The sequence below is a fragment of the uncultured Phascolarctobacterium sp. genome (assembly GCF_937920985.1).
Classification (GTDB): Bacteria; Bacillota; Negativicutes; order Acidaminococcales; family Acidaminococcaceae; genus Phascolarctobacterium_A.
Genome location: NZ_CALDXR010000006.1, coordinates 1 through 57,671 on the forward strand (window position 1 = coordinate 1; position 57,671 = coordinate 57,671).

Consider the following 57,671-nt stretch of genomic DNA (forward strand, 5'->3'; position numbering starts at 1 on the left):
TGCCTGCGCCGCTAGATGTAATGCTGCCGGTTGTTACGTTCACATCTTTACCTGCGTTGATATTGCTTGCGCCGCCTGCAGTAACAGTACCTGCGCTCAGGTTAACGTCTCCACCTGCGGTGATGTTGCCTGCGCCGCTAGATGTAATGCTGCCGGTTGTTACGTTCACATCTTTACCTGCAGTGATATTGCTTGCGCCGCCTGCAGTAACAGTACCTGTGTTCAGGTTAACATTGTTACCGTTAACAGTTACATCTCCGCCTGCGCTAATGCTGCCGTTACCTGTGTCGTTACCGAAGTTTACATCACCATCCAGGTTGAGCTTAGCATTTCCTTTAGCAGTAATGCTGTCAACTACCAGGTCTGCATCCTTCGTGCCTGCGCCCTGCAGGTAAACAGAACCATTTTCTGCCTTAGCGTTAATCACAGCGCCGTTTTCCAGAATGCGGATACCGTCATCAGCTTTGCCGATATCGCCGTTGGCTGCCTGCAGGTTAATGCTGTTGGCGTTCAGATAACCGATATTCTTGCCTGCTTCCGTAGTCATCTGCATACCGTTATCTGCCTTGAGCACCAGTGTACCTGTTGCTGCATCCTGAATTGTCAGCACATGCGCCGGCTTGCCGCCTACAGCCGTCTGATGCAGATATACGCCGTAGCCGGTATCGGTATTTGCTTCCAAATTACCGCTGATATTAGTCTTGATGAAGGCATCCTTGCTGCCTACATTGCCCTTGCCGCCCTGGATAATAAGGTTTTTGGCAACAATGCTGCCGTTGTTCATGCTAACGCCATTATCACTGAGCAGCTTAACATCCTGCGTCGTGTTAATCGTACCGGAAATATCCAGCATGGTATCCTTAACGCCTGCCAGATAAACATTACCGGTATTGGCAGTATTACTGGTGTTGGCCTGCAGATTCAGCTTGCCGCCATCTGCCAGCTTTACAGTAATCTGACGCTGCTGACGAACTTCAATTCTGTTGTCAGTATCATTCCAGGTAAGGTCACCGGCTTTAGCCTGTGCTAAAAGCTTAAGGTTATCCAGCTTGCCCATCTCGTTGTAGGCAATGTTGGTTGCTTCGCCATCGATACCGATGTTCTTGCCTGCGCTCAGGCTGATGTTCTTGCCCTGAACGTTGGCCTTATCTACTGTAAGTACCTGGCCGGGGGCTGCATTCAGCACGCTGTCCTGAATAGCATACAACAGCTCATTTTTGCTCCAGCCATAGGCAGTGCTGTTATCAACCTCTGCGTACATCTTAGCCCAGTCCTTAACGTCCTGGCTATAGTTTTTACCTTCGAAGGCTGCTTCGCCATTAGTTTTGTAAGCTTCTGCCAATGCCTTGTATTCTGCCAAAGCTGCATTCTGCGCGTCTTCAGTATATTTCTTATCTGCCATAGCCAGCTGCTTTGCCCTGTTTTCCAGTGCCTGCACACGCTCGCTCTTGGCTGCCGCTGCAGATGCTGCGCTTTCTTCTGCCTTGTCATTACTGTTAATCAGTCCCAGCTCCTGCCACTTTTGCAGCTTACTTTCGCTGTCGGACAGGGTGCTGTCGCCTACTGCGTCGATAAAGCTGCCGCTGGTTGTAAGGCTTACATCACCATTCTGGCTGGCAATATGACCGATGCGCATATCACCGTTGCTGTTGGTCAGCGTAATATCGCCATACGCGTTGGCATTTACGCTTGCAGACATGGTATCACTGCTGGTCAGCGTCTGACCGGGAGCAATCGCTGCGTTAATCGCACCAAGAGTGGTGAAATCAATGCGGTTGCCGTTCAAAACAGTATCACTAGCCGTAGTAATGTCGCCTGCTGCGTTAATTACCAGGTTACCGCTCAACGCGCCCTTATTGCCGCCGACAAATTGCAGCTTGCCGCGGTCAGAATTAATGCTTACGTCACCAGTCGTTGCTTCAATATTCAGCTTCGCCATATTGCCCAACGCACTGTGATTGATGCTGATGCCTTTGGCTGCTTTAGCAGTCAGGTCATCCGCGTCAACGCGTGCACTGCCAACAGAGCTGATAGCACCGCCGATGCTGTTTAAGGTAACATTACCGATTGCACTGCCGTCAGCCTTAGTTGCATTGCTGATGTTGCCTGCAAGATACATATCCTTGGCGCTGGTAACGCTGATATCACCGCTGCCGCCGGTCATGAAGCCAACGTTAATCGGCTTATCGCCCTTAATCGTATAGGTACTGCTGGTGGAATGCATCTGGGTTTCAGTCCAGGTGTAGGTGCAATTGCCATAGCCGAAGATTTTGCCAGATACACCGGAATATTTTTTATTCTCGACAACAGGAGTGTAAGTCGATTCATCATGATTATTATAGTCCTTAGTCGTTACACCATATTCCTTGGCGCTATTGTTTACCTTAATAACAGTACCCTGTCCCAGCGGATCGGCACCTGTAATACTGGAGGAAGATACCTCTGTCTTACCGTTCTTAACTTCCTCGTTCTCGACAAAGTCTTTAGTAGTGCCGTATTTGATCAGGCCCCAGAAAACGAAGTCCTTCTCATACTGCCACTTGATAATCTTCTTATCACCGGAGGTGCCGCCAGTCCAGTTAATCGTCATGCCTTTAGCCGGTGCATAAGTGGTAGTAGAACCATTAACCTGCGTTGTGCTGGTAGAGGTTGCGTTCCCTTTCTTATTAAGCGTGGTTGTTTTAACGGACATCTTCTGGCCATCAGTGGTGTACTCAGTCAAGGTGTTCTTCTGCGTATCCTTAATGCTGATGAGGCCGGTGATATCCTTATTAGTGATTTTGTTCACCCGCAAATTGCGGTCTGCCTTTTGGGTATCAATCGCAATGTTGGCAGTACCGTCCATCGCCAGCAGCTTGCCACTGCCAGTGCTCGACAGAGCGCCGGTAATATAAATCTTGCCGCCGTTAGGCTCAATTGCTTCCGTCAGCAGCTCCTTAGTAGCAGGGTTGTAATAAACCTTCACAGTATAGTCGTAAGCGCCGGTTGTTGAGTTATAAACTGCGCCAGCATTGGTGCTTACGCAATACTTATCGTTGGACATAACATATTGGTCGGTAAGTGCAGTCTGGTTACGAGCATAGTCCCTATCCAGATTGCTGATTTTCTTGTTGGCTGCATTATCAAGTGTAACCTTGAAATTCTTGTAGCCGCTCTGTACCAGGCCGTCCAGGTTAACATTCAGGCCGCTGATATAAACGTTGTTGCCTGCAACGATACCGCTGGATTTGTTGACGCTGTAATTCCTGATCTCATTAACCTCTGCATCAGTAAGGCCAAGATCGTCCTTATGCGCTATCAAAGCATTTTTATAATCCTCATAGCTGTCGATATTGCTCAGCCAATCAATAGTAGTCTTGCCATTAACAGTAGTCTTGCCATTAACAGCCTGATTGGAAACATAGCTTTGAATCTTTTTAGCAATAGCATCGCTGAACTGGTACTTGGTTACCGGGTCGCCGCCGATAAGCAGCAGGCCCTTGCTGTTCTGCGTTACCGAACCCTTGTCAGCCTTCAGCTCAATGTTGCGCGCGCTGATATTGGCATTGCCGTCTACGTTGATATTGTAATTGCTGTTTTGGATTAAAACGTCACCGGTGCTGTTCTGCACAGTACCAAAGATACCGATATCAGCCTTAGTCAAACCGTTGGTAGATGTGCCAGTACTCTTGACAGTAATCTTCGGATCAGCGTTAGTACCTGCAGCAGTATTCATTGTACCCGTGAAGCCGTCAACCTTGCTCACCTCAGCATCGTTGTAGCGGATTACGCCGCCCTTATCCTTGATAGCCAGGTCATTAATCTTCAGGTACAGGTCACTGCTGTTATTAATCGTCAGGTTCTTAGCACCCTGCGCCGTCAGGCTGCCGCTGCCCTGCAGCTTGTCAGCCTCGATGTTGATGTTGCCGCCGGAAACAACGATATCCTTGACATCAACTGCCGGCAAAGAAATTTTATCGAAAATGCTCTTGTAGGTTTTGCCACCCTCTACGCTGGTCTTGACAAAGCCATTTTCTTCCATCTGGGTGATGATGCGGTTTCTTTCATTGTTCAAAATGCTGTATTCGTCAGAAGTGGAAGCATATTGGCCCAGAAGATCATTAATTTCCTGCAGACGGGCATAAAGACCATTTTGCAGCTCAACCACACCTGCAGCAACATTCTGCTCTTTATTGAACCAATCCTGACCTGCACCGGTGGTAACCTTGATGCCGCTGAAGTCTATGCTGCCTTCTTTACCGGAAATAACATTGCCGCTCGCGTCAAACTCAGGATTAGTAACCTTAGTGCTGCCGCTGATGGTAAGCTCCAGATTATTATGGATGCCTGCGCGTACATTTTTACCGCTGGCAATATCCACATAGTTGACAACTGTTTCGCCCGGAGTTACCTCGCCCAAGGCGGTGGAGGTGACGGAACCGCTGCCGCTGGTACCCTTATAGATGTTATATTCGCGGGCGGAGGTCGATACGGTGGTCATACCCTTGCCGGCCTTGAAGTTGACGTGACGTACACTGTCGATATCGCCGTTGATGCTTACCTGATTTTCCTGCGTCATCGTGTTCTTAGCTTTTGGAACAGTAGCCAGAGGAATTACCGTCTTATTATAAGCGTCCGCCAGCACGTTGTAGGTCAGCGAGGAGGTAATGCCGTCAAGATTAGCACCTGCGTAAATATTTACGTCATTAGTGCTGAGTATCTTACCGTTAGTAACGGTAATCTTGTTGCTGCGCTTCAGAGTGTTGTCTGTTGCAGCGGAAGCTGCGCCCACAGCACCGCCCTGGGTATCAGCAGTAGTATCAAAGGTTGCAGTGGTTTCATCGGTTGCCGCCAAGGTGATATCCTGGTCTGCTTTAGCCGTCGACAGATTACTGTCAGTAACCTTAATGCTATTATCATAGGTAATAACATTTTTGCTGGATGCGAAAGTAGAAGGAACAACACCGGCAGATTTGAGTGTATTAGTATAGTCCATCTTGCCGTCGGTATAAGCAAGCGCTTTAATCGAGCCAGCGCTGCCTGTACCGCTCAAGGTTGCGTTGTTGATATTTACGCCAGCAGTGTATTGCAGCTTGTTGTCCATATCATTGACGTTGATACTGCCACCGCCATAACCGCTGCCCTTCAGCTTAACATCATGATTCAGCGTGTTATTTGCAATGTAGGACTGCTTGCCGCTGGTTGTAATATCGCCTGTTACGTTGATGTTGGCATTATGCGCAACATTGTTTTTAATCTCTGTGCCGCTGGCACCGACAACAGCTGCAGTCAGGGAATCCGCCAGGATATCCAGCTTATCCGCATTATTGGCAGCAACGCTCAGGGAGCCTACATTCTGCCATTTGCCGCTCACGTCAGCAGTAGTATTGGTAGTAATCTGATTCTGCGACCTTGCGGCAACAGGGTTGAAGCCTACGATACCGCCGCCATAGCCATTGGCATCATTATTTACTGCACTGTAGCCGGAGCTGCTGATGTTTACAGCGCCCAGTCTGTTGTATACATTCTCTTTAACGCCTGCAGCCTTCACGCTGGTCGTCAGGTTCGTCTTGGTATCAGACCAGTTGCTGCCGCTGGCAATATAACCGCCCACTGTTACGCCCAGGGTATCTGCCGCAATAACCGAAGCATTATCAGCCTTAAGCTTCAGAGCATTGACATTATACTGCTCCTTGCCCACATCAACGCTGACAGTCATAGTATTTTCTGCATAAGCAGTGTTGAAGCCTGCAGCGTATTGTCCGGAGGCAGTAGCGCCGATTGTTTTGGCGCTTACATTATCTACAGCATATTCGTTATTGTTCTTGTCCTTGGCAGTCTGGGTAGTTACGTTTGCCGTAATCTCTACATTGTCTGCCGCAAAGCTGCTGCCATCCGCAACCTTTGCTTCTACCGTACCGCTGGCCTTAGCCTTGGATACTGCCACGCCTGCTACCGCCAGCAGGCCGCCGGAATAAGCCTGTGCCTCTGCGCGTACTGCAGGCTTATTGGTTGCATTCAGGCTCACGCTGTTGCCCAAGAAGCCGGAAGCACCGGTCACATTAACCTTGCTGCTGCCTGCATCCGAAGCGAGTGCAACAATGCCCTGCGCCGCAGCAATGCCAACCATGCCACCGTAGGTTTCGGCGGTGATGCTGTTGGCTTTGACAGAAGCAATGTCAACCTTGCCAATATTGTTGTAGCCAATCACCTTATCGTAATTCGTCTTGTAATAACCTGGTTTATCGTTTGTGGAAGGCACGTAGATTTTTTCATATACATCTTTACCGGCAATAAGCTTACTGCCGCCGATAGTTACAGTATTATCGCTATTATTCGTAGCATTAGTTATCAGCACACCGCCAGCCACAGCGCCCGCAGTTGCGCCGATAGTTCGTACTGCTGCACTGCTGGTATCCTCTGCCTTAACGGTCAGCGTACCTTTGGAGCTGGCATCGCCTGTAGCCTGAACCGTACTGCTATCGATAGTAATAGCATTAGCGCCATGCAGACTGTTCTGCGCGTAGGCAGCACTGCCTGCGAAAGCAGCGCCTGCTGCTACCTGATAAGCATCAATCTTGGATGTGCCGTCCTGCGCACTGCCAAGCGTTACATTCTTGCCGCTAAGCTTGCTGTTATTGTTGATGGTTACGCCGGTCTTGCGTTCTACATCAAGAACCGCAACAGAAGCGGCAATGCCGTTGCCTGCGATACCTGCTGCCACCTGCGCCGATGTCAGCTTAGCATCAACAGTACGCTTAGCGTTGACCTTCGTATCGCCGGTTGCCTGCAGCGTAGAATTGCTAACCTTCGCCTGCACGCCTGCAGCCTTGTCGCTGCCCTTGCTGGCAGTAGTACCGGGTGCAGCATTCAGTTTTTGTCCATCACTGCCGGCATATTTATCAAAGGTCATACCTGCAGCGTTAGTGCCGGTCTTACCTTCTTCATCAGTAAAGGTACCAACAGTTCCCTGTCCTGCGATTGCAGCATTCGCTTTATCAAGGATATCATTAGTATTAAAGGTTGCCTTTTTATCACTATCCGTAGTTTCGCTGTCGCCATACTGGTCTGCAGCTGCTGCGCCAATCGTGGTTACGCTGACGTTCGCACTGTAGCCATGTCCGCCGAGCGCAGCGTTTTGTACCACCTGATTAACGTCCAGCCTTTCGGTTGCTGCTACGTCGATAGCACCGGCAGTAATCTTGCTGCCGCTAATTTCGGTGATCACGCCTGTATCAATGGTGTTCACACCTACGCCGACGGCAACGCCTGCAGCGCCCACTGCATCAGCACCATTGACAAAGCTTGTTTTCACAATGTTATCTGCCTTCGCTGCGAAGGTGCCTTGTTGTGCTTGCAGGTTGCTGTTATCCTTCACCAGCGTGGAAACAGTATTGTCCAGATTATTTACAGCAACGTTCAGGCCACCTGCAACCATGCTGGCAGCTACGCCAAAGACTGCCGTTGTCACGTCAGTCTTGTTGGCAGCGTTAACAGTGATATCACCGGTTTCAGCCGTTACTTTGCTGCCGCTCAGCTCAGCAACAGTCTTGCTGTCATCATCCACTACGCCGATGCCTGCGCCACCGGCAGCACTCACGAGCGCGCCGGAAGCTGCAGCAGCAGCGCTGCGCAACGTAATATCGTTAACGTGGTCAGCAGTAATTGCCAAACCATTATTCGTGCCTTGGATATTCTTTACTGCAGCAGTAGTTTCTGCGTCCAGCTTAGCAACCGAAACGGTGCCTGCGCCGGCTCCGGCGCCATAAGCGCCGCCGGCTGCGGCAATACCGTAGGAGTTGGTGGACATTTTCGCCTTATTCAAGGCAGCGACGTCAATGCTATTGCCGTTGACAAGCTTCTTCTTGCTGCCACCGTCAATCATTGCCGTTACATTTCTGCTGACAACGCCGGTATCAGATGCCAGACCGAAGCCTGCACCACCATCAGCGCCACCGCCTACACCCAGCGAACCTACATGGCTTTCGCTCTTGGTAGCATCGTTTGCTGCTACATAAACGTCTGCCTTGCTGCGGTCGGTCAATTCAGCATTAATGCTGCTACCTGTTGCCTTGGCGTTGGTTGCACCCAAAATGCGGTTAACAGTAACCGTACCTGCTACGCCCACGCCAACGTCAGCACTTACTGCCACACCAGCGCTGACTGCTACATTCGTCAGGTTGTGCTCCGCATCAGCCGCGATGATAACGCCGGTGCGAGTATTATCGCTGACTACATTATCATTATCCTTATTGCGTTCGTTGACAGCCACACCTGCATCATTGCCTGCTGCCGTCAGCTCTGCATTATTAACTATGCTTTCAGTAGTACCGCTGATTTCATTGTAGGCTACGCCCATGCCAACGCCGGCCTGACCGCCTGCAGCCACACCAAAGGCACCTGCAAAATTCTGCAGGGTATCCTTGCTCTTGGCAATTACGGCCAGTGTGCCGTCTGCATTAATCTTGGCACCGTCAATCGCAGCCTTGGTATCGTTCGCCAGCAGGTTAACGCCGATGTTACCGGCAATACCTGCAGTTTTGGCAACACCGCCCGCTACGCCGACAGAAAGAATGCTGCTGTCAGATTTAGCTTCGGCTGTGAAGCCCTTAACCTTATATTCACCATTGGCAACAGTAGTATTGGTATCAGCATCAAGCTGGTTAACCGCAATACCTGCACCAATCGCAGCGTCTTTAGCACCTGCAGCAACAACGGCAACGGTAGTAATCTTGCCCTTGCTGTCAGCAGTAGCCTGCACAGTCGCTGCATTATTCTTATCCTTATTGATATTGGTATTAACAAGCTCTGTATCGGTATCCTTCTTGATCATAGCAGCAGAGCCTGCGCCACTGAAGGCCACATTACCGGTAGTAATGGAGGTACCTACGGAAATAGTCGTCAGCGTTGCCCTGTCAATAGCGTTAACGCTAATCTGTCCATCGTCAGTAGTGGTAATATCAGCATTATTGATAGCAGCCTTGTTGGTTTGCTTTTTCTCGCCGGCGCTGCCGGTGATATTACCGATTTCGTTGTAAGCTACGCTGCCGCCGGCCGCAAATTTGGCATTGCTGCCTGCGCTGACACTTACCGCACCCACTACCGCCAGCTGGTTGCTGTCATCCGAGGACTTCACTGCCACCTTACTCATATTATTGAGCTTCGTGCGTCCGCCGTCAGTTTTCGCATTTTCGCCGTCATATTTGTCAATAGCAGCTTCTACGTCATTCTTACCCTTGTTAACAACAACCACGCCATTCAAAGCATTGGCCGTACCTGCAGTAACTGCTGCACCTACGCTGTAAACATTGCCCTTGTTGGCTGCATCTACATTGAGAATACTGCTAACATCATCATTTGCGCCGCTGATTTCGCTGCCCTTGACATACGCACCTGTGGTATTGTTCAGGGAATTGTAGGCAACTGCCAAGCCTGCGCCCACCTTAGAGTTGGAACCGGCAGTAACGCCAATCTGTCCTGCAACATTCACTGCCAAAGCACCGCTTTCGGCCTTTATATCAGTTTTGGGCGTAACAAGCTTGCTGTTTTCAACAGTTGCCGTAATATCGTTATTCAACGACTGCCAGTTAGCACTGCCGCCTACGCCGAAGCTGCCTGCAGTTCCGGCAACACCGGCCGCAAAGCCTGCCAGTACAGTATGGCTTGCCGCATTAACGTTCGTGCCGACTAAAGCGTCACCGTTGCCTTTGCCGGTAGTGGTAATATTGCTGTCCTTAATCTTAGCATTATAATCATTATCAATATCGCTGACAGTTACGGATGCAGCTGCGCTGCCACCGTCGTTACCGGTGGTAACGCCTACGCTTACCGCGCCTGTAACAATCACATTGCCGCCGCGGGTAGTATCAACATTGGTAGGCTTATCGCTGTCGCCGCTTTCATCTGCTGCCTGCTTCACCTGCTCCAGATATGCAGAGCCGTCAGCATCGAGGCCGCGAGCCTTGAGATACTCAGCCTGCGTGTTAGCAGATTCATTGGTATCATAGGCTGCAACATTCAGGCTTTCGCCGGTCAGTGTTACGCCCTCAACCGTTGCGTTGGCATAGTTATCCAATTTATTGTAGGCGGAATTGCCGGAGAAGGCATAGGAGGTCTTGGCACCGGCTGCAACGCTCACGTTGGCAGCCACGCCAACCTGCGTCATGTTGGTAGTAGCTTTAACATCAGCAGTGGTAATCTTATCGTAGGTGCCACCTAAAATGGCCGCCTGCACGTCATTCTTCAGCGAACCGTAAGCCACAGTCGCACCGCCGACAAAGGCGTTATCGCCACCAATAGAAAGGCTGGTGTTCACGCCGCCGGTTATCTGAATATCGTTATCAAAAACTGTATTGGTAATGGAGGTTGCACGCTCATCTTTACCGCTGACAGTATCGGTGTTCACCTTATTATTCTGCAGCAATGCATAAGCAGTATTATCCGCAATATTTACCGACGCATTGACGGTAGCAGCAATATTCGTACCGCCGTTGCCACCGGCAGAATTCTTCGCCAGCGCCAGGCCAAGGCCTGCAGCTGCCAGCGAGCCGGATTTTTGCGCATTGTTGATAATCGCAGCAGCGTTTTCAATTTCACTGTTGCTGATTACCGCCAAGGTCTGCGAATCGATATCGTTTACAGCAACTGTACCGCCAAAGGCCGCATTATTGCTGTTCGCGTTATTGTCCTTAGTCAAATTCTTCCAGGAGATGCCTGCAGCACCACCGGCAGCCACCATCATAGCGCTGTCTTTGGCAGTTACAGTGATATTCTTATTCTCAGTAGTATCCTTGGCAATGTTGATTTTAACATTGTCCACAAGCGCACCGGTATCGCCATCCAGCAGATTAATTGCTGCGCTGCCTGCACCGGCAATAGTTACGGAGGACTGCTGCCCGGACGGAGTAGCTTTAGGTGTCTGGTCAGTAGGCAGTACCCTCTGCGCTTCAGTCTGACGGTCCATCAGGCCGTTGATCTTGCCTGCTACCTTATGGTCAAGAGCATGGAGCTTATTTGTAAGAGCATTAGTCTTGTTGCTTACGAAATTACCCAGCTTGTCAAAAATACCAACTTCACCACTGTCATCAGCGGTAGATACGCCGCCGGCAACAGCAACATTGATAATTTTGCCGCCGGTTTCAGCATTAACCTTAAACGAGCCTGCATTGATAGAGCCTTTAGTATCAGCGGCCGTCTTGGAGCCGAAGAAATCTGCCTGCTCGGTATAATTCTTGCCATCATCTGTGCCTTGACGCAGACCGGAAGCATTCTGCACCAGCTGCTGCAAAGTTGCACGTTTTTCGGCAGCAGTATTCGCCAGCTTTTCGGCTTCCTTGCTGCGGTCCGCATTCGCGTCCTCGCCGAGTTTATTACTGGTATCGCCGCTATCGCTGCCGCTATCTTCCTGCTCAGCCGTGGCCTGAGGAGGAGCAGTATAGCCATTATCACCAATCGCTGCATAGGTATAGCGGTCAAAATTAGTAATCGTTGCTGCCACACCAATGCCGGCAGTTTCACCCATAGCCACAGCACCGGCTGCGCTATAAACATTGGTATCATTCTTAGCATTGAGGTTGACTGCGCCAGTGCCTGCGTTGATAACTGCTTCATCATCTACGGAAACAAGGCTGTTGCTTGCACCCTCAAGGTATCCCACCATGCCGCTGACGCCGCTGGTTGCACCTTTGCCTGCGCCAAGCGACAGTTGGATATGGTCAATCTTATTTTCTGCGCCTATATCTATAGAGCCTGCAGTCAGCTTCGCTCCCTGTGCTACTGCAACAAGGCTGTTGGCATCAGCCAGACCAACGGCAAAGGTTCCGCCAGCTGCGTTTTTACCACCGCCGTTTAAGCCAAGCTTACCTGCCAGCGATACATCAAACTGCTTCGATGCAGCCTTCATTGCCAGCTCGTTACCAGCTTTAATGTTAGCGTTCTTACCGATTAATACGCGCGCATTGTTGCCGAGGTCCGTTGCTACTGCACTGCCTGCCAGCGCAATTGTAGCAGGCTTTTCGCCTTCGCCAGGTCCGCTCTTGCCACCGTTAGCACTACCTGCCGAGAAATTAAGATAGCTGTTTGGATTAGCAAAGGCTGCAGCCGCGCTCACTACGTTAATCGGACCTACAGCGATATCTGTTGCTTCATCACCCAAAGCACTGGTCAAAGCGCTGCAAGCGTCAGTAAAGTCCTTGAATTTTTGTCCGCCGAACAGGTCCATGAAGTCTACCTGCTCTTCGCCAGTGGAAGAGAAGCAGTTATCCTTGGCATATGTAAAGAAAGCATCTGCTGCCTTGCTCAAGGCATCAGCCTTAGCTTCAATATCAGCATGATTTTCGCCTTTATAGGCAGCCTTAACTTTGGCGCAGGCATCCTTAACCTCCTGCACCATGCGGTTGATACGATTATATTCAAAGCTGCTGTTGGCAGCAATATTTACCTTACCACCGGTAAGCGTAACGTTGGTAGCAGTAGAGCCCTTTGCTTCCTCGCCACCTGCAACGGTTACGGTTGCAGTATTATCCAGCTTGCTGTAAAGCACAGACGCATTAACAAGCGCTTTGTTGCTGGTATCCTTATCATAGTTATTGCTCTTGCCGGTAATTTGCATCTTGGTATCTTCAATAACACTTTTTGCAGTGATATCAAGATCTTTTTTAGCAGTGAGCGCAACACCCTGACCGATTTTCACATCAGCAGTATTGCTTTCCACCGCAACACCCACGCTGACGCCGGTGCTCATGAAATCTGCCAGCTTATCCCACGGTTTAGGCTGCGTCGGCGTAGAAGGAGTAGACGGCGCGTTAAGCTTATCCTTCAGCTTTTGTGGCGTGTATTTGGCGTTGGCCAGCCAGTTTGTGATACCGCCCAAAACTTTATCCTTGGCACCACCTTCACCAATAAGCGAATCTAAGGACTGCGAGCCTTTGATATTGGTAACAAGGCCCTTCATAAAGTACGAAGAACCCATAGCGTTATTGGCACTGACAGTATTATCCGTCAAAACATTTTCAGCATTAATCGCCAGGCTTCCATCCTTACTGGTTACGTTGCCGTTGATATTGACATTTGCCTTGCTATCGTAATCGGTTACGTTGATAGCGGTAGCAATAACAGCCTTTTCACCTGTGCTTACCTCTGCCTTGGTAATCACACTGTTCACAGATTTCGCTTCAATGTTGACGTCCTTTTGCAAATCAGTCATCTTCGCAGTCTTGCCAATGGTAACACTGCTCTTATTGTCACCTGTAGTGATATTCAATGCAACGTTGAGCGGATTGGGATTATCAGCAAAAACCATGGTGGTGTCTTTAGCTTCGCTGTTCACCTTGCTGTCGGCCAAGGCAGTAACGGACGTGCCACCTTTGGATTTCAATTCGCCGTCAATATTTACTGCTGCCTCATTATGTGTTTCACTGTAGGTTACAGCAGCTGCCGGGATGATGTTGGTGCCTGCTACGTTCATAACCTTCAGCAAAGCAGTGCTGGCGCCTGCGCCAGCTTCCACGCTGCTGTTCGCTTTGATATTCAGCGCTGGCTTAACAACCTTGCCCTCGCTGACGGTATCAGTGCCAGTGGCGTTGATAACAGCATTCTGGCCTACGTTGACCTCGGCCTTGCTGTTTAACACTGCATAGGAAGCATCAAGATTAGCTGTAAGTGCGCCCACAATATTAGAAGTAATGTTGTGGGCGTTCAGCACGCTGCTTTCCGCACTCACATAACGGTTCACTGCATCGGCAGTAACATCAACCTGCTTTGCTTCTACCTTGCCATCAACATTGACGGTGGCATTAGTAGTAACAATCTGCCCATAAAGATGGGAATTAGTAGTAGTGGAGGGAGTATAATCTTCTTTGTATTGGTCGGATTCTTCAACTACAACATTATTCAATGCCTTCGCGCTCAGCTTGGCATTGCCTGCAGCATTTACTTCTGCGCCATTAGCAACACTAAGCTCGGCTTCCACCTTAGCGCCGGTAATCTTGCTGAAGTCATCAAGCATGCTGTAGTTATCATTATAGTTGTTAGAAGCTGCGAGAACGATATCGCCGCTGCCTGTTTTTTTCGCAGTAAGTGCAGTACCAGACAGACCGGATTTAACTTTATCAATGTTGACAATATCCTTAAAATTAACAACACCTGTACTAATAGACGCACCCGTTGCCGTTGCGCCTGCAGCTACATCACCGATATTGCTATTACTTATATTTTTGCCCACGCCAATCTTGGCAGCACGCAGATTAACAGCGTTAACGGCATTAACCTTGCCTAATACGCTGATAGTGCCGCTGGCGTTGATGGGAATCTGGGCAAAGCCTTCATCCTTGATTATGGTATCAAACTTATCTGTAGTATCGAATTGCTTATATTCATCAAATTTAGTCTTGGTCGGCGTAGCAACATAAAGCGCACCAGCGTTAATCACACCGGTTTTGCCCACAGCCATACCGTCGGAGCTGAAGAAGAAAAGGTTACCGCCAATCTTTTTGTTTTGGATAGCATTGACAGTACCATTAATATCAATGCGCGAATCAACAAAGTTAACAAGATTAGCAGCACTATCGCTTTCTTTGCTCATGCCAAAGTACATGTTCGCAATATTATTAGCGTCCAGCTGGAATTCAGCAAACTTGTTAATTGCTACATTGCCAACAACATTTTCTGCAAAAATATTGGTAACAGGGCTAGTAGCCAGATTAGTATTAGGAGCATCCGCTCTTGTAATCGTGCTCGCCAGTGCAGCTACAGGCTGCATTACGAAGCCGATGGCCGTAACAGCGCTGACGATTTTCTGTGCAGCGGAATCTTTCGCAATAGCGCTCAAGCTGAGCCGTTCCGCGCTACGCAGGAACTTACGGTTGACCTTCATCTTAATTCCCTCCTTATTAGTGCCTGTCCAATATGCATAAAAAGCAATAATCTTCTTAAATTAATCTTAGAGCATCCTCTGCAAAACAGCAATTAACTATAGGTTATGACCACCTGCTCGCAGCAAGACATATTCTATTAATTATTGGAAGAAAACATATAGATAAGCGTAAGATTATATTCAATCTTCTATATTTAATTATAGAGCCATCTTGCTTCAACGTCAACAAATTAATGTGTTTTTTTCTTATATGAGTGATTGAACCTATAACAGCTTGATTAAATTGTCTAAAACTCATTAATAAATTGATTTTAAGATAATTTATTGTCTCATCATTCATCCTGTGTTATAATTAGAACAAAAAAATCAGCCAATGCTAAAAATGGAGGAACAACATGACAGATTGGAACAAGTGGCTTGAAAAGAGAGAGCTTTGTGCGGATAACATTCTCTATGTCTATCGACGTGACCGCAAAACCATCATCCATCGGGAGGATGGCGAAGAATTTGCGCTGTTTGCTCCCGTATATGCACTTTTAGCGCTCTTCCCGGAGGATGCCTTTCTGAGCATCAACAAGGGAATCGCCGTGAACAAAGCCAGAATCGTAAATATCAGCAGTGAAGGCGTCTATACCATATCTGACGGGCAAACCTTTCAGGGACGCAAACGCAACCTGAGCGCCCACCGCCAGCTGCGCAAGCAAATGGGTATCAACGCTCTGCCGGATGCACAACCTGCGGCAGCATCCATAAGCTTTCTGGAAAAATGCACCCTGCTTGATGAAATGCCTCTGGCATATTGCATCATTGAGCTTGTTTTTGATGCCAATGGCCATGGTGTAGACTTTGTCTTCCGTTACTGCAATAAGGAAATGGCTCACATCGAGGGAGTTTCTATTGAAGAAATGCTAAACCGTTCTTTCTATGAGGTTTTTCGCAATGGTGACAAAAAATGGCTGGTAACCTACGCTGATGTGGCCCTTAATGGAAGCAAGCATCTTATACACGATTATAGTCCGGAGATAGGCAAACAGCTCGACATTTACTGCTATCAGCCGGAGCAGGGATTTTGCGCCTGTGTTCTGCAGGTCGCTGATAATATTAATAATGAAGGAAGTACCCAACAATGAACAGTCAAGAATATTTACAGCAACTGGAGCAACGTCTTGCTCACTATTATGATAAGAAGCCATTACCGAAAGCGCCGGCGTTTGTCCTTGCAGCAGAGCTTAACGCCGCGGATGAAGGCTATTTCATCGTGCCTTCTTTAAAGACCTACAGCGTGCAGCACAACGAATATCTTTATGCAGCACGCTTCGACAAGCAGCTCACTGCCGAAATGGCTGCGCCCTATCTGCAGTTCACCAAGGATGCTATGGCAGCACTCAAAACTACTACCGAGCACATGAGCAGTATCTATGCCCTCGTGCTTATCTGTGAAGAAGGCATTAAGGAAAAGGTCTTGGCAGACCTGCAGAAGCTCAAGCAGCACAAGGACTACTGCTTTACGCTGAAAGGCTGGTCAGACCTCGCTTTATACCTCGTAGACATCCCTGCGCAGAGGCTTTATTGCAACAAAGCAGGCGTTAAAGAAAAGGCTATTTTCGAGTTCCCAAAAGGTTGACATCTGTCAATTTATACGAAACAATTTATTCCTCCGAGGAAACACTTAAAATCTTTCGGCTGTTAAGCATTTGCACATTTTGTACAAATCTTAACAGCTTTTTCGCTTTTTTAAGTTAATAAATAATTCTGTGACAATTCGTTGACAATAAGCCTAATTGTGGTATACTATTTCTATGTTGCACATAAGATATAGAGTGCACTAGTAGCTATCATTTTCTAAATTATTTATTTTGCAATGATGCAAAAGGGAAAGAAAGGATGTTATTTATGAGTGGTTTATTGTTGCTTGTAGGCTCAATGGTTATCTTCTTTGTTGCCTACGTAACCTATGGTTCCTGGCTGTGTAAAAAGTGGGGTGTTGACCCTACCCGTAAAACTCCGGCTGAGAGATTGTGCGATAACGTCGACTATATGCCGACCAAGCCCGCTGTATTGATGGGACATCACTTCTCCTCCATCGCCGGCGCCGGTCCTATCGTTGGTCCTATCACCGCTGCTGTATTCGGTTGGGTTCCTGTAATGCTGTGGATTTTAATCGGCAGTATCTTCTTCGGCGGCGTGCATGACTTCGGTGCTCTGTACTCCTCCATCCGTTTTGACGGCAAAACTATCGGTCAGATTATCGATGCAACTCTGGGCAAGAGCGGTAAGTTCCTCTTCTCCATTTTCGCATATGTAACTCTGCTGGTTGTTATCGCTGCTTTCGCTAACATCGTAGCCGCTACCTTCGTAGCAAGCCCGCAGGCTGCAACCGCTTCCCTGCTGTTCATCGTGCTGGCTGTTATCTTCGGCTTCTCCGTATATCGCTGTGGCCTGAGCCTCGGCGTAGGCACCGTTATCGGTGTTATCATGCTGGTTGTTGCCATCGCTATCGGCAACATGTATCCGCTGCACCTGTCCAAAAACGTTTGGGTTTGCATCCTGATGGTTTATATCTTCGTTGCTTCCATCGCTCCTGTTTGGATTCTGCTGCAACCTCGTGACTATCTGAACTCCTTCCTGCTGTATGCCTGCATCGCATTCGCTCTGGTTGGTATTGCAATTTATCAGCCTTCCATGCAGCTGCCGGCATTCACCACCTTTGATCCTTCCGGCAAAGGCACTAACCCGATGTTCCCGATGCTGTTCGTAACCGTTGCCTGCGGTGCCATCAGTGGCTTCCACTCCCTGGTATCCTCCGGTACTACCTCCAAACAGCTCGATAGCGAAGGCAATGCTAAGCTCATCGGCTACGGCTCCATGTTGCTTGAAGGCGTTCTGGCTGTAGTTGCAGTTGTTGCTGTAGGCTATGTTGGCGGCGACAAGCTGACCGAGCTGCTGAAAAACGGTGGTCCTGTAAACGTATTCGCTGACGGCGTTGGTACCTTCATGACCAAGCTCGGCTTCTCCTTCGGCGTAGCTAAAGGCTTCGTTGCTCTAACCATCTCCGCTTTCGCTATGACTACTCTGGATACTGCAACCCGTCTGGGCCGCTTCATTTTCCAGGAGCTGTTCACTAAGGTTGATCCGAAAACCGGCGAAGCTCAAGGCAATGTTCTCACCAACCCGTTTGTTGCTACTCTGATTACCGTTGTACTGTCCGGTTATATGTCTCTTGGCTCCTACCTCACCATCTGGCCGATCTTCGGTGCTGCTAACCAGCTGTTGGCTGCCCTCTCCCTGTTGGCTGTTGGTGTATGGCTGAAGAGCGTTGGCCGTGACAATCTGATGGTTCTCATCCCGATGGCATTTATGTTCTGTGTAACTTTGGTTGCACTGGCACAAATCATCTTCGCTAACATGGCAGCTCATATCATTACCGCTGCATTGGGTTCTGTACTCTTCATCCTGGCAATTGCACTGTTCCTGGAAGCAAGAAAGTATCTCTTCGGTGGTGCAAAATAACCAAATATGCTCTAAGCATTAAACACTGAACGTGTTCAATGGCTGTTACGAATTTCGTAATGAAGTACGTAACAGCCATTTTTTTGTTGATATTTTATACTATATATAGTATCATAAAGAAAGAAGGTATATTATGACATCCCTCGAGAAAAAACTCCGCGCTCTGGCCAACGGCAAGGATTTGCCTTGGGACCAGACCAAAGCTCTTTTAGAAAAGTTGGGAGCTGAAGTTAAACCGCCTACTGGTGGTGGCAGTCATTTTAAAATTCGTTATTCAGACCGGCAATCTTTGAGCATCCCAGTCCATAATGGGAAAATTAAAAAAGTCTATGCTCGTATTATTGCAAATTTAATTGATGATATTCAGAAAGGAGAGTGATTTAACATGAAAAAAGATTTAAATTACTACTTATCTTTAAATTATGCTTCTGAAATCAGCGTTATTCCCGAAGATGAAGGCGGCGGCTATCTCGCCTGCATCCCCCTGCTCCCCGGTTGTATGACTGATGGTGAAACAGTCGAAGAAGCTTATACAAATCTGCAGGATGCTAAACGTGAATGGATTATTGATATGCTCGACCGCGGTTTGCCCATCAATGAGCCAAATATGAAGCACCATTTTAGCGGCAGGTTCGTAGTGCGTGTACCCAAAACACTGCACCGCCTGCTGGCAGAAGAATCCGAGCGTGAGGGCATCAGCCTGAACCAGTTCGTCAACAACTCGCTGGCCTTTGTTGTTGCCCAAAAGCTTGCACACTAAAAAACGGCTCCCCGATACGATTTAACGTATCGGGGAGCTTTGTTGTTATATTACGCACTCAGTTTTGAGGCCAGTTCACGCACCTCTGCTTCTGAAAGTTTAGAAAGACGGACTGTTCTTTCAATACTTTCACCTTCGCTCAAAAACTCTTTAGCCAATTCAACGTTACGTGCCTGTGCTTTTTCAGTTGCCTCTTTTGCCACTGCTTCAGCCTTTTTTGCAGCATATTCTTCAATTACGTCAGTCATTTTTGCTTCGCCCTCCTTGCTGTATTTCAAAAACTCCATGCGCTCGGCAAATTCATGGTAATGCAGATTCTTTGGCTCTGTGCAATATAAATCCTGCATCAGTTTACCAAGCGCTGTATTCTGACATTCTTCACTTTAATTTTATCATCTCCCAGGATAATGCGCAAGAAAGCCTGCCAGCTGCAACAACAGTTACAACAGACAGGCTTTGTTATTTATATGTAAGCTTTACAAAAGTCTTAGGATCTCTTCTTCAGTTCTTCAAACAGCATAGGATTCAGCACGCGGATGTAGGTACCCTTCATGCCCAGGGATTTGGTCTCAATCAGGCCGGCACTTTCAAATTTACGCAGTGCATTAACGATAACGGAACGGGTAATGCCAACGCGGTCAGCAATCTTGGAAGCAACCAGCAGGCCCTCGTTACCATGCAATTCTCCCATAATGTTGACAATAGCTTCCAGCTCGGAATAGGACAAGGTGGAGAAAGCAACCTGTACGGTAGCCTTCTTGCGGATTTCTTCGGAAACAACTGCTTCGCGGTCATGCAGGATTTCTACGCCCAAAACAGTAGCAGCATATTCTGCCAGCAGCAGGTCGTCATCATTAAACTCTGCATCATATTTAGCAACAATTAAGGTACCAAGACGTTCACCATTGCCATAAATAGGTACAACGGTAGTCATCTTGCCATTGAAAATACATTTTGTATCAGCAACAAAGGAACAGTTTTGGTTCTGATGAGGAATATTAGCTAATGTTTCCTTAACGCTCATGATGAAGCTCAGATAGTCTTCCGGAAAGCGCATATCATCAAGCACCTGCTCACGCATGATGTCGCATTCAAACTCGTGAATCAGCGCGTAACCCTTTACGCCGCCCTTACGGCCTACGATGTAGGTGTTTGCTTCGATAACGTCACGCAGCAGTTGTGCAATAGCGTTAAACTCAACCTTATCTCCCTTTTGTAAAAGCTTGTTAATCTTTCTTGTCTTTTCCAACAATTTCATACTTTTCCCTCCTAAAAAAAATTATGCCCTCGGATGATTCTTCTTGTAAACATTAGTCACATGTTCATTTGAAACGTGCGTATAAATTTGTGTTGTTGATAAATTCGCATGGCCTAAAAGCTCCTGTACTGCTCGCAAGTCAGCACCATGCTCCAAAAGATGCGTCGCGAAGGAATGGCGTATCGTATGCGGACTGACATTTTTATGCAGCGCCAGCATATTAATATATTTCTCTAAAATACGTCTTACACTACGGTCCGTAAGCCTGCCGCCGCGGTTGTTGACAAAAATGAACTCATGCTCCTCATGATACTTGAGCATCAGCTGCTGTCGTACGGGATAATAGCTGCTTAGTGCTGCGCAGCAGGTATGTCCCACCGGCACAACTCTTTCCTTATTACCCTTGCCCAGCAAAAGCACAAAGCGATTGCTGAGGTCTACCCTTTCCAGGGTAAGGCCTACAAGCTCAGATACACGGCAGCCGGTTGCATAAAGCATCTCCAGCACCGCCTGATCACGAACGCCTAATACTTTGCTTTTATCAGGCATTATCAGCAGCTCGTTGACTTCAATTTCGTCTAAAAAAACTGGCAGCTTCTTTTCCAGCTTAGGCGTGCGCACCTTGGTCAGCGGACTATATTCAATAACCGCTTCACGCACAAGATATTTGAAGAAGGATCGTAAAGCAGATATTCTGCGTGCAATTGTCCTGCGCGCATACTGCTTTTCGTTAAGCTCTGCGAGATACCCACGCACATCTAAAGGACCTACCTGTTGCCAGAAAAAATCCTGCTTAGCCTTGCGGCGCAACATAAACTCGGCAAAAGCAGCTAAATCCTTCTGATAGCTTTCAATAGTATGCCAGGAACAATTTTTTTCAACCTCCAGATAGGTTAAGAACCTTTCAGGAAAGTTAATATTAGTTCTACTCATCTTCTTAAAATACCTTTACTTATTTTATCACACAAAACCGCAAGAATCAAGACAATATTGTTATTCTTTCTAATTTTCTAACAGCTTTACAACCCTTGAAAAAAACAGTGCCAAAGAAAGCACTGTTTCATCCTTGAACCAGCAGTCATATGTTACGAAAACTATCGTATACCATAAAAACTGATTTGTCAAGTTATTATAAATTATTTTGCTATTTTGTCAAAATTAACGCCATAATTGTAGCTTAATATACAATTATGGCGTATGAATTATAATTCTTAATAAGAATTTATTTGCGAGTCAGCTTATAGATGAGCGCATTGCAGATAGCTGCAGCAACGTTGCTGCCACCCTTGCGACCGCGGGCAACGATATAAGGAATGCCGGTCTTCATGATGATTTCCTTGGATTCCACAACATTTACAAAGCCAACGGGTACGCCGATAACCAGCTCCGGTTTAATCTTGCCTTCTTTTACCAGCTCGTCCAGACGAACCAGTGCAGTCGGTGCATTGCCTACGGCAATAATTACCGGACCTTCGATGGTGCAGGCCTTTTCCATGCAGGCAGCGGCTCTGGTGGAGCCTGCTTCCTTAGCGCGTGCTGCCACGTCAGGATCTGCCATGAAGCAGACAGCCTTAGCGCCCAGCTTGCCCAGGCCCATTTTGTTGATGCCGGTGCAGGCCATATTGGTATCGGTAACGATGGTAGCACCCTTTTGCAGTGCAGCCAGCGCCTTCTCTACTACGCCGTCGGAGAACAGCATATTGCGGGCATAATCAAAATCTGCGGAGGTATGAATAACTCGCTTAACGATATCAATCTTTTCGGGGTCGATACGAATCTGGCCCAGCTCCTCTCCGATAATTTCCATACTACGTTTTTCAATGTCAGCGGGTAAAACATTTTGTAAATGCATTATTTTACACTACCTTTCTTAACATATGCTGCAAGGCCGAAGCCTTATTTTTCAATGCCTACACGTGCCGGAATACCTCTTTTGAAGGGGTGCTTGCGCATGCAGACCTCAGATACATAATCAGCCAGCTCCACCAGCTCAGGCGCCGGATTACGGCCTGTCATAACAACCTCCAGCTCCTGCGGCTTGTTCTTCAGAAACTCTACTAAAGCACCTTGGTCAAAAACTCCGGTATTGCAGGCACCGATGATTTCGTCGAAAATCAGCAGATCGATATGCTCGTTGGCGCATTTTTGCTTAACCTTATCGAAAAGCACCATATGCTCGCGCTTAACCTCTGCCTTTTCCTCATCGTTCATCTGGAAGGTAAATTTCTTAGTTTCCTTGCCGCGCATTACCTCAATATTGGGCAGCAGTGCCAGGCTTGCAAGCTCGCCTGTCGGTCTGCTTTTGAGGAACTGAACAATCAGCACATGGTTGCCATGGCCTGCGCAGCGGATTGAAAGACCCATAGCAGCAGTGGTTTTTCCCTTGCCATCGCCACAGTAAATATGAATCAGCCCACCATCTTTCATTCAGACACCTGCTTCCAAAATCTCATAAATTTTCTTCATATCCAGGTTTTCACGGATGCTGTCGGCAAGAATATCGTATTGCTGACGTTTGTATTCCGCAAAGTTGATGGTTTGAATATCCTCCATCTTTTTACCCTTCTTGGCCAGCAGCGCTTCCACAATCTTCACGGCAATGCCATCGCCGTCAAAGACGCCGTGTACATAGGTACCGTAAACATTGAGCTTGCCCTCGGTGTTCTGAGAGCCCTCGGCCATAATTTCACCGTTTTCGTGAATTGGGCTGATAGAGGTCAGTGCCTTCTCCTCAGGGAATTCGGTTACGCCGGAGTGAATTTCATAGCCATAAAGCGGCAGACCGCTCAATGCGGAGAAGATGCCCTGTACCTTGCCGAATTTGCCGGCCATCTGGATGGTACGTTTCTTTTCAATAAAGGTTGTTTCGATATCCAGCAGGCCCATGCCGGGAGTAACGTTAGCCTTGCCTGTGCCGTCCTCTTCGCCGTACGGGTCGGAAATCTGCTTGCCCAGCATCTGATAACCGCCGCAGACACCGAACACTACGGTACCGCTGTTAGCATGCTTCAAAATAGCAGCCTCCATCCCGCTCTGGCGCAGCCATTTCAGGTCGCCGGTGGTATTTTTGGTGCCGGGGATAATAATCATATCCGGCTGGCCCAACTCGCGTACACTGGTTACATAGCGTAGGGATACGCCGGGAATCAGCTCGAATACGTTGAAGTCTGTATAGTTGGACATACGCGGAATGCGTACAACCGCAATATCAATCAGCTTAACCTCGCTGCGGCCGCTTATACGCTCGGAGAGGCTGTCCTCGTCCTCGATATCAACCTTCAGCATCGGCAGCACGCCTACGATAGGTACGCCTGTTTTTTCTTCGATCATCTTCAGGCCGGGGCGCAGGATTTCTACGTCACCGCGGAACTTGTTGATGATAACACCCTTAACCATGGCTCTTTCGTCGTCCTCCAGCAGCATCAGCGTGCCGTAGATGGAAGCGAAAACGCCGCCACGGTCAATATCTGCTACCAGCAGCACAGGAGCCTTGGCCATTTTAGCCATGCCCATGTTGACAAAATCGTCCTTTTTGATGTTAATTTCCGCCGGGCTGCCTGCACCCTCGATGCAGACGATATCGAATTTGGAAGCCAGCGTATCAAACGCCTTCTGCACCTCCGGACGCAGAGTATGCTTCATTGCATAATATTCGCCGGCCTTCATGGTACCGATTGCCTCACCGTTGACAATAACCTGGGAACCGCTGTCGCTGGTAGGCTTCAGCAGAATAGGATTCATCAGTACGCTGGGTTCAATGTTGGCTGCTTCAGCCTGCACAACCTGCGCACGTCCCATTTCCGCACCCTCGGCGGTGATAAAGGAATTCAGCGCCATGTTCTGGGATTTGAACGGCGCTACCTTGTAGCCGTCCTGATTGAATACACGGCATAAACCTGCTGTTACCAGGCTCTTGCCTGCATTTGACATGGTACCTACTATCATAAGTGCTTTTGCCACTTTAATCACTCTCTTTCATCAAAAAGTCCAGTATGTCACGGTAGCTTTGCAGCCGGATACTGTGACCTGTGGTATTAAGATAGCCTGCAATCACAGGCGTGCAGCCGTCACCGTGCTTACCTGTTACCGAACTGGTAACGTGGTCGCCGCAGATGACGAGCTTCAGTGGTTCATGATACTTTGCTGCTATGGTCTGTAAAAACTGGGTATCTATTCTGCTGATAAAATCAGCCTTGCCTTGATAATCATAACGATGCGAAGCCTCGTCACTGCCGTTAAAATGTGCAATAACGAAATCATCCTGCTGCAGCATAGCAAGCGTTGCTTCAGCCTTCGCCATAATGTCAGTATCAACATCGCCGGTTGCATTCGGCGGTGTTATTACATCCATGCCCAAGGCTCTGGCGATGCCGATGACAATCTCTGCCTTGCACACCGCCCCACCGCGCAGTCCGTGCAGACTGTCGAAGGAAGGGAGCACCTGGCGGGCTGAAGGTCCCCAGGGATACAGAATATATTGCAGGCCATCACGGGCAAAGGGCTGCAGCCGTTTTGCCGACTCCTGCAAAAAATAGTTAATGGACAAGGACTTACTGCGCAGCTCCTGCAGCAAAGCGCTTACATCCCCGCCTACACTTTCGTGCGGCGGCTCTACAGCGCAGTTCAGCACGCCGGCCTCCTTGTTCATCACTAAAAGATTACGATATTCGGATAGATGGATAAACTCTATATCTTTAAGGATACCGTCACACTGCTTGGCAGCCTGCTGCATCTCCAGCGGCGTCAGTCCCTGCCCGTTGAAGGCAGCAAGACGGCCGTCAGCATCAACAGCAGCCAGATTACAGCGCAGCACCATTTCATATTCAGAAATATCACGGTTGTGCGCCAACAGCTCCAGATAAGCACGGTTGTGCGGTATATCCTTTTTATCTACACCCAGAAGCCGCAGAATACAGCTGCAGCTTTCGGGAATGATGTCATTTTCACATATGCTGAGGCTCCCAAGTGTCCCGGAAGCAGCCAGCGCATCCATCGCAGGATGCACCGCATGCTCAAAGGGAGTCTGTCCCTGCCATGCAGGGATCGGGGAATCACCTAAGCCATCAATTAATACTAGTAAAGAGCGCATGTTTTCATTGCTTCCTTAAGTGCTTTGATTAGACCGCGGTTCTGCACTCTCGTTTTGACCGCGATACGGTAATAGCCTGCCTGCAGATTGTGATAGTTGGCGCATGAACGTATCAGATAGCCGCGCTCATGCAGCAGCTCCGGAAGATTTTCCGGCTGCGGCAGATAAAAGAAAATATAGTTGGCCTCCGAGCCGTATACCTTGGCCCCCAAAGCCGTAAGCTGGCTACGCAGATAGCTGCGTTCCTGCTCAATCAGCTTAAAGGATTTAGCCAGATATTCGTGCTCCTTTAAAGCAGCCTTGCCTGCCTCCTGCGCCAGAATGGAAACGTTCCAGTCCTGACCGCTCTGATGCAGTGCTGTGTTCATCTCACTGCTGCCGCTGAGGCAGTAGCCTAAGCGAATGCCGGGCATCGCAAAGGTTTTCGTGAAGGCCTTAAGGATAACCAGCTCAGGATAGGTCGCCAACAGATCACGCATGCTGAAGGCCTTTTCCTCACTGACAAAATCCATAAAGCATTCATCTATCAAAAGATGGGCTCCTACCAGACGGCATTTGTCGAGAATCTGCACCAGCAGCTCACGGCTCGTCAGCTGGCCGGTAGGATTATTGGGATTACAGATAACAACTAAATCTGTTTCAGGCGTAATCGCATCGACAATATCATTGTCAGCAGCAAAATCACGCGCCTCCTGCAGATTATAATAGCTTATTTTGCAGTCTACCGTACGCAGAGCCTTTTCGTAATCAGCAAAGGTCGGTGCCAGGAGCAGTGCACGTCCGGGCTTCAAGGCCAGCGCCAGACGGAACAGCACATCGGCCGCACCGTTACCGAAGAAAATATACTCCTGCGGCAGCTGCAGATAGCTTGCGGTCACCTCTGCCAGCTCGCGGCAGAAGGGATCAGGATAGTTGATACAAAGCTTTAAAGCCTGTTGAACGGCCTGCTTTATACCAAGCGGCAGGCCAAGAGGATTGATATTGGCGGAATAATCTACGAAGGGGCGACCATCCTTGGTCAGCTTTTCCGTATAGATATCTCCACCGTGTTCGTATTTATACATCATCTTCTACCTGCTTCATTTCAAAATAAGACTGTTCACCAAAAAGATCAAGGAAAACAGCAACAGGCTGAGAACAGCCGTCATATACAGTAAATCGTTGGTGGTAACTATATCCTCGGGGCACACCGGGCGGATGTCATCGCCGATGGTTTCCTTGTGGACAAGCTTACCGAAATAAAAATGATCGCCGCCGAGCTGGATGTTCAAGGCACCGGCCGTAACTGATTCCGTCATTGCGGAATTAGGACTGAGATGATGATAGCGGTCGCGCCAGAATGTCTTCCACGCTCTCTTGGCATCAAGATTAAGGAAATAAGATGCCACAATCATTACCAGACCGGTAATACGCGCGGGAATCAGATTGGCCAAATCATCCAGCCTGGCAGCACAGCGTCCAAAATAAAGATACGTGTCATTTTTATAACCGACCATGGAATCCATAGTATTGATGCCTTTATACAAAAAGGCCAGAGGAGCGCCGCCGATAAACATATAGAACATCGGAGCGATGATGCCGTCGGCAGTATTTTCCGCAACGGTTTCTACTGCACCCTTAGTCACCTCTGCAGCATCAAGTTCTTTTGTATCACGCCCAACGATCCATGAGAGCTTCAGTCTTGCATCCACAAGATCGTTATCCTTCAGGGCAGTGTATACCTTCATGCTTTCGTCACGCAGACATTTTGTAGCAAAAATCTGGTAGCACATAACGGTTTCCAGAGCAAAACGCAGCCAGGGGTTAACCTGTTCCGCCAACGTCAGCACAGCAAACGGCACGGCAAAGGTAAGAACCAGAACGATTATTACCATCAAGGCACCGCCGAGCAGTAATGCTGTCTCGCCGGGAGCAAGCATACGCCGCAGTTTTTTATCCAGAAATCCTATTAAATTGCCAATTAAGCAGATTGGATGCGGCAACCAATGCGGGTCACCGAAAATCAAATCTAAAATAAAACCTGCTACAATTGCGCCTAAGGTCATCATCTAAGCAAACTCCCCTTTTCAGCAGTCTGTCGACTGCTATTTAGCAGCATGCGCTGCACATTGTTTGATAAAGCTGCGGGCAAATTCAGGATTGCCCCACAGGTGGATGTGCGGATAACCGGCATAAAGCGTCGGTGTTGTATTCGCGCATTCCCAGCTGCCGCGGCCGGAAGCCTTGGCAGCTATAAAGCTTGCACCGTTGTTGGTGCTGTCAGAGTAATGGAACTCATGTCCGTTGATTGTACCGCCGGCAGGACACAGCAGATTATCCTGCTGCGCCGTCAGGTGCACATATCCGAAGCGCGTCAGCTTTTTGGTCATGGACGATTCGCCCTTCAATGCACCAACCCATCTGTACAGCTTATCGCCGTCACGATAATGCTCCAGCAGATACATGAAGCCGCCGCATTCTGCAAAACAAGGCATACCGCCGTCGATGGCAGTTTTCAGCTCCTGCAGCAGCGTTTTGTTGTCTGCTAATTGCTGTGCGTAAAGCTCAGGATAGCCTCCACCCAATACAAGGCCGCTGATGTTCTCCGGGAGATGTGCATCAGCTATTGGGCTGAAGGGTACGAGCTCTGCACCAAGCTCAGCTAAGAGGTCAAGTGCGTCCTGATAGTAGAAACAGAAGGCTTTGTCCATAGCAACTGCCACACGCATACGTCCGACGGGTTCAAGGCTTACCTCGTCATATGTAAGCGGTGCGGCCTGGGCCGCTACCTGCAGCAGGCCGTCTAAATCAACTGATTTGACTGCCTGAGCTGCCAGCTTGGCAACTATCTGCTGCAAATCTCCTATTTCCTCGGCTGTAACCAGTCCTAAATGACGGCTTTCAAAGTTACAGTCCTGCATCACCGGGAAGTAGCCTAAAAGCTTCACACCGGTTTCGCGTTCAATTACATCCTTATAGAAAAGATAGCTCATCGGATTAACATTGTTTAAGATAGCGCCGACGATGTGGCTGTCACTGCGGAATTCCTTAAAGCCCTTGATGGTCGCAGCAATGGATAAGGCGGCTCCCTTGCCGTTGACAACCAATACTACCGGAACATCGCAGGTGCAGGCCAGGTCATAAGCACTGGCTTCCGTGGTTTTACCCATGCCGTCGTAAAAGCCCATCGCTCCTTCAAAGACAGCTACATCCGCATGGCGTGCATTTTTTGCTACCAGATAACGCGTTGTAGCCTGCCCCAGCATGAACAGATCCAGATTGCGGGATTTTGCTCCGATAACACGGGAATGAAACATCGGGTCAATATAATCAGGTCCTGATTTGAAGGCTGCCACAGACAGCCCTTTTTCCATCAGCGCCTTCAGCAGGCCGCAGACGATAGTTGTCTTGCCGCTGCCGCTACCGGGAGCACTGATCATAAAACGTGGAACTTTTACTTCAGCCATGTTAATCTTCCTTCTTCAATGCAGTCATTACATATACAGGGTTTTGTGCCATCATCAGGTTGTAGCTGCCCAGATGCTTGCTGCGCGCTACAAACACATTGACGATTTCCAGACTGTAAGCGAGATGCTCCTTGTAATAAGCAGCAACCTCTGCCAGAGTTTCTACCGTAATGGCATTGATTACAACACGGCAGTCACTGTTCTTGGCATAAATTACGTCCAGCATTTCACACAAATCGCCGCCGCTGCCGCCTACGAAAACACAATTGGGAGCAGGCATAGCTTTGATGTTCTCCAAAGCCTCACCGGCAATAACCTCCAGATTGTCAACGCCAAATAAGGCCTTGTTCTTTCCGAGGAGCTCAACGGCAACAGGGTTGCGCTCAAAGGCCCAAACCTTGCCTTGGCTGGCAAGCAATGCCAGCTCAATAGAGCAGGAGCCTGTACCGGCACCGATGTCATAAATCAAATCCGTAGCCTTCGGCTGCAGCTTGGACATAGATACGCTGCGTACCTCCTGTTTGGTCATAGGCACCTTGCTGCGCTGGAACAGGTCATCGGCAAGGCCGTGTACGGTAGAGGTAAAGCTTTGCGCAGCCTCGTTCAAAATCATCATTACGGACAAGGACGGGAAATCCAAGGCACTAATTTCTTCCGCTGTACCGCTGGTGATTTTTTCTTCGGGATACGAAAGGTTTTCACCGACATAGACCTGAACCTGACCAAGACCATGCTCGCACAGCTGCGCGCACAGCTTTTGCGGAGAATTTTCTCCGCCGGTCAAGGAAAATACTTTTTTGTTACGGGCAACTGCCGCTACCAGGTTTTGTGTGCGTCCGTGCATGCTGACGATTTTGGCGTCATCCCAGGACAACTGCAGCTTAGAGGAAAAATACACCAGGCTGCTGATGCCACAGTAGCGGACACATTCACAATCCGGCAGCTTACCGCTGATGGTTTTGGCGAGGCTGAAAAAGCCTACATCACCTGAAACCAGCACCGCCAGCACATCCTTATCAGGCTGTGCCTGCGCTGCAATCTCAGCAATAGCAGCAGTTTTGATTGTATCATATACAGTTTTGCTGCTGTCTGCAAAAGCAGCCAGCATGCGTTTGTCGCCAATCAGGATATTACTTGAGGCAATAGCCTGACGTGCTTCGCCGGTCAGCAAATCGGGGTTACCAGGGCCGATACCGACGATGTTTACGCGCAATTTTTGCGACATAGGAAGCAAGCCTCCTTTTTATTTATATCAATTACCGACAGCAAAATGCTGCTTAAGGTAATCAACAATCTCACTATAGCCGGCACCGGTTTCTTCCTGTGCACGACCAATGACTATCAGCTTGGCGCCGGCAGCTGCCGCTGCCTCCACCTTTTCATCAAAGCCACCGGCAGCACCGGAATCCTTGGTCACCATGAACTTGCTGCCATACTTTTTCAGCATAGCAACATTCAGCTCCTTGCTGAACGGTCCCTGCATACAGATAATATGCGCAGGCTTGTAACCAAGCTTCAAGGCAATCTGCAGGCTGCTTTCCAAGGGCAGGATACGCAGAACTATACGCTCGGCGTAATCATGCACAGCGGTAAAGTCCGGCAGATTCTTGCTTCCGGTAGTCAGGAAGATGCCGCCGTCCAGATGATTCAGAAGCTCAACTGCTTCCGCAAAATCGTGAACGGTAATGTAATCGCCGCCCTCGCCCGACGGACGCACCAGGCGCAGATATTCAACCTGCTCGGTGCTGCAGGCCTCCTGCACCGTTGCGGTAACAACGGTAGCATATGGATGCGTAGCGTCGATAACGCAGGCAGGGCGATGCTCCTGAATAAAGGCACGCATAGCTGCAAGGTCCATACGCTCTGCCATGACGGTCATTCCAGGCTGCGGCTCAATCAAGGACGCACCGTAATCCGTAGCAACAGAAACATACAGCTCCACCGGCAGCTTAGCCAGCTCCTTAATCAGGCGGCGTCCCTCACTGGTACCGCCAATAAGCCAGATTACCGGTTTCATGCCAGCTTGTAACCACGCGGGGTTACCATACGGCCATTGATTACTTCGGTCTGGGTGTTGCCGATAATAACAGTAGAGAACATATCTACCTGTTTATCGCGCAGCTCTGCCAGAGTAGTCAGTTCAAAGTCCTGACCATCGCGGCCGATGTTGCGTACAATGCCTGCAGGAATGGTACCAGGCTGATTTTTCAGCATAATATCGCAAGCCTTTTGCAGGTAATCATGACGCTTGTGGCTGGAGGGGTTGTACAGGCAGATGCAGAAATCGCCTTTGGAAGCGCAGTCAAGACGCTTCTCGATTTTTTCCCACGGAGTCAGCAGGTCGCTGAGGGAAATCAGGCAGAAGTCGCTGATTAAAGGTGCGCCCAATACAGCAGCGCCGGAGCATGCTGCGGTAATGCCGGGAACAACCTCGATTTCAATTTCAGGGTGGTCCTTGGCAACCTGGCACATAATGCCGGCCATGCCGTAAACGCCTGCGTCGCCGCTGGAAATCATAGCAACGGTTTTGCCCTTCAGAGCTTCATCCAAAGCCAGCTTGCAGCGGTCAACCTCTTTACGCATGCCGTTGGAGAGGAATTCCTTCTCCTTGAAATCTTCCTTAATCAGGTTAACGTATACATTGTAGCCTGCAATAACATCGCAGGACTTCAGTGCGTCGTAGGCTCTTTTGGTCATTTGCTCTACGCCGCCTGGGCCAAGGCCCACAACAAATAATTTACCCATTATCTTGTCTCCTTAATCAGTCTTTAAGCCTGTTCTGGCAAAATCCAGGACCAGGTTTTCGGCTGCAACAGCCAGAGTTACACCATTCAGACTTGTCTTGCGCAGCAGCAGCCTGCCACCCTTGCTGTCTTTTACAGCACTGCGCTCGCATACGTTGCTTACACCAACTACGCTCTGCACAAAGGACGAAGGCGTGAAATCGCCTGCTACGCTATTTAATTCATCAGCTGAATAGAAATTAGCAGCAAAGTTATATTTTTTGGCAAAGGCCAGTAAACCCTGCTCGTCTTTTTTCAAATCTACGCTTGCGATTGCCACAACGGAACGCTTGTCCAGCTGCAGCTTTTCCAGCTCCGGCAGTACCAGAGCTTCAATATTTTCCAGAGGCGTATTGCGGCGGCAGCCGATTCCCAGATGCACAATCTCGGGAAGCAGGCGCACCGTAGTAGCAAACGGCTGCAAATGCTTTTGCAGTGTAACAGCCATGCCGACAGGCAAGCTACAGTCCTCTGTCACAAGCTTGGGCAGCGGACCTGTAAGCCGAAATTCCTTGTCATAATACAGGCCTACCTTTTCATCCCCCACCAGTGCTGCAGCAAAATCCTTGGCTGCTGCCAAAGAGCACAAAACCATGCGGTTGCGGGCCGCCCATTCATCAACAGCAAAAAGGCCGTTGACATCTGTCGCTGTGGTCACGCAGGCAGTTGCGCCCAGCGCTGCCGCCAGGCAGCGCGAAAGCTCATTGGCTCCGCCGATGTGACCTGCCAGCAGCGGGATAACAAAGCTGCCGCGTTCATCTACCGAAATAACAGCAGGGTCCGTCAGCTTGCTTTTGATAAAGGGCGCGATAGTACGCACCGCAATACCGACAGCGCCGACGTACACCAACGCCTGACATTTGTTGAAAACATCTGCGCAGGCACCGTTATGGTCCGGCAGCATCGGGGCAATACCCGTCTGCTCCGCATACTTTGCTACAGTCTGCAGCTCCGTTTCATAACCAATGCTGTGCAGATATTCGGCAACCCTTTTGCTCAGCTCCGCGCCACGCGCTGAAAAGGAAAATATAGCCGCGCGCATAGCTTATTTAACCTCGGGCTTAACGTCCAGTTTAGTCGGGTCTGCTTCACGGAAGCCGTGAGCGAAGGTCGGGTTGTACAGCTCGCTGCGGTCATAAGCGTTGCCCAAGAAGCCGCCAACGGTAATCAGCGCAGTTTTGTTGATGCCGTATTTAGCAGCGTTTTCTGCCAGGGTACCAACGGTGCAGCGGATAACCTTTTCATCCGGCCAGGTTGCTTTGTAAACAATAGCAGCCGGAGTATCGTTTCTGTAACCGCCTCTTACGAGCTCGGTCTGCAGTTTTTCCAGCATACCGCTGCTCAGGAAGATAACCATGGTTGCCTTGTGAGCAGCATAGTCAGCAATCTTCTGATGGCTCGGAACCGGAGTACGGCCTTCCATACGGGTGATAATAACAGATTGGCTTACGTTCGGCAGAGTGTATTCAGCCTTCAGGCAAGCAGCAGCAGCGCAGAAGGAGCTTACGCCGGGAACAATCTCGTAGTCAAGGTTGTAGCTGCGCAGCAGGTCAATCTGCTCGCGATGTGCACCGTAAACGCTGGGGTCGCCGGTGTGCAGGCGTACAACCAATTGGCCAGCCTGAGCGGCGGGAACCATAGCAGCGATAACCTCTTCCAAGGTCATGGTTGCACTGTTCATAATAGTACATTCCGGTTTGCAGTATTTCAGCAGTTCCGGGTTAACAAGGGAGCCTGCGTAAATAACCAGGTCAGCCTTTTCCAAAAGCTCTTTACCTTTTACAGTAATTAAGTCAGCTGCACCAGGACCAGCACCAATAAAATAGATCATTATTCATCAAACTCCTTTTCTTTAACCAATATTACAGAGAAATAGCTGCTCTTAGGATCTACTTCTTCAAGGTTACGATAGATTTTTTCGCCCGGCAGGCCGCATCTTTCAACCATACCGGAATTTTTAATGAGCTTACGCTCGCGCAGCTCGTCAACTACACGGCCGATTTCGCTTGCAGATTTCATCAGCACCTTGTTGCCGGGGCCATCAAGGAACGCTGCGGACTGCTTGTAGCTGCCTGGCAGAACAATCAGCGGTTCCGCTCTTTCGCACAGGGAAGTGTTCAGCTTAGCAGCAACAGCGCAGATAGAGGTTACGCCTGCAACCAGCTCTGCATCATAGCCATCCTTCAATACCAGCTTATGAACGTAAATGCAGGTTGCATATACGGTAGGACAGCCAAGAGTGATGAATACAACGTTTTTGCCTTCATCAAGCAGCTTTTCAATAGCATCGGCACCCTCGCGGTGTGCCTTGTCCATTGCTGCCATGTCCTTAGTCATAGGCATATAAACAATAAGCTGGGGTTTTGCATCAAGATCTACTACGTGATTAACGATTTCCTTAGCCGTCATTACGTCGGTATCTCCCTTAGGCAATGCAACAACGTCACATTCCTTCAACAGGCGTACAGCCTTCAGGGTCATTAATTCCGGGTCTCCAGGACCGATACCAACACTATAAAGTTTGCCTCTCATTCTCTCATACTCCTTTTTGCTTATGTAGCTGAATTAATTCGTCTGCGTACTTGGTCTTGCCCAGAATGCCATAGACATTGGAAAACATCAAAGCAGCCGTTTTTATTTTGCCATGCACTCTATGCTGCATGTAAAAATCAATTTTTTCCGTAACCTTATCCATGACAGGCTCAAAGATTTGCTCCCGCTTCAGGACCTTGGTCACCTCATCGGTAGTCAGGCAGCCGTAAATCTCACGTCCGACATCAACCGAAGCACCATGGAACATTGCCTCCAGAGCAAACAGCTCCGTGCGGCAGTCCGCATATTTGGAATGTGTATTCATTACGCCCTGCGCCACCTTCACCAGCTTACCGGAATGACCGATAAGCAGCAGTGTTTCAAAGCCGCAGTAAACAGCGTAATCCAAAAGCTCACCCACAAAGTTACTGCAGGTAACATGACCGTCAAGGTCAAGCTTCATTTCATCGCGGGTAAAGTCCTCGCCGTAGTTGCCGAAGAAGACCAGCAGATTTTTATTACCGCGTGCCTTCTGTGCTCTGATTTCCACATACATCGTTTCAATCAGCGCCTTTTCACTCATCGGCTCTACAATGCCGCTTGTTCCTAAAACGGACAGGCCGCCGATAATACCGAGACGGGGGTTGAAGGTTTTCTTGGCAATTTCGACACCTGCAGGAATAGAAATCGTCAGCTTCATGCCACCATTATAGCCTGCAGCCTCCATCGCCTTGCCAACCTCTTGCGTAATCATTCTGCGCGGTGTAGGGTTAATCGCCGGTCCGCCGACAGCACACGCAAGGCCGGGCTTAGTCACCCTGCCGACGCCCACGCCGCCTTCCAGCTCAATACCGCTGCCGTCAGTCCTTTCGGCCCTGGCATAAACCAGTACACCGTTAGTATCATCAGGATCATCGCCGGAATCCTTGCGGATAGCACAGCTGACGTAATCAGGAGTCATCTCAACGTCTAAGGGCTCCAGGTCAAGCACAATTCCCTTGGGAGTGTCAATGCGCACAGTCTCAACACGCTCGCCCGTCAGCAGCATCGTAGCTGCTGCCTTGGACGCAGCCGTTGCACAGCTGCCGGTAGTATAACCACAACGCAAAACCTTTCCTTGCGAAAACTGATATTCTTCCAAAGCGCAGCTCCTTCACAATCAAATTTCCCATATAATAGGGATTATCAATAATAAAAAAAGACTTCTGCCGAATCCGACAAAAGTCATAAAGACAGAATTAACTAACGCTAATTATTCCTTGCAATTAGTAAACCCAACTGCCTCCATCACCCGTGGATTCAGAATAAAGCATGGGCTGACTGCTGACTTAGACACAAGGCCTTCACAGCGGCGGGACCGTCAGGAGTTAACCATCTTGTCAATTAAGAATGAATCACCCACACCAATAACCTGTTTCATTATATCATAAATAAATAAAATTTCCAATACTTTACCTAATAAAAAAGCAGATAAGCCGAAGCCTATCTGCTTGAACTTCTTAAAGAACGCGGCAAGCGCCGTAATAACGTGCGCCCCAATAGCCAGTGAATGCGGAAGAAACCGTTACGCCGGTGCTGGTGCCTGCATGAATGAAGTTGCCGTCGCCAACATAAATACCAACATGAGAAGCACCCGGTTCATATGTGGTAAAGAAAATCAAATCGCCGGGACGAAGCTGGCTCATGGAAATCTGACGGCCGGAGTAGAACTGGCTGTCAGCCATACGCGGCAGATATACACCTGCTCTTGCGAATGCATACTGCGTAAAGCCGGAGCAGTCGAAGCCATAAGGAGTTGTACCGCCAAATACATATGGAGTACCGATGACGCTGTAGGCAGAACGCAGTACATTACGTACAACGGAATTACTACGGTTAGGAGGCATCTCCCTGTTCATCAGCGCTCTATAGGTAGCTGAACCAACAATACCATCAACCTCTAATCCTTTATCAGCCTGGAAGTTTTTAACAGCTCTTTCAGTTTCAGGACCGAAATCACCATCTATATTATTAATAGAATAACTTAATTCTACCAATCTCTTTTGAATTGCCACTACTTCCTGTCCATCGTCTCCGCGTTGGAAGGAAGCCAAAGCTGTTACGGCACAGCTAAGACTAAATAAAACTGTCATACAGAAAACTAATACTTTGCGTTTGACCACTGGCACCTACATCCTTTCTTCTTTCTTAAGACATACCTATTATACCACAAAATATCGTTTCTGTAAAATCTTAATTTGTTATAATATTAATGCGCTTATTTAGCTTTATTTTCGTTTATTTTGTTACAGTTCTGCAGATGGCGAGCCACTAAATATAGTGGTCTATGCTTGATTTCTTCAAAGATACGCCCTATATATTCACCCAGGATACCTATCCCTACAAGCTGAATTCCTCCAAGAAACAATACACTGACAGTAGTAGTTGCCCACCCCGGAACGGCATCGTTGGTCACAAATTTCACATAAAAAACATGGCCTAAAAGCAGAATACTGCACATGCCAAAAACAATACCTACGTAAAAAGCCCAACGCAGCGGCAGGTTGGAAAAGGCCGTAATACCGTCCAGCGCAAAGTGCAGCATTTTGTTCAGATTAAACTTGGAATGACCGGCAAAGCGCGGCGGTGCCACAAATTCCAGCACAGCAACATGAAAGCCCAGCGTATTTACCAGTCCACGGATAAAGCGTGCACGCTCACGGTAAAGCTTGAAGGCATCAACCGCAATCCTGTCCATCAGGCGGAAGTCACTGCCACCAGGAGTAATTTCTACATTAGATAATGTGTTTATGAGCTTATAGTAGGCTGCAGATGTCAAATTTTTAAAGAAGCCTGCATCCTCTGTAGCCATACGCTTGGTCTGCACAATCTCGTTGCCTGCTTCCCAAAGGCGCAAAAGCTCGGGAATAAGCTCAGGCGGATGCTGCAAATCACCGTCCATGGTAATCGCGGCATCACCGTCGGCGTGGTCAAGGCCGCAGGTAATTGCCATCTGGTGGCCGTAGTTGCGGCTCAAAAGGTAAGCCTCTACGTGCTCGTCCTGCGCAGCCAGCTCTGCCAGAATCAGTGCGCTGCTGTCACGCGAGCCATCATCAACAAAGATAATATTATAATCGTAGTCCTCCTGTTTCATTACAGCAGAAGCACGCTTGTGAAATTCGTGCAGGTTATCCTCTTCATTGAACACCGGCACTACTAAAGAAATTTTTTTCTTCATTATATTACACCACTTATTCTTCTGTCTAAAAAGATCTGTCAAAATAAAATCAGACAAAAAAGGCTGCCTAAAGGCAGCCGTTTTGCAAGGTATGAGTACTCAATAAGCCGAGTTCTGTTCCGCGAAGCGGTGATGATCATTTATCTAGTCTTACAGTTACCTGCAAGCTCAAGCGACACAACCCGGAAGGCTCAGCGGGCAGCTTCATCCCTCCCCTATTTGGTCTTGCTCCGGATGGGGTTTACCTAGCCAGCCTGTTACCAGACCGCTGGTGCGCTCTTACCGCACCGTTCCACCCTTACCTGCAAATGCAGGCGGTACACATTTCTGTGGCACTATCCCTGAGGTCACCCTCGCCGGACGTTATCCGGCATCCTGCCCTGTGGAGCTCGGACTTTCCTCATCTGGCTTAAAGCCAGCCGCGATCATCTTTCGTACTCAACTGTAGATTTTAGCATATTATTTCCGCTTAGTCAATACCAGCGGCTGCAGTTTTATTGTCGCAGGTATAACTGAAATGAAGCTGAAATGGTTATAGCTTAACAAGCAAAAACGCTCTGCGTACTACCGTCAGTAATACGCAGAGCGCTAAGTTCATTTGCTATGAAGTATATTCCTTACGGACGCACGCTGGTGCGCAGCTGAATAGCCTCCGCCAGATGCACCGCCTCAATGTTCTCCCTGCCCGCAAGGTCGGCAATCGTACGTGCCACCTTCAGGATGCGATCATGGCTGCGGGCACTGAGATTGAGCATATTAAAGTAGCGCTCCATAACATTCTGCGCCGCCGCGTCCAGCTGGCAATATTTGACAACCTCGCTCCGTCCCATCTGTGCATTACAATGAATGCCAACTGCCTCCAAGCGCTCCTGCTGCACTAATCTTGCCTTCACCACGCGTTCGCGGATGGCAGCCGAAGACTCGCCCTTTTCCTTCGTCTTCAGCTCGCTGAATTCCACCCTGCTCAGGTTTATCTGCATATCGATTCTGTCCATCAGGGGACCGGAAATCTTGCGGCGATAGCTGTCAATTTCTGATTGTTTACAGGAACAGCGGTGCACGCTGTCGCCAAGGAACCCACAGGGGCACGGGTTTTGAGCTGCGCACAAAATAAACTTGCTTGGAAAGGTCATCGCCGCCCTGACACGCGAAATGCTCACCTCGCCATCCTCCAACGGCTGACGCAGCATCTCCAGCGTAGCGCGTTCAAATTCCGGCAGCTCGTCCAAAAAGAGTACGCCGTTATGTGCCAAAGTAACCTCACCCGGGCGGGGTGTACTGCCACCGCCCAGAAGCGCGCTGCCGCTGATGCTGTGATGCGGACTGCGGAACGGACGCTCCAGCATGACGCTGTCGGCCTGCGGCAAGAGTCCCACAATGCTGTAAATCTTAGTGACCTCCAGCGCCTCAGCCTCCGTCATCGGCGGCAGAATCGTTACCAAGCGGCGCGCCAGCATCGTCTTGCCACAGCCCGGAGAGCCCACCATCAGAATACTGTGACCACCGGCGGCGGCAATTTCCAAGGCTCTGCGCGCCACGAGCTGTCCTTTGACGTCAGCAAAATCCACATGATAAATCTTATTATTGTTCTGCAGAATATTTTCCTTCGGCAGCGGCGTCAGCGTGTTCTTGCCCTGCAGGTGCTCCACCAGCTCCTTTAAGGTCGCCACGGTATATACCTTGATGCCCTGAACGAGCTTGCCCTCCGCGGCGTTGGCCTGCGGAATAAACACCTCCCGCGCTCCGCACTTCTTGGCGTCCATAATCATGGAAAGCACGCCGGAAACCTTGCGGATTCTTCCGTCCAGCGACAGCTCGCCAATGAAAACCTTGTTCTCCAGCTTATCCGTATCCAGGATTCTGCCGCAGGTCATAAGGCCGACGGCAATCGGCAGATCAAGGCCACTGCCTTCCTTACGCAGGTCGGCAGGCGCCAAATTGACCGTAATACGCGTCATCGGGAAGGGATAATTGGAATTGCGCAGCGCGGCCTTCACGCGCTCCTTAGATTCGCGTACGGCCATCGCCGGCAGGCCTACCAGGTCGAAGTTGGGCATGCCGTTGCTCACGTCCACCTCTACCACAATTTGTACACCATCAATACCACAGGTTGTTTCGCCAAGAATTTGTGCAAACATTATCAACACTCCATTTCTTTTAAAAGCAGTGCGGCCAATGATTGATACTGATAGCCGCAGTGCTTTCAATGATAATTTCTACTACATCAAAGGAAAGCACCGGCGGCTGCTCCAGCAGACCTCTGCATTGGAGATAATATTCAGCGCAACGATGAATTTTTCTTTGCTTTGCCGGTGTCACTGCCTCTATCGGTCTGCCGAACCGGGTAGAAGCACGCGTCTTGACCTCTATGAAGCTTATACAGCCCTTTTTTTCAGCAATAATATCAATCTCACCATAACGGTGACAGCGAAAGTTGCGGGTTAAAATCTTATAACCCATATTTTGCAAATAGCGGCAGGCAAAATCTTCGCCGTATTTCCCAAGACTACTCCTCGACGGGGTACTCATAGTTATCAGCCTGCGGAGCATAGAGGATATTTTCCTCAGCAGCCACCGGCGGCAGCTGCATGCTCTTCACAGGCTCAAAGCTGCGGCGGTGCCAGCGGGTGGCTCCCTGCTCGCTCACAGCCTGCATATGTGCGCTGCTGCCATAGCCCTTGTTATGCGCAAAACCATAGGCAGGATAAACAACGTCCAGACGCTCCATGATGCGGTCACGGGTAACCTTCGCGATAATGGAGGCAGCGGCAATAGAAGCGCTCAGCGCATCACCATGCACCACGGATTCAATCTTCATCCCGGGAACCTTCACCGGCATAGCGTCAATCAGCGCTGCCTGTGGCTTGCAGTGCAGGTTTTCCAGCACCTGCGCCATGCCCTGCTGCGTTGCGACATAGATATTCAGCTCATCAATATTGCTGACGCTGACGATGTTTACCTCGATATCCAGCGCCTTGGCCATAACCTCGTTATAAAGCATATCGCGTTTGGCAGCGGAAAGCTGCTTGGAATCGTTCAGCCCGCTGATAAACACATCCTTGGGCAGAATAACGGCAGCGATAACAAGCGGTCCTGCCAAAGGTCCGCGTCCTGCCTCATCTACGCCGGCAATCAGCTCGCAGCCTTCGTCATATAGCTCGCGTTCCAATTTCAGCATCGCCGTGAAGCGCTCCTTCTCCGCCGCCGCCTTCTCCAGGCGCTTGTTGTATGCTGCCAGCAGCTTCTGTACTCCCTTGCGCTCGTCTGCTGCCAGCATCGCCAGCTGCTCCGCAGTCGGCTCGCCTGTCAGCAGCTCCTTGATTTCTGCAATATTCATATTCTGTATCCCCCTTAACATTTATTTCTGCATAAAGAAAAACCGCCTTACGGCGGTTTTTATGGCACGACAAATCAAGGCTCGTCGATTGTAAACCGCCCTAAACGTCCTGCTCGGAAGTCTCTGAGTACAAGCTGAATAACCTTATCAAGGTCCAGCAGTCCACCAGACTTCAGACAACCTCTGGCAACGGCAATCTTCGCCATAACGGCGTTAACATCATCACCCTGCTCGAGGCTTACTGCATATTTTGTTTGCAAATCCTGAGGATATCTGCGTATCAACAGGTCGAGCAACAGCTCCACGGCCTGCTCCCTGTCGAATACATCCTCCTTGATGGCACCGGTAACAGCAAGCGCAAAGCCCACCGACGGGTCCTCAAACTTAGGCCAAAGCACACCCGGCGTATCCAAAAGCTCTAAGCCCTTGGCAATCGTTACCCACTGCTGTCCGCGTGTCACACCCGGCTTATCGGCAGCCAGCACCTTGTTCTTGCCTACGAGGCGGTTAATCAGCGTAGACTTGCCGACGTTCGGAATACCTACTATCATAACGCGGACGGGACGGTTGCGCACGCCCTTCTTCAGCCATTTATCAATCACCGGCTTGGCAGCCAGCTGAACTGCACTGATAAGCTGCTTAACGCCCTTACCGGTAGCGCAGTCAATCTTGCACACAGGCAGACCGCTATGCTTGATTTTTTCAAGCCACACATCAGTCTGGGCCTTGTCTGCCATATCAATCTTGTTCAGTGCGATAACCTTCGGCTTGCTGCCAAGGATATCCTGCAGCATGGGGTTGGTACTGGAGCGCGGAATACGTGCGTCCAGCATTTCCACCACTACGTCAACCAGCTTAATCTGGCTTTCCATCATGCGCTTCGCCTTGGTCATATGGCCGGGGAACCACTGAATCTTAAAATCCTCCAGCATCATTCGCCCATACCCGTATCAGCCTTCAGCACGCGCATCTTGTCCAGCGGCCAGAAGGCAACCAGCGCACGTCCCTTAACCAGCTTCAGCGGCACAAAGCCAACGTCGGCAAAACGGCTGTCCTCAGAGTTATTACGGTTATCACCCAATACAAAGATAGTATCCTTCGGAACAACTACCTTGCGGTAATCGGAAATGTTTTTGCCCTTCGGGTCATTGTGGTAGATATAGGTTTCGTTCAGCTGCTTGCCGTTGACAAATACCTTGCCCTGCTGCATTTCCACAGTGTCACCGCCAACTGCGATAACACGCTTGATAAAGTCACGCGTCTGATCCTTAGGGAAGCGGAAAACTACGATTTCGCCCTTCTTCGGGTCGGTAACAAAGTAGCTCAGCTTATCAACGACAAGACGCTCATGGTTTACCAGAGTAGGATACATAGAGGAGCCTTCTACCATGTAAGGCTCTACCAAAAAGGTGCGGATGCAGAATGCGAGTGCTACCGCAATAATAATCGAAACAAGCCAGTCACTGGCAGAATCCTGCCAGGAGGTTTCACTTTTCTTGCTCAACTAATGAGCCTCCTCTCTATCGCCGGCACAGGCCGGATTTTTAACTACAATAATATAGATATATTGTAGCATAGATTGCAGCTTCAGTTATGACATAATTGTAAATTTGCTTTATTTTAAAGCATAAATGCTTTATAACGTAATAAAAGGGACCGTACTACTACAGTCCCTTTTACTATAAACAAAGATTGATTAGCGTTTTTCTCTGATACGAGCAGCTTTACCAGTCAGTTTGCGCAGATAATACAGTTTAGCACGGCGAACGATACCAACGCGTGCTACAACGATTTTCTCAATACGCGGGCTGTGAACCGGGAAAGTTCTTTCTACGCCAACGCCGTAAGAAATACGACGAACGGTGAAGTTTTCACGAACGCCGGAGCCACTGCGGGAAATTACAACGCCTTCAAACAGCTGAACGCGCTCGCGGGTACCCTCGACGATTTTGCAATAAACTTTAACGGTGTCGCCTGCTTTAAACTCAGGGATGTCGGAACGAAGTTGTTCTTGTTCCAGTACTTCAATAATGTTCATAGTTTCCTCCTAAATCATAGACGTTCATGTGCGAACTCCACAGCGGACCGTCCGTATTACACAACGTAAATTGTATCATAGACAAACAATTAATGCAAGAGAAAAGTGTATAATTTCTTGCATTTTTCTTTAATTTTTTTCCCACCAGGCCTCGCCTGCAAGCCTGTCCAGAATAATGGCGGCGGCACTGCGCACGCAAAGATGATTATAGTCACAGGGGCCGTAAACAGGCTCCAGAATATAATCAAATTTGGCCATAGTTTCCGCCTCAATGCCAAAGCCTGTGCCGAATAAAAGCAGCACCGGTCTGTCACCCTCCTGCAGCTGCTTGCGCATAAAGCTGTAGGAAACGGTGTTGGGATAAATGCGTGCGTCCGTAGTGACAACGTAAGGCTGCTTGCCTGTGCGCTCTGCTATCGTCTGCACTGCACTAGCGATATCAGGCTGCCACAGCACGCGGCTCAGCGCGTCGGCACGGTCGGGGTTATACACCTTGCCATAGCCCTCCTGCCAGTAGGAAAGTATCTTGTCGATAATCTGCTTCTGAACCTCCAGCGGGTGGATGATGTAATAGCCCTGCACATTGTAGGTGCGGCAGGTACGCGAAATATCGTGGATATCAAAGTTAGTCACCGCGCCGGCGATAACATTCATGCGCTTGTTATAAATAGGATAATGGACCAGGCCAACATATAAATCAGCCATTCGCCTCATCCTCCTTCACCTCGGCGCTTGCATGTTTTTCCTGCTCGGCAGCTATTTCGGCACGCAGCTCCTCATAGAAGCGGCGCTCCGATTTTTTCATTTTATAGGGCAAGCGGCCTGTCAAAAGCTCCTTCTGCTCCGCACTCAAAAGGTCGGGACGCAGAGCGAGCGTTGCCTTTAGCGACTGCTTCAGGCGCCAGCTGTTAATCAACGCATGGTTGCCGCTGCGCAGCACCTCAGGCACCTCCATGCCCTCAAAATTCACCGGACGGGTGTACTGCGGATATTCCAGAAGACCGGTGCTGAAGGAATCCTCCTCCGCACTTTCAATCTTGCCCAATACGCCGGGAATAAAGCGGGAAATAGCGTCCATCACGATGATGGCAGGCATTTCGCCGCCGGTGAGCACGTAATCGCCGATAGACAGCTTTTCATCTACCCAATGGAAGATGCGCTCGTCAAAGCCCTCGTAATGACCGCAAACGAAGATAAAATCCCGTCCGCTGTGGGCATATTCCTCAACGATGCTCTGTTTGAGCGTGCGTCCTCCCGGGCACATCGCAATAACACGGGCGTTGGGCAACTGCTCCTTCGCCTTGCGGATGGCTGCCACCATCGGCTCAGGCTTCAGCACCATGCCTGCACCGCCGCCGAAGGGAGAATCATCCACCGTGCGATGCACGTCATGCGTAAAATCGCGCGGATTGATGCAGCTTACTTCAATAAGGCCCTTGGCTGCTGCACGCTGCAGAATGCTATGGCTTGCGGCCTGCTCAATCTGTTCGGGAAATAAGGTTACAAATAAAAACTTCATTCTGCCTCAACCCATTCCGGCAGCTCCACGACAATGCGCTTTTCCGCCAGATTGATTTCCTTGACATATTTCTTCAGTGCCGGCAGCAGGTAATCCTTCTGTCCGGGGACAGCGATAACATAAACATCATTGCTGCCTGTGCTCAGTGCGTCCTTAAAGGTGCCGATTTGCTCGCCCTGCTCGTCATAAACAGGCAGGCCGATAAGGTCAGCAACATAGAAGCGTCCTTCCTCCAGCTCAGGCAGGTCCTCAGCGTTAATGCTTACCTCCATACCGCGCAGCAGCTCGGACTCGTTCATGCTTTTGATTTCGGCAGTAGTCACCAGCACCATTCTTTTATGAAAGCGTGCTGCTTTAATGGTCAGCTTACGACCGTCCGGCAGCAGCAGATAATCCAGGTCTAAAAATTGTTCCGGCTTATCGGTTAACGGCAATATACGAATATCGCCCCGCACACCGTGCGGAGCGACAATTTTGCCAATAACTATTTGGTTTTCCATGGATTATTCGCGGAAAGCGATAATCTTACCGTCTTCGGTAAGGATTTCTGCGCCCATCAGGGTATCAATATTGGTGCCTACGGTAATTTCTACAGTACGCTCCAGGGTACCATGACCAATTTCAGCGCCCAGCTCCAGAGCTTCCGCTCTTTTCAGCTTAGCCTCTGCTTCTTGTTTGGCAGCAGTACGCTTATTTCTTTCGATGTCAATTTGTTCGCGCAAAGCCGGAAGCACGCTCAAATCGCTGGCAGCCTGATGCAATGCTTTTTTAGCCTGGAACTCGAATTGCTCCAGATCAAGCTCCATATTCTTTATGGTATTTTGGAGATCTCCAACAATTTTCAACTTTAAATCTTCAGTAACTTTTGCTTTAACAGCGACGGGAACCCTAACGATCATTTTATCCATAGCGATATACCATCCTCAATCAAATAATTTCGACAATGACTTTCACATTTTCACGGGTTGCTACTGCTTTCATAACAGTTCTGATAGCTTTTGCGATACGGCCCTGTTTTCCAATAACCTTACCCATATCTTCAGAAGCAACATGGAGGCGAAGCACCGTTGTTGTACCGGTGGTCTCCTCCTCCACTACTACTGCAGAGGGATCATTTACAAGAGATTTGGCCATAACTTCTACCAATTCCTTCATGTAGATCACGCCCCCTCAAATTATTTTGCTGCTTTAGCTTCAGCAAATTTTTTCATGATACCATCTTTGCTGAACAGGTTTTTAACGGTATCGGTCGGTTGAGCGCCTTTGTTCATCCAGTCGATAGCTTTCTCAGCATCGATTTTTACGCTAGCCGGTTGAACGGTGGAATCGTAGTAACCGATAGATTCGATGAAACGACCATCACGAGGAGAACGAGCGTCTGCAACAACAATACGATAGAAAGGAGCTTTTTTAGCGCCCATACGTTTTAAACGGATTTTAACTGCCATGTTGATTTTCACCTCCTTAAATTAATATCTCACAACATGGAACTTTCTTTATTATCTGCCAAACGGCAGCTTGAAGCCGCCTTTGGAAGCAAACTTTGCCATACCCTGCATACGCTTCATCATCTTCTTGCTTTCTTCGAAGTTCTTCAGAAGCTTGTTGACATCCTGTACACGCATGCCGCAGCCTGCAGCGATACGTTTACGACGGCTGCCGTTGATGATTTCGGGTTTTTGTCTTTCCTTCTTGGTCATGGAGCGGATGATTGCTTCAATGCGGTCGAATTCCTTTTCGTCCACATTAGCTTCCTTCAGCTTCTGGCTGATGCCGCCCATGCCGGGGATTAAGCCTAAGATGGTTTCCAGAGAACCCAGCTTTTTAACCTGCTGCATCTGGTCCAGAAACTGCTCTAAGGTGAATTCATCCTTACGCAGCTTTTTCTCCATCTCCAGTGCCTTGGCGAGGTCAGTTGTAGACTGGATTTTTTCTACCAAAGTCAGGATATCGCCCATGCCCAGAATACGGGAAGCCATACGATCCGGATGGAAGGGCTCCAAAGCATCCAGCTTTTCGCCAAGACCGATTAATTTAACCGGCTTGCCGGTAACAGCCTTTACGGAAAGCACCGCACCACCGCGGGCATCGCCATCGAGCTTGGTAACAATCAGGCCGTCAATGCCCAATTCCTTGTCAAAGCTCTCAGCAACAGTTACTGCGTCCTGACCGGTCATAGCATCTACAACCAGCAGAATTTCCTGAGGATGAACAACGCCCTTAATGTTGCGCAGCTCCTCCATCAGCTCTTCATTTATATGTAAGCGGCCTGCGGTATCGATAATTACCGTATCGCATGCCAGGCTATGCGCCTTTTCCATGGCCTTTTGGGCAATTTCTACAGGAGAAACCTTGTCGCCCAGAGTAAATACCGGCACATTCAGCTGCTCGCCCAAAACCTGCAGCTGGGTAATAGCAGCAGGACGGTAAACGTCGCCTGCAACCAGCAACGGTTTTTTGTGCTTGCGCTTCAGGTAATTGGCCAGCTTGCCGGCGGTAGTGGTTTTACCTGCGCCCTGCAGACCAACCAGCATGATAACTGTCGGTGGTTTGGGAGCAACAGTGAGCTTGCTTTGGGTACCGCCCAAAAGCTCAATCAGCTCTTCATTTACAATCTTGATAATCTGCTGATGCGGATTCAGGCCTTCGCCAATCGCTTCACCAACAGCGCGCTCTTTAACCTTGGCTACAAAGTCCTTAACAACCTTGAAGTTAACGTCGGCCTCCAAAAGCGCCATACGCACTTCGCGCATAGGAGCCTTTAAATCTTCCTCAGTCAGCTTGCCGTTGCCGCGGAACATCTTTAATGCATTTTGTAATCTTTCAGATAAACTTTCAAATGCCATTCTATCTACCTACCTTCACTGCAAAGCTCTTTCAGCATTTGCACGGCCTCGTCTTTTTTTGCCTCATCCGGAGTTGCCAGCAAATCTATTGCCTGCTGCAGCTTAGCATGCAGCTCCTCCTCGCGGCTCAGCACCTTCAGGGATGCTTCATATCGTTCTAGCAGCTGCTCAACACGCTTGAGCAGGTCGTGGACAGCTTGGCGCGAAACGCCCAGCTCCTCCGAAATCTCACTCAGAGACAAGTCGTCATAGAAATACAGCCCCAGGCATTGCTTCTGCTTAGCTGTCAGAAGACCGCCGTAAATATCAAAGAGCCTGCCTAAGCGCATACGCTGCGCAAAAATTTCTTCTGCTGACATTTTTATCCCTCTCGAAATTTAGTCGACTATGTAAGTATAAAGCATAAAGCGATGCTTGTCAAGTATTTTTACTTGTCACCTCTAATTTTTTTCTAATCTGCGTTTTCGCCCTTCAGCCACTTCCAGATCAACGGCGCTGCGTAGTTGCCCATTGCCTCATACGTCTGGGATTTGGGGTGAATGCCGTCAACGTAGGCCTTGAAGCGTGCCCCGGCGTCCATGCCGATGGCAGGCTGCAAATCCAGCAGGAAGGCCTTGCCGCCGCAGATATGCTCTGCCTCCTGCCGCAGGTTCAGCAGCTGACGGTTGAGCGCCTGCTCCGTGCTGATAAACGGCAGCACGATGCACAGGCTGTAGTGCTTTTCCTCGCACCACTGCAGCACACGCCTGTAATCGCGGCTGATGTCCTCAAGGCGACGCCCCTGCAGAATGTCGTTGGCACCGCCAAGGAAGATAATGTGCTGCACGTATTCCGGCAGCGCGTACTGGCGCATACGGTAGATGATGTCATCGCAGCAGTCACCGCAGACACCGTAGTTGAGCATTTTGATTTGCGTCAGCTTTTCCACCTGAGCGGTCCAGGAATAGCGTGGGCCGAATGGAAAACCCTGCACCAGAGAATCGCCGTAACAGGCAACGTATTTCATGATAATCGCTCCTAACGTTGTTTTTTCTACATACTATTATAGCATAATAGTAAAGGCCGTTACGGTAGAAGTTGATGTGTTTATACTTGCCTAATATAGAAAATCACACTTCTAGATTAACATTTTTCCATTCAATGTATTTCTTTTGCATACATACTGCACAAGGTCTAAAACCAGCTGCAACAGCCTTTTCTTCATTAGCAAAAAATACGCGGTTCTTTTTATAATGCCCTTTAGCCAGATGCCTTAAAGCAGACGGACAATCAAGCCTACCATAAATATGCAACTTTAAATGGCCTCCCAACTTTCCACCAGTAAAAGAAAGATATGGTTCACAGTGTTCATTAGTAAGAATATAATATTTGCCATCAAGTTTAATCTCTTGAGTATTAAGAACCAACAAAATCTCATCCTTCAAAGACCATTCTTGTGATTTTCTATTAACTGCAGCATTTAAAGCATCCATATCAATCAAGCATAACCCTATCCGTCTCTCTCCAATTACTTGCTTCCATTCTTTACTTTTAAAATCTGTTTCAAGCTCCATTTCTTGAACAAAGCCTTTTTGCTTAAGAAATCGTAATACCATAGCCATACGCTTAAAGCATTCCCCATCTTCAAACAATGATTGCTCATAGCATAATAAAGGCTGCATAATATCTTGCAACTCTAGCGACCATTCCTTTTCTATGTTATACAACTCTCTTAGAAGGCAGTATAAACAGTATTCATAGTCATAAGCATTTTCTCTAAGCTTCCATAAAAGTCTATACCTGCCAAAGCTACTTGGATAAAATTCATCAGTTGCAGACACAGTAAATTGAAACTCTGCTCCATCTATACTTATTTTATATGCATCAACAGATTGCACAACTTCATGCATACTCTTCAAATGAATTTCAGGATGATAAATTGCTTTCAGAATCAAGGACTACCTCCATCATGTTAATCCCGGCATCAGCCATTCGAGAAAATTCTTTAATTGTTTCTGAAGAACATCTTCGTTTCCGGGAATACTAGGAACAAATCTAATACCATAACCAGATTTAAATTCCACACACTTTGGATTCTCAACGTTAGGATATAAAGCCCATACTTCATGTACTGGTTTTATAAAACGATCGGAAATATTATCTCCTAATCCATCGCAATCACCGAAGAAAATTGTTCTCATATCTTTGTATGCTTTAAACTGATTAGCACAACTATCGTACTCATACCCCGTATTTCTAAAATCCTTGTATACATACTCTTGATTGTCATTCCATAAGGAACTGCGTTTCCTATACTTAAAATCAATTATTAGCGAACCTAAATAAAATTTTTCTTGTTTAAATTCATCACATTCATAGCAATCTATTATACAGTCTGGAGTATTATTAGGCTTTTTAGTGTACAATGGCTGAGAATACTTATTCGTATTTTTTTGCGCATCTCTTTCGGCTCTTTTCTCGTCAGAAACATTATAATTTACTCTAGGAACTTCTTTTTCATAATATAACTTCAAGATATATCTTCCATCTTTAGACTTAAATGAAAAATTACACCCTGAATTTAACTCTTTAAATAAAATCCTATCACTCAACATCTTTGCTACGTCACTATAATAGAGAATAAATCCATACGAAATTAAACTTTTTACAAGTAATATAATATTCCAATATTCGTACATTAGACTAGTCCTTTTCCAAAGCAATGTTAAATGCTTATCATTAGAATAATCTTTTGAGATTTTATCCAACTTTGAAAACAAAGAAAAAATGATATTATAACGAGGATCTGAAAAGTTTTGAGTAGAGATAAATGGTCCTTTAAATGCCGGTAAGTCTTTAATCCATTGGATTTTTAGCAACATTCTAACTGCTGATTGTAATTTTTCTAATTTTATGCTCTCACTAGTTAAAAAATCATTAACCTTGCATTTACGAATATACTCTGGACTTGTTAGATGGCTTTTGTATTTTATATTTTTTAAATCAGCAAACACAACCGACATGTCCTTGTTAGCTTCATCTAGACATTGCTGTATCCTATGATTTAAAGATAGCAGAGTAAGTTTAAAAAAACGATTTTCCAATAAGTCAAAGCTTAGAATTTTTTTAGGAACATAGGCTTTATAATTGAAATGACATTTATTAATATTGGATTGTTTGGCTCTTGCATCATCATTCCGTATCCTCTTTTTATTAACTAATACATGTTTTTTTACCAAACGATTATGGGGATTATGTCTTATATCATTCAGAGCTGCAATAACTCGAGCATACTCATTATTCAAAACCATCATTTTCCATAACATATGAGGAGTAACTTCATTGTATGCAAACTGCTTAGCTACACTCCTAAGATAAGCATAATCAACCGTTTGTCTAGGAACACAAGCTATTATATCAGACAGCATACTTTGCCAAATATCATAGTCCTCTAATACTGCCGATACTACTTCAAAACCTGTAAAATAAGCCTTTCTGTTGACAGTAACCTTTATTACATATAAACCTGGAGGCAAGGGAAATTTTGTTCCATCAAATAATTTTGTATAGCTATCACTCTCAGTTAAATAATTGCCATCAGCATGCTTAAGAGCTATATTGTCCACTCCATCAAACCCATCCATATCCATAACTGCATTCATATTAGAAGATAGTATTTTGGCATAAAGACTTCTATTTTCTAATATTCTTAGTTCTGGTTTATGTTGTTTCTTTAAATCAAATACAGACTCATAAAATTCATTTAATATAATTTCTTCAAATCTGTTATCATCTACACTCTTCTTCTTAAATTCAAGTTTAAAAGGAAGACTAGCCAATGTAGCCATAATTACTCAACTCTTTCGCTTTATCTTTTAGAGCCTTTCTCACAATAGGATAATCAACTTTATCTTCATTAAGGTAATTATCTATAATACCAGATATATAACTTCCCTCTTCAAAGAAACCTATTAAATCTTTTACTTGTTCCTCTGTACCCCTAATCTTTGTTAAGATTTTTTGTACGATAAGAGTATCTAATGCCTTTGCTCTAGTATAAGAAATATCATTTTCAGGAATTGCATTCAAATATCTTTCTATTTGATTTACAACACGATGCGCAAAACAGAATCTTGGATTTACCTCTTTAAGTTTTTGATTCAACTCATCTAGTAAACTTAATTCATCAACAGTAAGGCCAGTAGACTTCGATTTATCAACCAAAGTAACATCTACTATCTTGAATATTGGTTTCTCATCATCGTAAACACTGAAATCACAATCTTGTAATTTTATGAGATTTGCTCTGTCCAATACTTTATCAGAGAGACGATATGTTGATTCATCAACATTGATAGTTCCACAAAAAATTAAATTTTCTCCTAACCTGATTTCTGAAGGATAATCTGCAAAGTTCACAACATTTTTCTCTTCTCTAGGATTATATATACGTAAAATCCGGTTATTAACATCATTTTCTAAAATGGATAAAAATTGAGCAAAATAATATTCTACCTTTGCCAAATTCATTTCATCAAAACAAATAAGATATGGCTTATCCGGATGCTTTGCAGCTTCAACTAAAAAAGAAACTAATCCTATACTTGCTTCTTGATATTTCATATTTGAACTATCAAGATAACCTAAAATGTCAATATCATCAGTCCAACTAGGACTAACTGGTATCATTATCATACGATTGTTATCATCTAATCCCAGTGTTCTTGAATATAAATCAACTAACTTAGTTTTTCCTGTACCACTAATACCTTCAATGATTGTAAGTCTTGAACTTTTAACAGAAGTATAGAAGTTAATAAGATCCTCGCTATTAAAATTCAACCCACAAGCTCTCGCATTATCAACAAATGTCTTAAATACTTGTTTTTCATCTGTATAGTTTATTACTTCACTAGTATATGACTTACGATTTCTTAGATATGTGTTTTGTAAGGATAAATTTCCAACTGTTTCACGTAGAGTCAAACACTCTTCATTCAATGCTTCCAGTTCTTTTTCTTGGTTACGAAGTTTCTCCTCACTTATGCGAATTTCCTTTTTTTGCTCATCTTTTTGATTAATCAGTTCATCATTAGCTTTCTTTAACTGTTGTGTTTCAATAGTAAGTGTTTTATTAGTTTTCTCCAAATGCTTTACTTTTTCTTTAAGAAGTTGAATATTTTCAAGCATACTTTCGGTATTATTCATGCTTAATGAATAACCTATCATATCTTTTATCATTGCTGTGTTGACATCTTGACTAAGATCACATAATACCAGCCATACATAATCCACTAAACCAACATTCTTCTTAACATCGCTAAATGCATCCTTAGTATGTAGTCTAGAAACATCATGTTTAGTTGCTAAAGTATCTATAATCTTTTTCTTGATTAATTCAATATTATAATCTGAAGTCTGAATGAAACAAAATCTATTCAATATTGATTTTAAAGTATGCTTTTCTTGCTTGTCTAAGAACCATTTTATGACTTCGATATTAAACACAGAACCCATCTCCTATATCAAATTTTTATCTTTTAACAACTTATAACAAATCAAACGTTGTTCATCATTAAGCATTCTGAACGCCTCTACTACCGAATTAACTTTATGTTGAGCAATATATGCATCTGCTTTCTTTCTTATAACCTCCAATTCAGAAATAGTTTCTTGTTTAAGATATGTAGGTCTATCACTAAGTTCATAAGCTAACCCATTTACACTGCCAATATCAGCATTTTCAAAGTCAAAATCGATAAACTTTTTCTTCCATTCAGCATCTTTAACATCTAATTCCTTTTCGACTTCATGGAAAAAGTTTTCAATAACACCCATAAGATCACGACCATAGTCATAATTTAGCTTGTCTATATCTGATTTAATAAGCTGCATAACTTCTGACTTGGCTTGATAAAACTCCTCCCTGTTCTTTCTTTTTTCCGATGCTTTCTCTAATTGTGTAGCAATATTGTCTAGATGTAATTTTAAGTCATCTAAATATTCCTCCGTATCTTCATCATAGTCATTGCTCTTAAGTTTTTTGATATTGATTACTACTACGCGAATACTATCTAGGCTTGAAATATCATCTAATCGTTTTTCTAAGCTATCAACTTCTTCTTTGAGTCTGGTTTCATTTGCTTTAGCAGTAGTTAGTTTAGATAAAACATTTTCCTCGTATTCATCTACATTAGCTAAGTATGGCTTAATTTCTCTAATGGTCTTTAATAAATTTTTACATTCTTCAATAAGCTTAGCTGTCTTCCTGTATCCATAATAATCAACATCATTTTTAAATTCTTCCTCTAAATGCTCAATGCCAGAATGTACAACCTTTATTTTTAAGAAGGGCTTTTGCTTCTCATGCTCTATATGTTCCAAAGCATATTTTGCTTCTTTCTCATATCCTGCATTTTTCAACAATTCAGCAAAATATTCCATTCTGCTTTCGAAATTAGTGATATCTTCAAGTTTATTACATCTTTGTTCATTTATCCATGATTGCAACAGCGGTTCTATAACTGCTCTAAATTTTAAAATTAAATCTTTAACTTCATTGATTTTATCTTCTTTTAGAAGAAAACCTTTAATTAAAAAGCATGAAAATATACTTTTATTTTCTAATGCAGAAATTTCTTTTAATCCATTTTGAATATCATAGCTTTTCTTATTATTAATCAAAGCTTCTAACTTGCTATATGAAGACTCTATTTCATTATCCCATTTATTATTGACATAACTAGCATCTTTAAATTTTATATCTAATAACTTATATTTATCTGTCAACTTTTCTGGTAATTCCTCTTGAGTAAGAAGTTCATCTAATATTTTTTTCAAAGCAAAAATTTCATCAACATCTTTTGTTGCTTCTATCTGCCTGAACAACTGCAAGAACCTTGCTTCAACACCAGCTAAATTCTTTTGAATAAAGCTAGTTGCTTGCAGTTTTTTAAAATCTATCTTTAATGAACCCCTGCTATTATATGGCATTACAGTATCAAGCCATTCTCCAACTGTAATCTGAACACCATTCAAAGCTAGACGCAAGCAATAACTTAAATTAGCATATACCACTGCCATGAGATATAAAACTTCATGATCATTCATACCATAAGGTGCTAAAAGAAGTTCTCCTGTTAATTTCTCATAAGGTATATACTTATCTTCTATTAATTTATTTTTTATGAGATTATATGCTGCCATAGCTCTTTCATTTTGAGGTTCAATAATGATATATTCATCATTCATGCATTTCCATGAATACGGAGCAGAATAACTCAGTGTGTTCCTCAATCTGCCATTGCCATCAACACCTAAGCCTTGAAGTGTATTAGACGTGATTTTACCACTAAATAGTATTCTAACTATTTTATAAAACAAAGAACGTGCTTTACCTCTGCTATTTTCAAATCCGTCAAAATAAAAATTCAAAACCTGAGGATAAATATCTTCAAATACATTAGCTAAATAAACAGTTAACCTAGCATCTAATACATTAACACCGCTCTTGTCTATGCATACTTTCTCGCCTTTTAAACTCTCAAAAACATCAGATATAACTCTCTTTACTTCATAGAACATGTCATTATAATATGATGAAAACTTATTCACATCTTGTTCAGTAAAGCTTTTCAGTGCAACATAATCAGTTAATGCATTTAACAGTTTATTATCCTTATCATTTAACAACATAAAAACTATTGGTAAACCATTTGTGTTAGACGCAAGCCTTGCAACATCATCAATATTGGAATAATCCATATTTTTATTTGTGTACAGCCAAACAATTTTACCTTTAGGCTTATCAGGAGTAGTTGCTTCTGTTAAATCTCTTTTGAGACCGTTAATATAACCGGCAGATATTTCATCAACATAGAACATATCTTGTTCAAATTGCCATTCTTTAGTTTTGATTTTATGCTCTGAACTAAATTTTGTATTAACAGGTTCAATTACTTCAGCTAGTTCTCTGATTATAGAATCACTAAGTATATCTTTTTTCAACTTTACATTTGCTCTAGCACGTTTAAAGAACACTCTAAAATCATGTGCACCCATAGAATTTTCTAAGAAATCAAAACAGCCAATATGTTCATTAAACCCTAGTATAGCAAATTCTCGTTCAAGACAATCTAAAGCGTTGTTAATCGTTTCTACATCTAATCCCGTAAATAGATACAATGCCTTTATAGCATCCTCTCTGTTCTCCGTTTTAAATCGAAGAATTCTTAACAATAAATTGGCTCTGAGAATTTTCAAGCAATTTACATTTAAATTGTCATAATGCTTTGCTACAATCTTATTAAAAGCAAGGCAAAACTGTGTTGACTGCCTACCACTCTCTTCAGCACTTAAAATTTCTGTAAAAAGATCACCTTCAAGTAACTGTTCAGGATATATAAAAGGTAAATCATGGTCTAAATCTATATTAGTATTTTTAAGTTTTTCAAAATATTCACTTACTAAAAACAAAGAAGACCTATTTTGTAGATAACTAGATAACTGTGACAAAGCATATGTTGATAATGGATGCATTGGAAAAATTCCCTGTACAACCACTCTTCTATACTCATCATAATACTTCCATATACCTCTCACATTTGTCCATTTTACCAAAGAAGTATGGATGTCATTCCAATAATTTTCTGTTTGCTGCAGTCTATTAGCAATATAAGATGTAAAAGCAACCTTATCCTTTCTTAAAATGAGATTGGCAAAAATTGTTTCCAGATTAGATGAAAGATGATACTTATCACTAGCATCATAACGTCCAATATACCTACTAATATTACTAGTAGGGTCTATACGTTGCATATATGTTTTAATATCACTTTGTATGAAGTTTATTACCTGAATTTTGCCGCTCGCATTTTGTGCACATTCAAAAATCTGTTGTAATGCAGACTCACCAGTTCTAGCCGAATTATTATTAGAAGCATATTCCAAATATCTACCAAATTCGTCAAAAAGTATGACTACTCCATCAAAAGGTCCACTTGAACCACAATAATCGTCTAAAAGAGCTTCAAGAATAGAATTAGCGGAAATTCCTTCATCCCAACTAATATCCACACCGTTAATATCTCTATATACAGCATTAACTAAATTAAATGTAGCTTCTTCTTGAAATAGTGTTGTACGTATAAGTTCAATTAAATCTGTTCCTTTTTGACTAAAGCCAAATTCAAGTGCATGTTCTTCAAAAAGCTCAATTGATTTACAGTTTCTCTCAAAAAACCTAGATGCTGTTTCTAAAGCTCTATTAATCTTTTTTAAATTTTCTGTTGAACATCCATGCAGTAACAGTGTTTTTTGCGCGACTTTTAGTATTTCAGCGTTCAGGTTAATATCACGCATTCCGTTAATTGTCAAAACTAAATTTCTCTTTTGGGTATTTTGCTTTATCTCTCTTGCCTTATTAGCGTCAAGACAACTAATGTTTTGAATAATTGAATTATAAGTGTCAGAATCATAATCAGGTCCGGAGAACAGTTCTGCCATTGTTACTGCTAAATGTGATTTACCTGTACCATAAGTAGCAATAGCTAAAGATAAAGGATTGCTATTATAATCATTATTAACCTTTTCACTGATTTCTTGCACAAAGCTAATTGTATCCTTAAGATTACTATCTTTCCCGCCTTCAATACCATGGTACTCATTACCATGAAAAACAAAGTTCTTTGCAACTAATGCAGCCTTTTCACGATTAAAGAACCAATCAATCTGAACTGCTCCATCAAAAAATATATCTTTTCTAAATTCCAATAAATCCCCGAACCTCATGCTAATCATCCTCTCATGCCATTATCCTTATATAGTAGAATATATCTTCTCAATCATATCATTCGCTGAAACAAGTTTTAACACAACAAACGGAGTTAAAAGCCTTTCAACCTTTATCATTCCTTTATTTTCTAGTATACTTAAAACCTTATCAAAATCACTTCTCGACAAGCATAATTTATTATCCATATTCATATTATATAAATCTATCGATGTTAGTTCTTGCACTCCTTCGTGTAAATTTTCCCATTCTTTCATAATTATGTAAGCATAAATATATAAATAAGGCTCTTTATACATAGTGTTCATGAATTTAATTTCATTAGGAGTATTCTTAAAAATAGATAATTTTCTAAACATACCATTATATGAAGAATTGAAAGGGGCAAGATTAACATCAATGCCTTTATAATGATTCTTCAAAGCATCTATAAAAACTGTAGTTCTTAAATTATTGCCATATCTAGGAATGATACTGCTAAAGATAAAATTCCACAAGGTTGCGCCTGTAGATAACACAAGATTAGAATGACATAGGTATATTGTTGCCTTTTCTTGTAGCGTTTCGTCTTGATACTTGACTTCTTTACCTAATGGCGTCAATGATAGCAAATGCTTCTTGTTCTTATATTTATCTTCTATTAAACCCATAAAATAAGCATATTTTATAAAAGGTTCAACTTTTCCGCTAGATGCACCTGTTGGAATTCCAGTTAT

The 57,671-nt window shown here is 46.2% G+C and carries 45 protein-coding genes and 1 other RNA gene (1 of these 46 running past the window's edge); 5 read left to right on the plus strand and 41 right to left on the minus strand.

Annotation, left to right across the window (positions count from 1 at the left end):
- A partial coding sequence (locus Q0612_RS00930) for a leukotoxin LktA family filamentous adhesin (RefSeq protein WP_298879570.1) occupies positions 1-14,851 on the minus strand: 14,851 nt, incomplete at its 3' end.
- A gap of 395 nt (positions 14,852-15,246) precedes the next feature.
- Between Q0612_RS00930 and Q0612_RS00935 the strand changes: the two genes are divergently transcribed.
- The 5 genes from Q0612_RS00935 to Q0612_RS00955 all read left to right on the plus strand — a co-directional run bounded on the left by Q0612_RS00935 (position 15,247) and on the right by Q0612_RS00955 (position 19,121).
- The gene (locus Q0612_RS00935) at positions 15,247-15,981 is read left to right on the plus strand and encodes a LytTR family transcriptional regulator DNA-binding domain-containing protein (protein WP_298879572.1); all 735 of its coding nucleotides are present in this window, start codon (positions 15,247-15,249) and stop codon (positions 15,979-15,981) included.
- Positions 15,978-16,475, plus strand: coding sequence for a hypothetical protein (locus Q0612_RS00940; protein ID WP_298879574.1), 498 nt, complete (start codon positions 15,978-15,980; stop codon positions 16,473-16,475). The genes Q0612_RS00935 and Q0612_RS00940 overlap by 4 nt, the downstream gene beginning before the upstream one ends.
- A gap of 269 nt (positions 16,476-16,744) precedes the next feature.
- A complete protein-coding gene (locus tag Q0612_RS00945) occupies positions 16,745-18,361 on the plus strand; it encodes a carbon starvation protein A (RefSeq protein WP_298879576.1) in 1,617 nt (538 codons plus the stop codon).
- 133 nt (positions 18,362-18,494) lie between these two features.
- On the plus strand, positions 18,495-18,740 hold the full coding sequence (locus Q0612_RS00950; RefSeq protein WP_210684405.1) for a type II toxin-antitoxin system HicA family toxin: 246 nt from the start codon (positions 18,495-18,497) through the stop codon (positions 18,738-18,740).
- Positions 18,741-18,746: 6 nt separating this feature from the next.
- The gene (locus tag Q0612_RS00955) at positions 18,747-19,121 is read left to right on the plus strand and encodes a type II toxin-antitoxin system HicB family antitoxin (RefSeq protein WP_293721980.1); all 375 of its coding nucleotides are present in this window, start codon (positions 18,747-18,749) and stop codon (positions 19,119-19,121) included.
- A gap of 50 nt (positions 19,122-19,171) precedes the next feature.
- Here the strand turns inward: Q0612_RS00955 and Q0612_RS00960 are convergent, their stop codons facing one another.
- The 40 genes from Q0612_RS00960 to Q0612_RS01155 form a co-directional block, all read right to left on the minus strand.
- Positions 19,172-19,369, minus strand: a complete 198-nt coding sequence (locus tag Q0612_RS00960) for a hypothetical protein (RefSeq protein ID WP_298879581.1) — start codon at positions 19,367-19,369, stop codon at positions 19,172-19,174.
- Positions 19,370-19,608: 239 nt separating this feature from the next.
- Positions 19,609-20,379: a GTP-sensing pleiotropic transcriptional regulator CodY gene (codY, locus tag Q0612_RS00965; RefSeq protein WP_021720820.1), complete on the minus strand. Its 771-nt coding sequence runs from the start codon at positions 20,377-20,379 to the stop codon at positions 19,609-19,611.
- 21 nt (positions 20,380-20,400) lie between these two features.
- The gene (gene xerC / locus Q0612_RS00970) at positions 20,401-21,312 is read right to left on the minus strand and encodes a tyrosine recombinase XerC (protein WP_298879583.1); all 912 of its coding nucleotides are present in this window, start codon (positions 21,310-21,312) and stop codon (positions 20,401-20,403) included.
- 289 nt (positions 21,313-21,601) lie between these two features.
- Positions 21,602-22,231: a precorrin-8X methylmutase gene (locus Q0612_RS00975; RefSeq protein WP_210684400.1), complete on the minus strand. Its 630-nt coding sequence runs from the start codon at positions 22,229-22,231 to the stop codon at positions 21,602-21,604.
- 44 nt (positions 22,232-22,275) lie between these two features.
- Complete coding sequence (locus tag Q0612_RS00980; RefSeq protein WP_298879584.1) at positions 22,276-22,806, minus strand: cob(I)yrinic acid a,c-diamide adenosyltransferase; 531 nt, start codon at positions 22,804-22,806, stop codon at positions 22,276-22,278.
- The gene (locus tag Q0612_RS00985; RefSeq protein WP_298879585.1) at positions 22,807-24,339 is read right to left on the minus strand and encodes a cobyric acid synthase; all 1,533 of its coding nucleotides are present in this window, start codon (positions 24,337-24,339) and stop codon (positions 22,807-22,809) included. It lies immediately after the preceding gene.
- 1 nt (position 24,340) lies between these two features.
- Positions 24,341-25,468 carry a hypothetical protein gene (locus tag Q0612_RS00990; protein WP_298879587.1) on the minus strand — a complete coding sequence of 376 codons (1,128 nt, stop codon included), beginning with the start codon at positions 25,466-25,468 and terminating at the stop codon, positions 24,341-24,343.
- Positions 25,453-26,535, minus strand: a complete 1,083-nt coding sequence (locus Q0612_RS00995) for a histidinol-phosphate transaminase (protein ID WP_298879589.1) — start codon at positions 26,533-26,535, stop codon at positions 25,453-25,455. The genes Q0612_RS00990 and Q0612_RS00995 overlap by 16 nt, the downstream gene beginning before the upstream one ends.
- A gap of 12 nt (positions 26,536-26,547) precedes the next feature.
- The gene (gene cbiB / locus Q0612_RS01000) at positions 26,548-27,516 is read right to left on the minus strand and encodes an adenosylcobinamide-phosphate synthase CbiB (protein WP_298879591.1); all 969 of its coding nucleotides are present in this window, start codon (positions 27,514-27,516) and stop codon (positions 26,548-26,550) included.
- A gap of 36 nt (positions 27,517-27,552) precedes the next feature.
- Positions 27,553-28,914 (minus strand): cobyrinate a,c-diamide synthase, encoded by a 1,362-nt coding sequence (locus Q0612_RS01005; protein WP_298879593.1) that lies wholly within the window; start codon positions 28,912-28,914, stop codon positions 27,553-27,555.
- A 1-nt stretch (position 28,915) separates the two neighbouring features.
- Positions 28,916-30,139, minus strand: coding sequence for a precorrin-6y C5,15-methyltransferase (decarboxylating) subunit CbiE (gene cbiE / locus Q0612_RS01010; protein WP_298879596.1), 1,224 nt, complete (start codon positions 30,137-30,139; stop codon positions 28,916-28,918).
- Positions 30,140-30,166: 27 nt separating this feature from the next.
- Entirely contained in the window at positions 30,167-30,931 is a 765-nt protein-coding gene (gene cobK, locus Q0612_RS01015) for a precorrin-6A reductase (protein WP_298879598.1), read from the minus strand.
- Entirely contained in the window at positions 30,928-31,659 is a 732-nt protein-coding gene (gene cobJ / locus Q0612_RS01020) for a precorrin-3B C(17)-methyltransferase (protein WP_009144629.1), read from the minus strand. Before cobJ ends, cobK begins: the two co-directional genes overlap by 4 nt.
- Positions 31,660-31,671: 12 nt before the next feature.
- Entirely contained in the window at positions 31,672-32,739 is a 1,068-nt protein-coding gene (locus Q0612_RS01025; protein ID WP_298879603.1) for a cobalt-precorrin 5A hydrolase, read from the minus strand.
- Positions 32,740-32,742: 3 nt separating this feature from the next.
- Positions 32,743-33,528: a precorrin-4 C(11)-methyltransferase gene (cobM, locus tag Q0612_RS01030; protein WP_021720832.1), complete on the minus strand. Its 786-nt coding sequence runs from the start codon at positions 33,526-33,528 to the stop codon at positions 32,743-32,745.
- Positions 33,528-34,229, minus strand: a complete 702-nt coding sequence (gene cobI, locus Q0612_RS01035) for a precorrin-2 C(20)-methyltransferase (RefSeq protein WP_009144632.1) — start codon at positions 34,227-34,229, stop codon at positions 33,528-33,530. The genes cobM and cobI overlap by 1 nt, the downstream gene beginning before the upstream one ends.
- A gap of 4 nt (positions 34,230-34,233) precedes the next feature.
- Complete coding sequence (gene cbiD, locus Q0612_RS01040) at positions 34,234-35,370, minus strand: cobalt-precorrin-5B (C(1))-methyltransferase CbiD (RefSeq protein ID WP_021720834.1); 1,137 nt, start codon at positions 35,368-35,370, stop codon at positions 34,234-34,236.
- A gap of 358 nt (positions 35,371-35,728) precedes the next feature.
- Positions 35,729-36,361 carry an NlpC/P60 family protein gene (locus Q0612_RS01045; protein ID WP_210684390.1) on the minus strand — a complete coding sequence of 211 codons (633 nt, stop codon included), beginning with the start codon at positions 36,359-36,361 and terminating at the stop codon, positions 35,729-35,731.
- Positions 36,362-36,486: 125 nt separating this feature from the next.
- Positions 36,487-37,446, minus strand: coding sequence for a glycosyltransferase family 2 protein (locus Q0612_RS01050; protein WP_298879613.1), 960 nt, complete (start codon positions 37,444-37,446; stop codon positions 36,487-36,489).
- Positions 37,447-37,534: 88 nt separating this feature from the next.
- Positions 37,535-37,887, minus strand: an RNA gene (gene rnpB / locus Q0612_RS01055) — RNase P RNA component class A.
- A 176-nt stretch (positions 37,888-38,063) separates the two neighbouring features.
- Positions 38,064-39,584 (minus strand): YifB family Mg chelatase-like AAA ATPase, encoded by a 1,521-nt coding sequence (locus Q0612_RS01060; protein ID WP_298879616.1) that lies wholly within the window; start codon positions 39,582-39,584, stop codon positions 38,064-38,066.
- Positions 39,585-39,603: 19 nt separating this feature from the next.
- Positions 39,604-39,975 carry a YraN family protein gene (locus Q0612_RS01065; protein WP_298879619.1) on the minus strand — a complete coding sequence of 124 codons (372 nt, stop codon included), beginning with the start codon at positions 39,973-39,975 and terminating at the stop codon, positions 39,604-39,606.
- Positions 39,953-40,783, minus strand: a complete 831-nt coding sequence (locus Q0612_RS01070) for a ribonuclease HII (protein ID WP_298879621.1) — start codon at positions 40,781-40,783, stop codon at positions 39,953-39,955. The genes Q0612_RS01065 and Q0612_RS01070 overlap by 23 nt, the downstream gene beginning before the upstream one ends.
- 74 nt (positions 40,784-40,857) lie before the next feature.
- On the minus strand, positions 40,858-41,718 hold the full coding sequence (ylqF, locus tag Q0612_RS01075; protein ID WP_298879624.1) for a ribosome biogenesis GTPase YlqF: 861 nt from the start codon (positions 41,716-41,718) through the stop codon (positions 40,858-40,860).
- A complete protein-coding gene (gene lepB, locus Q0612_RS01080; RefSeq protein WP_009145923.1) occupies positions 41,715-42,287 on the minus strand; it encodes a signal peptidase I in 573 nt (190 codons plus the stop codon). The genes ylqF and lepB overlap by 4 nt, the downstream gene beginning before the upstream one ends.
- A gap of 192 nt (positions 42,288-42,479) precedes the next feature.
- Complete coding sequence (gene rplS / locus Q0612_RS01085; protein WP_009145924.1) at positions 42,480-42,821, minus strand: 50S ribosomal protein L19; 342 nt, start codon at positions 42,819-42,821, stop codon at positions 42,480-42,482.
- Positions 42,822-42,950: 129 nt separating this feature from the next.
- A complete protein-coding gene (locus tag Q0612_RS01090; RefSeq protein WP_276633545.1) occupies positions 42,951-43,526 on the minus strand; it encodes an RNA methyltransferase in 576 nt (191 codons plus the stop codon).
- Positions 43,519-44,340, minus strand: a complete 822-nt coding sequence (gene trmD, locus Q0612_RS01095) for a tRNA (guanosine(37)-N1)-methyltransferase TrmD (protein WP_298879636.1) — start codon at positions 44,338-44,340, stop codon at positions 43,519-43,521. The genes Q0612_RS01090 and trmD overlap by 8 nt, the downstream gene beginning before the upstream one ends.
- Positions 44,337-44,840 (minus strand): ribosome maturation factor RimM, encoded by a 504-nt coding sequence (rimM, locus tag Q0612_RS01100; protein ID WP_298879638.1) that lies wholly within the window; start codon positions 44,838-44,840, stop codon positions 44,337-44,339. Before rimM ends, trmD begins: the two co-directional genes overlap by 4 nt.
- A 3-nt stretch (positions 44,841-44,843) precedes the next feature.
- Positions 44,844-45,248, minus strand: coding sequence for a YlqD family protein (locus Q0612_RS01105; RefSeq protein ID WP_021719181.1), 405 nt, complete (start codon positions 45,246-45,248; stop codon positions 44,844-44,846).
- 19 nt (positions 45,249-45,267) lie between these two features.
- Positions 45,268-45,495, minus strand: coding sequence for a KH domain-containing protein (locus Q0612_RS01110; RefSeq protein WP_009145929.1), 228 nt, complete (start codon positions 45,493-45,495; stop codon positions 45,268-45,270).
- Between the two features lie 20 nt (positions 45,496-45,515).
- Positions 45,516-45,788 (minus strand): 30S ribosomal protein S16, encoded by a 273-nt coding sequence (rpsP, locus tag Q0612_RS01115; protein WP_009145930.1) that lies wholly within the window; start codon positions 45,786-45,788, stop codon positions 45,516-45,518.
- Between the two features lie 51 nt (positions 45,789-45,839).
- Positions 45,840-47,186 (minus strand): signal recognition particle protein, encoded by a 1,347-nt coding sequence (ffh, locus tag Q0612_RS01120; RefSeq protein WP_298879644.1) that lies wholly within the window; start codon positions 47,184-47,186, stop codon positions 45,840-45,842.
- 5 nt (positions 47,187-47,191) lie between these two features.
- Complete coding sequence (ylxM, locus tag Q0612_RS01125; RefSeq protein WP_009145932.1) at positions 47,192-47,545, minus strand: YlxM family DNA-binding protein; 354 nt, start codon at positions 47,543-47,545, stop codon at positions 47,192-47,194.
- 92 nt (positions 47,546-47,637) lie between these two features.
- Positions 47,638-48,192: a GDSL-type esterase/lipase family protein gene (locus tag Q0612_RS01130; protein ID WP_298879648.1), complete on the minus strand. Its 555-nt coding sequence runs from the start codon at positions 48,190-48,192 to the stop codon at positions 47,638-47,640.
- Between the two features lie 103 nt (positions 48,193-48,295).
- Positions 48,296-49,120: an Ada metal-binding domain-containing protein gene (locus Q0612_RS01135; protein ID WP_298879651.1), complete on the minus strand. Its 825-nt coding sequence runs from the start codon at positions 49,118-49,120 to the stop codon at positions 48,296-48,298.
- Positions 49,121-49,132: 12 nt separating this feature from the next.
- Complete coding sequence (locus tag Q0612_RS01140; RefSeq protein ID WP_298879654.1) at positions 49,133-51,013, minus strand: DUF2357 domain-containing protein; 1,881 nt, start codon at positions 51,011-51,013, stop codon at positions 49,133-49,135.
- Positions 50,997-52,673 (minus strand): McrB family protein, encoded by a 1,677-nt coding sequence (locus Q0612_RS01145; protein WP_298879657.1) that lies wholly within the window; start codon positions 52,671-52,673, stop codon positions 50,997-50,999. The genes Q0612_RS01140 and Q0612_RS01145 overlap by 17 nt, the downstream gene beginning before the upstream one ends.
- A gap of 12 nt (positions 52,674-52,685) precedes the next feature.
- A complete protein-coding gene (locus Q0612_RS01150) occupies positions 52,686-56,936 on the minus strand; it encodes a hypothetical protein (RefSeq protein ID WP_298879659.1) in 4,251 nt (1,416 codons plus the stop codon).
- A 45-nt stretch (positions 56,937-56,981) separates the two neighbouring features.
- Positions 56,982-57,671 carry the 3' portion of a hypothetical protein gene (locus Q0612_RS01155; RefSeq protein WP_298879662.1) on the minus strand. The gene runs 123 nt beyond the window's last position, so the window shows 690 of its 813 coding nt (coding positions 124-813); its start codon lies beyond the right edge, outside the window; it ends in the stop codon at positions 56,982-56,984.

Coding starts and splice junctions, on each gene's coding strand:
- Q0612_RS01130 (WP_298879648.1), bottom strand. CDS start 48,192: ATGAAATACGTTGCCTGTTACGGCGATTCTCTGGTGCAGGGTTTTCCA.
- cbiB (WP_298879591.1), bottom strand. CDS start 27,516: ATGATGACCTTAGGCGCAATTGTAGCAGGTTTTATTTTAGATTTGATT.
- Q0612_RS01140 (WP_298879654.1), bottom strand. CDS start 51,013: ATGGCTACATTGGCTAGTCTTCCTTTTAAACTTGAATTTAAGAAGAAG.
- Q0612_RS01050 (WP_298879613.1), bottom strand. CDS start 37,446: ATGAAGAAAAAAATTTCTTTAGTAGTGCCGGTGTTCAATGAAGAGGAT.
- rpsP (WP_009145930.1), bottom strand. CDS start 45,788: ATGGCAGTTAAAATCCGTTTAAAACGTATGGGCGCTAAAAAAGCTCCT.
- Q0612_RS00990 (WP_298879587.1), bottom strand. CDS start 25,468: ATGCGCTCTTTACTAGTATTAATTGATGGCTTAGGTGATTCCCCGATC.
- Q0612_RS00995 (WP_298879589.1), bottom strand. CDS start 26,535: ATGATGTATAAATACGAACACGGTGGAGATATCTATACGGAAAAGCTG.
- Q0612_RS01090 (WP_276633545.1), bottom strand. CDS start 43,526: ATGGCTGATTTATATGTTGGCCTGGTCCATTATCCTATTTATAACAAG.
- Q0612_RS00975 (WP_210684400.1), bottom strand. CDS start 22,231: ATGCATTTACAAAATGTTTTACCCGCTGACATTGAAAAACGTAGTATG.
- cobM (WP_021720832.1), bottom strand. CDS start 33,528: ATGATCTATTTTATTGGTGCTGGTCCTGGTGCAGCTGACTTAATTACT.
- Q0612_RS00945 (WP_298879576.1), top strand. CDS start 16,745: ATGAGTGGTTTATTGTTGCTTGTAGGCTCAATGGTTATCTTCTTTGTT.
- Q0612_RS00960 (WP_298879581.1), bottom strand. CDS start 19,369: ATGACTGACGTAATTGAAGAATATGCTGCAAAAAAGGCTGAAGCAGTG.
- Q0612_RS00935 (WP_298879572.1), top strand. CDS start 15,247: ATGACAGATTGGAACAAGTGGCTTGAAAAGAGAGAGCTTTGTGCGGAT.
- Q0612_RS01005 (WP_298879593.1), bottom strand. CDS start 28,914: ATGGCTGAAGTAAAAGTTCCACGTTTTATGATCAGTGCTCCCGGTAGC.
- ffh (WP_298879644.1), bottom strand. CDS start 47,186: ATGGCATTTGAAAGTTTATCTGAAAGATTACAAAATGCATTAAAGATG.
- cobI (WP_009144632.1), bottom strand. CDS start 34,229: ATGAGAGGCAAACTTTATAGTGTTGGTATCGGTCCTGGAGACCCGGAA.
- Q0612_RS01110 (WP_009145929.1), bottom strand. CDS start 45,495: ATGAAGGAATTGGTAGAAGTTATGGCCAAATCTCTTGTAAATGATCCC.
- ylqF (WP_298879624.1), bottom strand. CDS start 41,718: ATGATGCTGGAGGATTTTAAGATTCAGTGGTTCCCCGGCCATATGACC.
- codY (WP_021720820.1), bottom strand. CDS start 20,379: ATGAAATTGTTGGAAAAGACAAGAAAGATTAACAAGCTTTTACAAAAG.
- Q0612_RS01070 (WP_298879621.1), bottom strand. CDS start 40,783: ATGAATATTGCAGAAATCAAGGAGCTGCTGACAGGCGAGCCGACTGCG.
- Q0612_RS00950 (WP_210684405.1), top strand. CDS start 18,495: ATGACATCCCTCGAGAAAAAACTCCGCGCTCTGGCCAACGGCAAGGAT.
- Q0612_RS01060 (WP_298879616.1), bottom strand. CDS start 39,584: ATGTTTGCACAAATTCTTGGCGAAACAACCTGTGGTATTGATGGTGTA.
- Q0612_RS01065 (WP_298879619.1), bottom strand. CDS start 39,975: ATGAGTACCCCGTCGAGGAGTAGTCTTGGGAAATACGGCGAAGATTTT.
- Q0612_RS00940 (WP_298879574.1), top strand. CDS start 15,978: ATGAACAGTCAAGAATATTTACAGCAACTGGAGCAACGTCTTGCTCAC.
- cobJ (WP_009144629.1), bottom strand. CDS start 31,659: ATGGGTAAATTATTTGTTGTGGGCCTTGGCCCAGGCGGCGTAGAGCAA.
- rplS (WP_009145924.1), bottom strand. CDS start 42,821: ATGAACATTATTGAAGTACTGGAACAAGAACAACTTCGTTCCGACATC.
- Q0612_RS00980 (WP_298879584.1), bottom strand. CDS start 22,806: ATGAAAGATGGTGGGCTGATTCATATTTACTGTGGCGATGGCAAGGGA.
- Q0612_RS01025 (WP_298879603.1), bottom strand. CDS start 32,739: ATGCGCGCGGCTATATTTTCCTTTTCAGCGCGTGGCGCGGAGCTGAGC.
- Q0612_RS00955 (WP_293721980.1), top strand. CDS start 18,747: ATGAAAAAAGATTTAAATTACTACTTATCTTTAAATTATGCTTCTGAA.
- rimM (WP_298879638.1), bottom strand. CDS start 44,840: ATGGAAAACCAAATAGTTATTGGCAAAATTGTCGCTCCGCACGGTGTG.
- Q0612_RS01105 (WP_021719181.1), bottom strand. CDS start 45,248: ATGGATAAAATGATCGTTAGGGTTCCCGTCGCTGTTAAAGCAAAAGTT.
- xerC (WP_298879583.1), bottom strand. CDS start 21,312: ATGAGTAGAACTAATATTAACTTTCCTGAAAGGTTCTTAACCTATCTG.
- trmD (WP_298879636.1), bottom strand. CDS start 44,340: ATGAAGTTTTTATTTGTAACCTTATTTCCCGAACAGATTGAGCAGGCC.
- cbiE (WP_298879596.1), bottom strand. CDS start 30,139: ATGTCGCAAAAATTGCGCGTAAACATCGTCGGTATCGGCCCTGGTAAC.
- ylxM (WP_009145932.1), bottom strand. CDS start 47,545: ATGTCAGCAGAAGAAATTTTTGCGCAGCGTATGCGCTTAGGCAGGCTC.
- cobK (WP_298879598.1), bottom strand. CDS start 30,931: ATGAAACCGGTAATCTGGCTTATTGGCGGTACCAGTGAGGGACGCCGC.
- Q0612_RS01045 (WP_210684390.1), bottom strand. CDS start 36,361: ATGACAGTTTTATTTAGTCTTAGCTGTGCCGTAACAGCTTTGGCTTCC.